The organism is Spirosoma fluminis, from assembly GCF_054778895.1.
The window spans coordinates 1-56,772 of the sequence record NZ_BAAGZD010000014.1 but is presented as its reverse complement, the minus strand read 5'-3'; the positions used below and the strand labels follow the sequence as shown (position 1 = coordinate 56,772).

55 protein-coding genes are annotated in these 56,772 nt (G+C 50.8%); 23 read left to right on the top strand and 32 right to left on the bottom strand.

Annotation, left to right across the window (positions count from 1 at the left end; all coding sequences use genetic code 11):
* Nucleotides 1-272: 272 nt before the first annotated feature.
* The 8 genes from ACYVBJ_RS17465 to ACYVBJ_RS17430 form a co-directional block, all read right to left on the bottom strand.
* A complete protein-coding gene (locus ACYVBJ_RS17465) occupies nucleotides 273-641 on the bottom strand; it encodes a hypothetical protein (protein WP_460983595.1) in 369 nt (122 codons plus the stop codon).
* A 113-nt stretch (nucleotides 642-754) separates the two neighbouring features.
* The gene (locus tag ACYVBJ_RS17460) at nucleotides 755-1,165 is read right to left on the bottom strand and encodes a hypothetical protein (RefSeq protein WP_460983594.1); all 411 of its coding nucleotides are present in this window, start codon (nucleotides 1,163-1,165) and stop codon (nucleotides 755-757) included.
* 55 nt (nucleotides 1,166-1,220) lie between these two features.
* On the bottom strand, nucleotides 1,221-1,610 hold the full coding sequence (locus tag ACYVBJ_RS17455) for a hypothetical protein (RefSeq protein WP_460983593.1): 390 nt from the start codon (nucleotides 1,608-1,610) through the stop codon (nucleotides 1,221-1,223).
* Nucleotides 1,611-1,709: 99 nt separating this feature from the next.
* Nucleotides 1,710-2,378 carry a hypothetical protein gene (locus ACYVBJ_RS17450; protein ID WP_460983592.1) on the bottom strand — a complete coding sequence of 223 codons (669 nt, stop codon included), beginning with the start codon at nucleotides 2,376-2,378 and terminating at the stop codon, nucleotides 1,710-1,712.
* Between the two features lie 134 nt (nucleotides 2,379-2,512).
* Nucleotides 2,513-2,722, bottom strand: a complete 210-nt coding sequence (locus tag ACYVBJ_RS17445; protein ID WP_460983591.1) for a hypothetical protein — start codon at nucleotides 2,720-2,722, stop codon at nucleotides 2,513-2,515.
* A 49-nt stretch (nucleotides 2,723-2,771) separates the two neighbouring features.
* A complete protein-coding gene (locus tag ACYVBJ_RS17440; RefSeq protein WP_460983590.1) occupies nucleotides 2,772-4,136 on the bottom strand; it encodes a toprim domain-containing protein in 1,365 nt (454 codons plus the stop codon).
* A gap of 51 nt (nucleotides 4,137-4,187) precedes the next feature.
* Nucleotides 4,188-5,600 carry a DUF3945 domain-containing protein gene (locus tag ACYVBJ_RS17435; RefSeq protein WP_460983589.1) on the bottom strand — a complete coding sequence of 471 codons (1,413 nt, stop codon included), beginning with the start codon at nucleotides 5,598-5,600 and terminating at the stop codon, nucleotides 4,188-4,190.
* A gap of 17 nt (nucleotides 5,601-5,617) precedes the next feature.
* A complete protein-coding gene (locus tag ACYVBJ_RS17430; protein WP_460983588.1) occupies nucleotides 5,618-7,294 on the bottom strand; it encodes a DUF3945 domain-containing protein in 1,677 nt (558 codons plus the stop codon).
* 147 nt (nucleotides 7,295-7,441) lie between these two features.
* On the opposite strand from ACYVBJ_RS17430, the gene ACYVBJ_RS17425 reads away from it, so the two are divergent.
* Nucleotides 7,442-8,161 carry a M23 family metallopeptidase gene (locus ACYVBJ_RS17425; protein WP_460983587.1) on the top strand — a complete coding sequence of 240 codons (720 nt, stop codon included), beginning with the start codon at nucleotides 7,442-7,444 and terminating at the stop codon, nucleotides 8,159-8,161.
* 168 nt (nucleotides 8,162-8,329) lie between these two features.
* On the opposite strand, the gene ACYVBJ_RS17420 is transcribed toward ACYVBJ_RS17425, so the two are convergent.
* The gene (locus tag ACYVBJ_RS17420) at nucleotides 8,330-8,785 is read right to left on the bottom strand and encodes a hypothetical protein (protein WP_460983586.1); all 456 of its coding nucleotides are present in this window, start codon (nucleotides 8,783-8,785) and stop codon (nucleotides 8,330-8,332) included.
* A 439-nt stretch (nucleotides 8,786-9,224) separates the two neighbouring features.
* Here ACYVBJ_RS17420 and ACYVBJ_RS17415 point away from each other — a divergent pair, with 439 nt between their 5' ends.
* Both ACYVBJ_RS17415 and ACYVBJ_RS17410 read left to right on the top strand, forming a co-directional pair.
* Entirely contained in the window at nucleotides 9,225-9,656 is a 432-nt protein-coding gene (locus ACYVBJ_RS17415) for a hypothetical protein (RefSeq protein WP_460983585.1), read from the top strand.
* A 410-nt stretch (nucleotides 9,657-10,066) separates the two neighbouring features.
* A complete protein-coding gene (locus ACYVBJ_RS17410; protein ID WP_460983584.1) occupies nucleotides 10,067-10,375 on the top strand; it encodes a DUF3784 domain-containing protein in 309 nt (102 codons plus the stop codon).
* Between the two features lie 278 nt (nucleotides 10,376-10,653).
* Here the strand turns inward: ACYVBJ_RS17410 and ACYVBJ_RS17405 are convergent, their stop codons facing one another.
* From ACYVBJ_RS17405 to ACYVBJ_RS17395, 3 genes are all read right to left on the bottom strand, one after another.
* Nucleotides 10,654-11,076, bottom strand: a complete 423-nt coding sequence (locus ACYVBJ_RS17405; RefSeq protein ID WP_460979616.1) for a helix-turn-helix domain-containing protein — start codon at nucleotides 11,074-11,076, stop codon at nucleotides 10,654-10,656.
* A complete protein-coding gene (gene mobC / locus ACYVBJ_RS17400) occupies nucleotides 11,069-13,126 on the bottom strand; it encodes a conjugal transfer protein MobC (protein ID WP_460983583.1) in 2,058 nt (685 codons plus the stop codon). Before mobC ends, ACYVBJ_RS17405 begins: the two co-directional genes overlap by 8 nt.
* Nucleotides 13,127-13,295: 169 nt before the next feature.
* Nucleotides 13,296-14,579: a relaxase/mobilization nuclease domain-containing protein gene (locus ACYVBJ_RS17395; RefSeq protein WP_460983582.1), complete on the bottom strand. Its 1,284-nt coding sequence runs from the start codon at nucleotides 14,577-14,579 to the stop codon at nucleotides 13,296-13,298.
* Between the two features lie 1,032 nt (nucleotides 14,580-15,611).
* On the opposite strand from ACYVBJ_RS17395, the gene ACYVBJ_RS17390 reads away from it, so the two are divergent.
* The 12 genes from ACYVBJ_RS17390 (at nucleotide 15,612) to traN (ending at nucleotide 27,066) form a co-directional block, all read left to right on the top strand.
* Nucleotides 15,612-16,322 (top strand): ParA family protein, encoded by a 711-nt coding sequence (locus ACYVBJ_RS17390; protein ID WP_460983581.1) that lies wholly within the window; start codon nucleotides 15,612-15,614, stop codon nucleotides 16,320-16,322.
* 4 nt (nucleotides 16,323-16,326) lie between these two features.
* Nucleotides 16,327-16,893, top strand: a complete 567-nt coding sequence (locus tag ACYVBJ_RS17385) for a DUF3408 domain-containing protein (RefSeq protein ID WP_460983580.1) — start codon at nucleotides 16,327-16,329, stop codon at nucleotides 16,891-16,893.
* On the top strand, nucleotides 16,890-17,549 hold the full coding sequence (locus ACYVBJ_RS17380; RefSeq protein WP_460983579.1) for a hypothetical protein: 660 nt from the start codon (nucleotides 16,890-16,892) through the stop codon (nucleotides 17,547-17,549). Before ACYVBJ_RS17385 ends, ACYVBJ_RS17380 begins: the two co-directional genes overlap by 4 nt.
* Nucleotides 17,550-17,642: 93 nt before the next feature.
* Complete coding sequence (locus ACYVBJ_RS17375; RefSeq protein WP_460983578.1) at nucleotides 17,643-17,978, top strand: DUF4134 domain-containing protein; 336 nt, start codon at nucleotides 17,643-17,645, stop codon at nucleotides 17,976-17,978.
* Nucleotide 17,979: 1 nt separating this feature from the next.
* Entirely contained in the window at nucleotides 17,980-18,306 is a 327-nt protein-coding gene (locus tag ACYVBJ_RS17370) for a DUF4133 domain-containing protein (protein ID WP_460983577.1), read from the top strand.
* On the top strand, nucleotides 18,290-20,887 hold the full coding sequence (locus ACYVBJ_RS17365) for a TraG family conjugative transposon ATPase (RefSeq protein ID WP_460983576.1): 2,598 nt from the start codon (nucleotides 18,290-18,292) through the stop codon (nucleotides 20,885-20,887). The genes ACYVBJ_RS17370 and ACYVBJ_RS17365 overlap by 17 nt, the downstream gene beginning before the upstream one ends.
* A gap of 27 nt (nucleotides 20,888-20,914) precedes the next feature.
* On the top strand, nucleotides 20,915-21,754 hold the full coding sequence (locus ACYVBJ_RS17360; RefSeq protein ID WP_460983575.1) for a hypothetical protein: 840 nt from the start codon (nucleotides 20,915-20,917) through the stop codon (nucleotides 21,752-21,754).
* Nucleotides 21,751-22,620 (top strand): hypothetical protein, encoded by an 870-nt coding sequence (locus tag ACYVBJ_RS17355; protein ID WP_460983574.1) that lies wholly within the window; start codon nucleotides 21,751-21,753, stop codon nucleotides 22,618-22,620. Before ACYVBJ_RS17360 ends, ACYVBJ_RS17355 begins: the two co-directional genes overlap by 4 nt.
* An 11-nt stretch (nucleotides 22,621-22,631) precedes the next feature.
* Nucleotides 22,632-23,684 carry a hypothetical protein gene (locus tag ACYVBJ_RS17350; RefSeq protein WP_460983573.1) on the top strand — a complete coding sequence of 351 codons (1,053 nt, stop codon included), beginning with the start codon at nucleotides 22,632-22,634 and terminating at the stop codon, nucleotides 23,682-23,684.
* A gap of 2 nt (nucleotides 23,685-23,686) precedes the next feature.
* Nucleotides 23,687-24,337, top strand: a complete 651-nt coding sequence (gene traK / locus ACYVBJ_RS17345; RefSeq protein WP_460983572.1) for a conjugative transposon protein TraK — start codon at nucleotides 23,687-23,689, stop codon at nucleotides 24,335-24,337.
* 261 nt (nucleotides 24,338-24,598) lie between these two features.
* Nucleotides 24,599-25,924, top strand: coding sequence for a conjugative transposon protein TraM (traM, locus tag ACYVBJ_RS17340; RefSeq protein ID WP_460983571.1), 1,326 nt, complete (start codon nucleotides 24,599-24,601; stop codon nucleotides 25,922-25,924).
* Nucleotides 25,925-25,950: 26 nt separating this feature from the next.
* Entirely contained in the window at nucleotides 25,951-27,066 is a 1,116-nt protein-coding gene (gene traN, locus ACYVBJ_RS17335) for a conjugative transposon protein TraN (RefSeq protein WP_460983570.1), read from the top strand.
* 59 nt (nucleotides 27,067-27,125) lie between these two features.
* Here traN and ACYVBJ_RS17330 read toward each other — a convergent pair whose 3' ends face one another.
* The 11 genes from ACYVBJ_RS17330 to ACYVBJ_RS17280 form a co-directional block, all read right to left on the bottom strand.
* The gene (locus tag ACYVBJ_RS17330; protein WP_460983569.1) at nucleotides 27,126-27,275 is read right to left on the bottom strand and encodes a hypothetical protein; all 150 of its coding nucleotides are present in this window, start codon (nucleotides 27,273-27,275) and stop codon (nucleotides 27,126-27,128) included.
* A 64-nt stretch (nucleotides 27,276-27,339) separates the two neighbouring features.
* Nucleotides 27,340-28,392, bottom strand: coding sequence for a type II toxin-antitoxin system antitoxin DNA ADP-ribosyl glycohydrolase DarG (gene darG / locus ACYVBJ_RS17325; RefSeq protein ID WP_460983568.1), 1,053 nt, complete (start codon nucleotides 28,390-28,392; stop codon nucleotides 27,340-27,342).
* Nucleotides 28,393-28,398: 6 nt separating this feature from the next.
* A complete protein-coding gene (darT, locus tag ACYVBJ_RS17320; RefSeq protein WP_460983567.1) occupies nucleotides 28,399-29,034 on the bottom strand; it encodes a type II toxin-antitoxin system toxin DNA ADP-ribosyl transferase DarT in 636 nt (211 codons plus the stop codon).
* 21 nt (nucleotides 29,035-29,055) lie between these two features.
* Entirely contained in the window at nucleotides 29,056-30,429 is a 1,374-nt protein-coding gene (locus ACYVBJ_RS17315; RefSeq protein WP_460983566.1) for a restriction endonuclease subunit S, read from the bottom strand.
* Nucleotides 30,429-31,889 (bottom strand): class I SAM-dependent DNA methyltransferase, encoded by a 1,461-nt coding sequence (locus ACYVBJ_RS17310; protein WP_460983565.1) that lies wholly within the window; start codon nucleotides 31,887-31,889, stop codon nucleotides 30,429-30,431. Before ACYVBJ_RS17310 ends, ACYVBJ_RS17315 begins: the two co-directional genes overlap by 1 nt.
* A gap of 111 nt (nucleotides 31,890-32,000) precedes the next feature.
* The gene (locus tag ACYVBJ_RS17305; protein ID WP_460983564.1) at nucleotides 32,001-32,369 is read right to left on the bottom strand and encodes an endonuclease domain-containing protein; all 369 of its coding nucleotides are present in this window, start codon (nucleotides 32,367-32,369) and stop codon (nucleotides 32,001-32,003) included.
* A 116-nt stretch (nucleotides 32,370-32,485) separates the two neighbouring features.
* Complete coding sequence (gene hsdR, locus ACYVBJ_RS17300) at nucleotides 32,486-35,764, bottom strand: type I restriction-modification system endonuclease (protein ID WP_460983563.1); 3,279 nt, start codon at nucleotides 35,762-35,764, stop codon at nucleotides 32,486-32,488.
* 217 nt (nucleotides 35,765-35,981) lie between these two features.
* Nucleotides 35,982-37,022: an ArdC family protein gene (locus ACYVBJ_RS17295; protein WP_460983562.1), complete on the bottom strand. Its 1,041-nt coding sequence runs from the start codon at nucleotides 37,020-37,022 to the stop codon at nucleotides 35,982-35,984.
* Nucleotides 37,023-37,279: 257 nt separating this feature from the next.
* Nucleotides 37,280-37,693: a hypothetical protein gene (locus ACYVBJ_RS17290; protein WP_460983561.1), complete on the bottom strand. Its 414-nt coding sequence runs from the start codon at nucleotides 37,691-37,693 to the stop codon at nucleotides 37,280-37,282.
* A gap of 71 nt (nucleotides 37,694-37,764) precedes the next feature.
* Nucleotides 37,765-38,034, bottom strand: coding sequence for a hypothetical protein (locus ACYVBJ_RS17285; RefSeq protein WP_460983560.1), 270 nt, complete (start codon nucleotides 38,032-38,034; stop codon nucleotides 37,765-37,767).
* Between the two features lie 576 nt (nucleotides 38,035-38,610).
* Entirely contained in the window at nucleotides 38,611-39,453 is an 843-nt protein-coding gene (locus ACYVBJ_RS17280) for a hypothetical protein (RefSeq protein ID WP_460983559.1), read from the bottom strand.
* 654 nt (nucleotides 39,454-40,107) lie between these two features.
* Between ACYVBJ_RS17280 and ACYVBJ_RS17275 the strand changes: the two genes are divergently transcribed.
* Nucleotides 40,108-41,079 (top strand): RepB family plasmid replication initiator protein, encoded by a 972-nt coding sequence (locus tag ACYVBJ_RS17275; protein ID WP_460983558.1) that lies wholly within the window; start codon nucleotides 40,108-40,110, stop codon nucleotides 41,077-41,079.
* A gap of 191 nt (nucleotides 41,080-41,270) precedes the next feature.
* Here the strand turns inward: ACYVBJ_RS17275 and ACYVBJ_RS17270 are convergent, their stop codons facing one another.
* From ACYVBJ_RS17270 to ACYVBJ_RS17255, 4 genes are all read right to left on the bottom strand, one after another.
* Nucleotides 41,271-41,498 (bottom strand): IS3 family transposase, encoded by a 228-nt coding sequence (locus ACYVBJ_RS17270; protein WP_460983557.1) that lies wholly within the window; start codon nucleotides 41,496-41,498, stop codon nucleotides 41,271-41,273.
* Complete coding sequence (locus ACYVBJ_RS17265) at nucleotides 41,395-41,793, bottom strand: transposase (RefSeq protein ID WP_460983600.1); 399 nt, start codon at nucleotides 41,791-41,793, stop codon at nucleotides 41,395-41,397. Before ACYVBJ_RS17265 ends, ACYVBJ_RS17270 begins: the two co-directional genes overlap by 104 nt.
* 64 nt (nucleotides 41,794-41,857) lie before the next feature.
* A complete protein-coding gene (locus tag ACYVBJ_RS17260) occupies nucleotides 41,858-43,261 on the bottom strand; it encodes an IS256 family transposase (protein WP_460983556.1) in 1,404 nt (467 codons plus the stop codon).
* A 239-nt stretch (nucleotides 43,262-43,500) separates the two neighbouring features.
* Complete coding sequence (locus ACYVBJ_RS17255) at nucleotides 43,501-43,794, bottom strand: transposase (protein ID WP_460983555.1); 294 nt, start codon at nucleotides 43,792-43,794, stop codon at nucleotides 43,501-43,503.
* A 462-nt stretch (nucleotides 43,795-44,256) separates the two neighbouring features.
* On the opposite strand from ACYVBJ_RS17255, the gene ACYVBJ_RS17250 reads away from it, so the two are divergent.
* On the top strand, nucleotides 44,257-45,228 hold the full coding sequence (locus ACYVBJ_RS17250) for a site-specific integrase (RefSeq protein ID WP_460979273.1): 972 nt from the start codon (nucleotides 44,257-44,259) through the stop codon (nucleotides 45,226-45,228).
* 479 nt (nucleotides 45,229-45,707) lie between these two features.
* On the opposite strand, the gene ACYVBJ_RS17245 is transcribed toward ACYVBJ_RS17250, so the two are convergent.
* Both ACYVBJ_RS17245 and ACYVBJ_RS17240 read right to left on the bottom strand, forming a co-directional pair.
* Nucleotides 45,708-46,556 (bottom strand): helix-hairpin-helix domain-containing protein, encoded by an 849-nt coding sequence (locus tag ACYVBJ_RS17245; protein WP_460983554.1) that lies wholly within the window; start codon nucleotides 46,554-46,556, stop codon nucleotides 45,708-45,710.
* On the bottom strand, nucleotides 46,549-46,926 hold the full coding sequence (locus ACYVBJ_RS17240; RefSeq protein WP_460983553.1) for a VOC family protein: 378 nt from the start codon (nucleotides 46,924-46,926) through the stop codon (nucleotides 46,549-46,551). Before ACYVBJ_RS17240 ends, ACYVBJ_RS17245 begins: the two co-directional genes overlap by 8 nt.
* A 283-nt stretch (nucleotides 46,927-47,209) precedes the next feature.
* Between ACYVBJ_RS17240 and ACYVBJ_RS17235 the strand changes: the two genes are divergently transcribed.
* Together ACYVBJ_RS17235 and ACYVBJ_RS17230 are read left to right on the top strand one after the other, a co-directional pair.
* Complete coding sequence (locus tag ACYVBJ_RS17235) at nucleotides 47,210-47,560, top strand: YybH family protein (RefSeq protein WP_460983552.1); 351 nt, start codon at nucleotides 47,210-47,212, stop codon at nucleotides 47,558-47,560.
* A gap of 136 nt (nucleotides 47,561-47,696) precedes the next feature.
* Entirely contained in the window at nucleotides 47,697-48,299 is a 603-nt protein-coding gene (locus ACYVBJ_RS17230; protein ID WP_460983551.1) for a dihydrofolate reductase family protein, read from the top strand.
* A gap of 765 nt (nucleotides 48,300-49,064) precedes the next feature.
* On the opposite strand, the gene ACYVBJ_RS17225 is transcribed toward ACYVBJ_RS17230, so the two are convergent.
* Nucleotides 49,065-51,446, bottom strand: coding sequence for a S41 family peptidase (locus ACYVBJ_RS17225; RefSeq protein WP_460983550.1), 2,382 nt, complete (start codon nucleotides 51,444-51,446; stop codon nucleotides 49,065-49,067).
* A gap of 144 nt (nucleotides 51,447-51,590) precedes the next feature.
* A complete protein-coding gene (locus tag ACYVBJ_RS17220) occupies nucleotides 51,591-52,442 on the bottom strand; it encodes a helix-turn-helix domain-containing protein (RefSeq protein ID WP_460983549.1) in 852 nt (283 codons plus the stop codon).
* Nucleotides 52,443-53,023: 581 nt separating this feature from the next.
* Between ACYVBJ_RS17220 and ACYVBJ_RS17215 the strand changes: the two genes are divergently transcribed.
* Both ACYVBJ_RS17215 and ACYVBJ_RS17210 read left to right on the top strand, forming a co-directional pair.
* Entirely contained in the window at nucleotides 53,024-53,716 is a 693-nt protein-coding gene (locus ACYVBJ_RS17215) for a helix-turn-helix transcriptional regulator (RefSeq protein WP_460983548.1), read from the top strand.
* Complete coding sequence (locus ACYVBJ_RS17210; protein ID WP_460983547.1) at nucleotides 53,697-54,686, top strand: NmrA family NAD(P)-binding protein; 990 nt, start codon at nucleotides 53,697-53,699, stop codon at nucleotides 54,684-54,686. The genes ACYVBJ_RS17215 and ACYVBJ_RS17210 overlap by 20 nt, the downstream gene beginning before the upstream one ends.
* A gap of 25 nt (nucleotides 54,687-54,711) precedes the next feature.
* Here ACYVBJ_RS17210 and ACYVBJ_RS17205 read toward each other — a convergent pair whose 3' ends face one another.
* A complete protein-coding gene (locus ACYVBJ_RS17205) occupies nucleotides 54,712-54,870 on the bottom strand; it encodes a hypothetical protein (RefSeq protein ID WP_460983546.1) in 159 nt (52 codons plus the stop codon).
* Between the two features lie 4 nt (nucleotides 54,871-54,874).
* On the opposite strand from ACYVBJ_RS17205, the gene ACYVBJ_RS17200 reads away from it, so the two are divergent.
* Nucleotides 54,875-55,801, top strand: a complete 927-nt coding sequence (locus ACYVBJ_RS17200) for an NAD-dependent epimerase/dehydratase family protein (protein WP_460983545.1) — start codon at nucleotides 54,875-54,877, stop codon at nucleotides 55,799-55,801.
* Nucleotides 55,802-56,122: 321 nt separating this feature from the next.
* Complete coding sequence (locus tag ACYVBJ_RS17195) at nucleotides 56,123-56,353, top strand: DUF4287 domain-containing protein (protein ID WP_460983544.1); 231 nt, start codon at nucleotides 56,123-56,125, stop codon at nucleotides 56,351-56,353.
* Nucleotides 56,354-56,772 lie beyond the last annotated feature (419 nt).

Here is a 56,772-nt window from a genome sequence, read left to right as displayed (position 1 = left end):
TCCATGCGGCCTTAAAGCAACCAGCGAAGCTAGCGGTGCTACATTTCGTATGACGGTGGTCATAAGTATACTAACAAGTGCTAGAGGATTGTCTATCGGCCAGGCGGAGCATTGATAGCATTACAATACAAAAACCGATCAGGAGCAGCATAAGACGATCTATTGTCAACCCTAACTCATCATAAAGCCAGTCCTGCATAAATGCGCGGTTCTGATCAATCAGAGAATAAGGGTAATGCAATAACCGGGCATTAAATACAGTCATTGCAGGATCAATCGTTTACCGACTCGACGGCCGCTGCTTCCTTCTGTTCGCTAAGTAGCTGAGCTTCTTCGAGCGCCCAACGGAAATAGCCACGCCGGTAATCAGCCATCAACTGACTAGGGTTGCTGTAGCTGTAATCCAGTTCGACCCGACCCAGCCGCATCAGACTTTCGGTCTGCTCGTCACCCGTAAAGCAGCCAATGTCGTGCCCGTTGACCAGTATCACGCTTATGATCGGCAAATCCTGCCCGTTTGCAGCTGAGTTAATCTCGTAGACTATGCCGATACTACCGGCCGCATTCGGCCCGAACGGTTCCAGCGTTTGAACAACGTCACCAATCTGGTACTCATTATGGGTTAATTTCTGTTCATTCATTGTCTTATTTTACATTTGTTCATCATGGCTTTCACATTATCAAAGATATACATTTCATTTATTTTCAATGATCATTTTAAATGTATTTCATTTAAAATGATCATTGAAAAACGTCATAAATCATCTAGTGGGATACTCTCGTCGTCGGTCGTTGGCAAACCGGCTTGGGGAGGAAGTGGTGGACGAAAACCCAGAAATTCAACCTGATGGGTCAGCTCAGTAAGCGACCAAGCCGGCGGACACAGTCGTCCGGTTTCGGTGGTTCGGTGCCATAGGGCACAGCCATAAATAACGTGACCAGAATTCCGCAGCCGGAAGGCGGGCGGTATGTAAACCGTACGGAGCGCTTCTTCGTCGCAGTAGGCCGCGTCAGGGCATTGTTCAGATCCAGGAATCAGGGATTGCTGCCCGGCAATTGTCAATCGGCGCGCGCCTAGTTGCTGACAGATTTCGGTCAACGTTTCTCCAACGGTCACCAGGTAAACGGCTTCGATATATGGGTCTATTTTCAGGAGTTCGATCATAATATCGCACAATTAGAGGTTACAAAAGGGGGCACCCGACCGGGTGCCCCACGACTTACCAGGCGATAATTCTGATTGGCGTTGGCCGGTAGGGTATCAGCTCAAGAAACTCGATCTCACGCTGAACTTGCTCCAACGGCGTAGCAGGCGATACCGTATTGCCTTCTCTGTCGCAGCCAGCCCAGACGCCGTTCCGATACAGAATCTGCCCGGTTGATCGAAGGCGAAAGGCAGGGAGTTCTGGCTCGTCGGGAAGCATATCCGTACAGAAGATACCATCCCGGTTCGGTTGCCGGGCCGTCGAATCGATCAGGTCGCAGTCGATTAACTCATACAGTCGTTTCAATGAGCCGTCGTAAGGAACCACTGAGACGCACTGGCTGATTACGTCGATCAGGTACACCTGAAGGGGCTGGCGGACAGGAGACTTGGAAATTGTGTTCATGAATGAAAAGACAACAGACGATTAGCCGGCTAGTGAGCCGATATGATAAGAAATGAAGATGAGTAATAGAGCCGGACGAATCGCCCGGCTCTGGACCAGCTAGTCGGCGACAGTTTCCGCGTCGGCGTCGATGTCGTAAACAGCCTGCTCGGGGTTCGATAGACTGTCGACAAACAGGTTGAACACATGCCGGGCTACCTGCGTCTGTGCTTTGTCGGTCTGCGTATCGCGCCGGTAGAGGTTGACCGTCTTCACATACTCGGTCATTTCCTGCGTCCGATCCTTGTCGGCCAGTTGATAGGTGAACGAAGCGATGTAGTAGGTTCCTTTCGGCTGCACTTTGGTATTCTCCTTCTTGTCGGCATTCACCGTCAGTATCACCTCGTTCAGTTTGATGCGGTTGTACACGAGGGGCGTAATCAGTTGTTCGAGGTTGGCCACGCTGAAGTTATGAAACAGAACGCACGACACGCAGTCGAAGTCGTCGATAAAAAACAGCTCAGCCCATTTTTTCAACCCCTGCCCCAGGATATCGTCGGTGAAGATTCGCCAGGCAATCGGCTGAAACGACAGCGACGTACCCACCTTCTCAACGTTGTTCTCATCGTAATGAACGGAGAATTTACCTTCCTTGGCATCGAACCGGTACTGCTTGGGATTGCCGTCGATGTACAGGTATTTATCCTGAATTTCACCCGATTCGGTATCGAGCGTTTGAAATGGACCAACCAGCGATCCAGCCACTGAAGAAACAAATGACGTAGTCATTGCATCGCCCGAAGTAACACGTCGGTGCCGCGCTTGGTGTACATTACAAAGATACGAACCTGCCGTTCGCAATCAAACACAAATTACTGATTTACAACTATTTATACACACCTTCACTCCCTTTCGTCTATTGATTACGGAGTCACTTTGTTCGGTACGGTGTCTGTATGCTGAGTGATTTCCAGTCGTAACAAACGCAGGCCATAGGTGATTCTGAGTTTGTCAGAACCTGACAGGTGCATACTATCGCTGGCCTTACCGATGCGCCTGATCAGTTCCGTCAGCGCCCCTAGTTCGCCAGCGTCGACTGGCAGCGTAGATGTATCCATCGAATGAGTGGCCATACCTGTCTGAGTGTTAGTAGTTTCGTTGGGTGCATAAAGGGTAATGCAATCAGCCAATTCGCAGTGAAGCGGTTTTTGTAGATTTTGCTGTCTGAGTGGGTGTTTTGGCGGGTTTATTGAGTTGAACTTGCAGTTCCTCGTTCCAGTCTTTGGCCAGCGGGCGTTTGATAATCAGTTTGTCGGTGAGCCCCCGACTCTCGATAGTCAGCCGCTCGATCCGCGTAAGCATTGGTCGGTGGTTAGGCAGATGAATCGTCAGTAGGCTTCTGGTCCCCTGCTGAACGGCAGTATCGGCCGTTGCCTGATTCATGTCGGGTGTGTAGCCCCGGTTCAGGGTAGTCAGTATCTGCTGCTGCACGGCGTCTATGTGAGCTTTGCGCTGCAGTTCGTCAAGCTGCGAGAGATTCAGGTCGACAGACAGTGTATTGCTGTTCTTCTGGTTGCTGACACTAAATCGCTGATCGGTCTGCTCCGTGGTTTGGCCCGGCAACTGAAGGCGCCCGGCCCAGCTTATATTAAACCGGATGCCACTATTGTCGTTGTCGTGCGCCAGAATGATCTGTTCTGGTTTAACACGATCAATCAGCCGTTGTACGGTCAGAGGTTGCAGCGAGGACGGTTGGCCGCCCGTGGCCACGTAAAGCCGGTCGTACGGTTCTTTCGGCGGGTGCAACTGGTGATAGGAAAGCGCGTCGATTGGACTTTCACAGATCAACAACTCCTTTGGCTGATGGTCCTTGGGCAGGTTCGACACCCAGACACTTTCCAGCCGCTCACCCCAGGTATGCCCATTGACCAGCCCCGTCGGGCTATCATTCTTCAGCAAAATAGCCGTCGTTCCCTGTTCGTTTTCCATCGGAAATACCGTATTGATAACCAGTTCGCCCGTTTTCCGGCTGGTGAATGCCTTGTTGAAAATTTTGCCGAGGAACGCCCGGTGGCCAATAGTGTCGACGGTCAGACCGCGTTTGTTCATCAGGTAGTCCGTATTGATCAGCGGGTCGAGCCGGAAATAGTGAGACATGGCGTTACGCCGGGTTACCTCGTTGGCGGGTTGACTGTCGGGTGAAGCTGACGACTTGTTGTTAAGCATGTGCGACAGATCGCCCCGGTACTGCCCCAAGTATTCGTGCAGTTGCTGCCAGCCTTCCTTTGCTGACGTATCAATATTGAGCTTGCCGATTACGTAATCGACGATAGTCCCTTTATCGCGGCTGTCGTCGGGGTTGTAATAGAAGTATTCGCTGGTTTTCTGGTTGTGTCCGATAATCAGCTTGCGGCCTTCGGCATTCTCAAGCACCGGCCACCGCCGAGTCGATTTGCGCCGATCTTTGGTGAAGCCCTCTGTTTCCAAAAACTGAACCAGATCAATCTGTTGCTTATAGTCGGACAATTGCGGCCGTGTGGTCGTCATGGGGGTTAGGAAGAGAAACGTTGAGTTAATTCGGTCGGTGGATGGTGCCGGTTATCTAGTTTGCCCGTTTGGTTGCGGCCGCACGGCGTGTTTAACCGTTGGGGTCTGCTGCCGTGAATCGGCTTGGCCCGCCGACGCCTTTCGACGGGATTGAACGCCGGGTATGGGGTCGAAGCGCAGGCCCCGGCTGGCGGCAGACACGCGCACAAGGGCGGAGAAGGTAGCGCCGGCCTTGCTGGTCATATTATCCAACCGAACGGCGTTCCCGGCGATCAATCGCTGCTTCTGCTGCTCGTTGAGCGGCACTCCCTTGAGGTGTGCCATCCGTTCGATTTTAGGTCGAATCTGATCGACCCGTAACACCGTCAGCGTGCGCGTCTCCTTATCCACACCAATGTAGGCCGCAAACTTTTGATGGGTTTGTCGGTCAGTCAGCTCGACCGCACGGCCCATGTCGCCATACTTTTGCAGATTCTGCCTGTCCCGCTCGGTGAACACGTGCCCCAGGTAACTTTCCTGCATGCGCAGTTCCGGCTGAACATTCTGCAGAATCAACTGTGGACCATTGTCAGGGGTGTTGAGTACGTACAACTTTCCGCTGGCACCCTCGCTGGTTGCGACGACGGTAGTTTTCTGACCATTCAAGAGCCGTCGAGCGTTGGTATCGGTCAGCGCAATGCCAAACTGACTCGTGGCCTGCTCAAGAAGCGTGGCCGGATAGCGGGTGTCCCTGCTCCGCTGGTACACTACACTAGGTTCCTGCGCGACCGACTGATACTGCATCGTTCTTGCCTGCCGCAGGTCCACCAGTTGTTCTGGTTCAAGTAGCGTCAGCACCGTGGGTATCTTACCCGTGTTGAAAATGCTGACATGGTAAAGGCCATCGGCATAACCGTACCCCACTAGTGGCATAGCCGGATCGTAGTGTCGGTAAAACGTAGTGTCGCTTGTGAGCGTCGTTTCCTGATAGCCGAGCCGGTACAGGTTTATTTCTGTTGGCCGACACGAATCGCCAACTAGTAACTCCGCCTGCTGCCAGTTTATAGCCCGGGCCGTGGGCAGAAAAAAGAAATCACCGCGTCGGTAATTGGCTACACCGACTTCAACGGCGGTCTGATCGGCGAACACGTAGGCGTCGACGTCACGCTCAGCCAGTTTATTGCATGGCTCTGCCCGAAGTAATATTGCCCGTACCGATGACTGAAGCCCTGAAAACAGATCGGCCTGCTGTTCGGACGGTAACTTGCCGTACGCGTCGTTGACAGCAGCGGTGTTTTTGAATTCCAATATGGTCGAAGTCGGGTGACTGGACGTATCGGTTTCGATGATAAAGCCCAGCGGCTCCTCGCCCGTCTCATAGCCGGGTAAATCCAGCCGAAGACGCTGTAAGATGGCCTCCCCTACCCGCTCCAACATGTATTCAGCCTGCCTGCTAACCTGGGGTGTTGGTTTCTGTGCGATCATATAACTACTTAATTAGTTCAGGCTACGCGTGGGCCTTTTTGTTTCTTGCTCTTCGCCGGTTTAGTTTCGTCTGCCGGCTTGGGGGCTGCTGACTTTTGCTGCTTGGGGGGGGTCGGTGCATCGACACGCTGAGCCGCAGCCTGTCTGGTTTCGTCTTTTGGCTGAATCGTTTTCTTACCGCCGTCGCCATCGCCTTTGAGTTGCTGAACCGGCCGGTTCAGGTCCTGCGCCGTCTTCTGATCGACGGTCTGTTTGATCGCGTTATCCGGGATTTTGGCAAACGTCAGCGACCGTTTTGCGGCCGATACCTGCACGTAGGCGTTGAAGGTTTGCCCATTATTACCAGTCATGCCGTCGAGTTTTACGGCACGGCCCTGTTCCAGACTTTTCTGCTGCTGTTTGGTCAGCGTGACACCTTTGACAGTTTGCGGAATGTGCAGCCGCTCGGCCCGCAGCACGGTCAGGCTTTTCGTTTCCTTATCGACGCCGATGTAACTCGCGAATGACTTTCCGGTCATCTTGTCGGTCAGTTCCACCCGCTTACCCATCTCGCCATTTTTCTCCAGATTCTGCTTGTCGCGATTGGTCAGGGTGTAGCCCAGAAATTCATTGGGAACCAGTAGTTGCTTCCGCTCCGGCTGAATACCGATTATCGGGCCTTTGTCGGGTGTGTTGACGATGTAGAGTTTGCCGGAAATCTGAAATGGCCGTCCTTCATCGCCTTGTTGAGTCAGTTTCATTAACCCAGTCTTGCGGCCATTGAGCAGATCGTCCAGATGCCCCGCTTTCTCCAGGTCCTGCCGGCTGATGCCGACTTTATCAAACTGAGCCGCTACCTCCGCCCACTGATAGCGCGTGGCCCGGCCCGAAGCCGTTGCTTCAGCGTTATCTATATTTGTTTCACTCATAGTTATTGGTTGCGTATGGTTTTCGGGTTGATGAGGAGTCAACTGCGGTGGAGCATCTCTTTTAGGCTGTATTTCGGTGGTAGTCACCGACGATGAATCCGGTCGCGACAAGTCTGGCAGTACAGACTCCGGCTTGTAGCTTACGTGAGTACCGGGAGTCGGTGGCTCAGAGAGGACAGGATTTAAATCAACTGTGCTGAGATGCGCTTTCAACTCACGGTGCTGCCGTTCCAGATCCGTGATGAATCGATTCATCTGCTCATGATTGAGCTGCGCGTTGTGCAGGAAATTGGCTAGAAAGCCCCCGTTGATATCCAGATGCAGCGTCACCGAACTGACCTGACTCCCGGATAGACCCATATCGGTTCGTGGATTTTCACCAGCCATGACACCCGGAGTTACTAGACTCACGGGTGTGTCGATCACGTCGACGCGGTACGTTTGCGTCGGATTAACGAACGTCAGCGGCAAGCCTTTTACGCTCTGGTGAACCTCCCATAAATAATCGGTCAGCTGTTGCCGATCGGCATCTGTAGCTGTCGGAGTGCGTTCTTTGATGCTTTTAGCCAAATCCGTCTTTCGTAGCGTCTCATCATACAGGCATCGGGTAATCTCCTCATCAGACAATAGTCCGTCATTTTCCAAGTACCCACGAAGCTGTTCCCGTTCGGTGGGCAACACTATCTGATACTGCTGTGTTTCAGCACGTTCGAACGCTGATATGCGGTTATTTTCAGGGTTTATCTGGCTAGGCTGATCGGGTTTTACAACTTCAATTTCCTCCATGATCTGCTCGCTTATTGGAAAGCAAAGTAAATCAACTAAAATATATAATATTTATTTTTGTATTAATTTTAAATATATTTTATTTAATACATAATGCACTGTTTGCTTTCTTCAATGCTGATATGGATACTGATCATAAATCAGTCAGTGATAGCCAAGGTACTATATACTCAGCCTAAACCACTAACGGACAGCCTGATAAAGAAACCTATTCGTGAGAAAGCAGTCACCATTACTTATTTCGCTGCTTATATACGGCAGGAACAGACGGGGGTGGTTATATCTGCTAAAAGCAAGAAAGAAGTAGGTTTATTACAGGACGATACTTCACGGCTGGGCATTGACGCCAGCCACTCCAGCGACTGGCTGAGATCTATACCCTCGATACCGCCGGTGCGTCTGTCGTCGTACACGCAGTACCGAATAAGCAGTCATTTCGGATGGCGGGTGCATCCGATCGATGGCAAGAGGCACCGGCATACGGGCATCGACTTACCCTACCCTGCCGGCACTCCCGTCTACGCTACAGCCGACGGTGTGGTTGACCAGCTGGTATCAGATCAGACAGGGTTAGGATTGGCCGTTACCATAAAGCACCCGTCAGGCTATGAATCTGTCTACGGCCACCTTTCGGCCTCTACAGTTCGTGTGGGGGACACCGTATTACGTGGGGCAATGATTGGTCGCGTCGGGTCCACCGGCCGTTCAACCGGGCCACACCTCCACTATGCTATTCTATATCTGGGCAAACCCGTGAACCCGGAGGACTATTGCTTACTCTGGTTGACTGTAACAAAAGTCAAACCGATCAGAACGATAAACGGTCTACCAAAAAACGGGTTGATGGACACTAACAAACAGGAATAATTTCCCCATAAGACCTACTGATAAATATGTCAACAGCCCAAAAGTGATTTTCTGATCTCATGTGTTCTTCTGGGTTCGTTTGCCCGCAAATACGGTGGCGGTTGGGCTGCCACCTTCACGACGGGACGTGCTGCCTGCCGCCGAACAAGCCGCCAATGAAACAGAAAATTAAAGTCCTATCCATTTCTTATCCCATTTTCCATAGCCATTTATATCCAGTTTTTCGACTACCTCTTTGGGCAGAAAAACATTCTGATCGGCATTGGACATAGTATCTAACCCTTCGGGACACACTTCCCTAAATCTATTCTCACTTAGATTCAGTGTTTCTATGATCTCATTCAGCTTGTCAACGAATCGAAAATCAATAAAGCCGATTTGCTTCTTAAGCTCAATATCCCAAACCGTATTTCTGATTGTAAGGCGCATTTTGATTGGATCGCCATATTCCTCAACCGTTTCATCTGTCCAAGTATTAAAATCAAAAGACCCGTCTGTTAATAGTTTTAACTCCTTCCAAAGGTCCTTATAATCGTCTGTACAAAAGAATTCTTCTTCACTAAAAGGCACCATTCTTATATCTGCGCCTACTATTTGTTCAAATGTGAATTCTCTGTCTTCCATTATGTTTTAACACTTCTCGTTATTAATCTGCCGGACCGGGGCGTTTCCTTTGTCGCACGCCAGCCCAACATGAGTGCCCCCAAAGCTGCCTTACTCAAGCGTTTAGCTTGTCCCAAACCGGCCCGACATGGAAGCTCAGAAACTCTACTCATGCTGGGCAGTTTATCGCCGAGACGTTGGCTTTCACTCTTTACTGCTTGGGGAACACCCAACAACCCAGGGGGTTGATGGATGGGAGACAACGTGCCTGAACTAACGTAGCTGCGGCCTTTACATCCCCTGCCTGTTGGGCTACCCGGCTTGCCGGCGGGACGTGCCCCCTGTCACCTGCAAGCGAATCCAGGCGGAGCGATGACAACGCAATAAATCCGTTTTCGCTAATAAATTAATCGCACGTTCAATTAATATTACGGTCATCATCAAAATACGAATCACCCCTATGTCTGCCCATAAAACCGTCTGCTTTCTAACACTACTACTTTCTGCTCCCTTTCTAGCTTTGGGGCAAAAAGTAATTGATTCGAAATTGGCAACCAAAGTAGTCGACCTCTCCAATAAGATATTCCTTATCGGGACGGAAGGAGATACTAGTAAGGCCGGAAATGATTTACATCTTTTATTTCTTTTTTACAAAGATGGTAACGCTACGTTCCGCACCAAGAGAGGGAGTACAATTATCAAAGACAGTCCGATTAGTTGGCGATTTACAGGAGACTCACTTTATCTGCAACCTGGCTCAATATCACTGCAAGCAGAAGGAAAGACACAAATAATTGACCGTGAGCCGATGAAGTATTTTATTGTAAAAGCACCAAGTGGTTACCTACTGAAAGGCAAAGACGATCAAATGCTTTTGATAGAACAGAAATGAAGTTACCTGGCTGGCCTGTAGTGGCATTTGGCTAGTCGCCAAGACGCTACCATACAAACCTAAACTTGCCCAACCGGAGCGTCTAAACTGTCACACGCGACCCGCACAAAGAGCAAAACCTTAACCTCTAAGCCGTACGGACTGTCAGCCGGAACGCCGAAATGGAAGCCCAGAGTCATCCTGTCGAGACGTGCGGCCTGTCGCCAAGACGCTGGCAAACGAGTAACTACTTGAACTGTCCACCCAACATATATTTGGGTGCGGGTCCATAAAGTTGCTTCAAAGTCCAGCTTTCGGGTGACAGTTTGAACGCCCGCATAGGCAAGTCAGGGCTTCTGATCCCAGGTCTCGGCTGTCAAGGTCGAACGCCCTGGTAAAACAAGCGAACATTTTTATATTCTTCAGTTCTTATGTTTACGGTAGCTATCTTGGGATTGGTGGGGTTGCTGATGTTACTACTAGGCTTTTTAATGTGGAAATTCCATTTAGCAGGGATGATTGCAGGCTATGAACCTGAAAAGGTTAAAGACCCTAAACAACTGGCTCAGTGGACAGGGAAATGTCTGATGGTTAATGGCTTACTTGCCTGGCTGCTGGGTGTAGTTAGCTATAACTTTGAGAGCAAGAATGCATGTCTGATTGCGGTGGTACTTTTCATGGTTTTGACTTCGTTGAGTATGGCTGTTACTCTAGCTGGTATGCAACGCTACTTGAAGTAACGCTCCGCGTAGGCGGCTTGTCGGGCGACACGTTGCTCGCCCCCGAAGGAAGGTTTTCAGCCCAACATGACGGGTGTGTAAAGGTGCAAGCGGCTTGTGTTCAGGTGAGTTTTTCAATCACCATCAACACCCGTGGTCGATGTACGCAAACTTGCAGAACTATGTATTGTTGATTGTCAGACAATAGTACTTTCTTATTTCCTTAATAACGCTTCCACCAGTGTGTGAACTGATCAGATTCAAAACCAAGGACAATTGCAGGCAGCCGCTAACAAACGCTACTTTCCCTTAACTTTTTTGATGTCCTCCAGAAACTGATTGAGGAGGTTGAGCCGCTCATCTTCCTGCTTTTCGGCTACCCTCTTCCGCTTACCCCGCTTACTGGCCAGCATTGGAATATTGGCTTCTTCTTCCGGGTCCGGGTTGAACAACCACTCGAAATTAATGCCGTGCTGTCGGATGAAGTACAGAGCAATGAACGTGAACATCTCCCGCGACACCGCCAGCCCCTTCTCCAGTCGGTAAATCAGGTTTTGCGTTGTACCCACCTCGTCGGCCAGTTCGTGCTGCGTCATACCTGCGTGTTCACGCGCTTTGGTCAGCCGACCGGCTATCTGTAAAGCGTATGCTTCATGCTCCTTTTCCAGTTGTTCCATTGCGATCAGACCGGACGACCGGCTGGGGAAGTAGATGCTATTCATCAGTCGGCTGAAGATTTTCGACCAGGTATTTCAGTGCCGGATCGTTGCTCAGCCGTTCTATTTCAGCCCGAATTAACAGAGAAATATCCTTTTTTACGTTGTTAAAGTTAGTCTCCAGCATATAACTTAACTGGCTGTCAGAGATTTCACTGAGTTGCGGACTGACGGGAATCGGTTTAACAGCCGCCAGATCACTGGTCATTGATGAATCGACGATCAACTGAGCATGAAAGATCTTCTGTTTGATTGTCTCGTCAAAATTGTCGGCTACCGCCCCGACGAAGTGCCCCTGCGACAGATTGGAGATTTTTGACTCCGGGATTACCGAGTCCAAGTTTTCTGAGATAGACAGATTTGTGTCCCGCTCCGTAAACGAAAGTGAGTGGCGCACCTGCTTGTTTTTACCAAACCGACTCGACATGGTTTTGGCCGTTTCGCCCAGTACCTGACCCGAAAAGACATTCCCAATGGTGTTAAATATGGTCGTTGCTTCCTTATCGCCGTAGTCCCGCTTTAACTGACTCAGATCCTGTAATCCCAGACAGGTCGATACCTTGTTGCTACGGGCGGTCGCGATCAGGTTGTCGAGCCCCCGAAAATAAATGGTCGGCAGCTCGTCGATGATGAGCGATGACTTGAGCCGCCCTTTCTTGTTGACAAGTTTGATGAGCCGGGCATTGAACAGACCCAGAGCTGCCCCGTACACCTCCTGCCGCTCGGGGTTGTTACCCACGCACAATACTTTGGGATCGTCGGGATTATTAATGTCAAGGCTGAAATCGTTTCCGGTCATGACCCAGTACAGGGCCGGGCTGGATAATCGTGAGAGCGGTATTCGGGCCGATGCGATCTGACCTTCCAGTTGCTCGTATGCTTCGTTACGTAGTGCGCTGGCAAACGGCTTGAGCAGGTTTTCAATCTCGGGCTCCGATTGAAGGATGGGAAACAGTTCGCGGTACTCTGCACCGGCAAATTCGATCACGTGGGGGAACGTACAGTATCGGTGCCCATCGTCCGGCTGGCCCTGCTGCTGAAGTTGCCGCATCCGGCGTTCATCGTACTTTTTCAGGTACCAGATAACGGCCGTCAGGAAGTTCATTGGCGATTCCACGAAGAAGTCGCCTTGTTTCTGAATCCACGATTTGTTCAAATTAAGCAGTATCGTCCGGGCGGCTTCCTGCGCGTCGATGATGTCGGTCATCAGTTCCGGCAGCAGCGGATTACAGCGATTGGAACGCCGGGGATCATCGAAGTTGATGACGTAAAACGTGGGCACCCGGTTGAAGGCCCGTCGGTTCTTTTGCAGGTAGTGGTAAGCGATGGTTGACAGATCGGGAAACTTGTAGTCGTAGATGTACATGGTAAACCCCTTTTCCAGATGCTGTCGAATAAAGTTGTTGACTACCACGTACGACTTACCCGAACCGGGTGTACCCATTACCAGTGTGGCCCGAAACGGATTAACGACGTTGACCCACCCTTTCCGCTTTTTCTTTTTTACCCGATACTCCGTGGGTATGTTGACCGAGTAGTCGTTTTCTTTTAGTTCTCCCTCCTGCTCGAACGATTCGTTTTCGTCGTTAAAAGCGTCGTCGCCAATGCGCACGTTCAGAATCTGATTCGCGTAGCTCCCCGCCTGAATCAAGAGCAGGTACCCGACAACCGTTGTAGCCAGGTAAAGCCAGTTTCGTGCATCCACTGATAGCAATGTCGTTCGCAGTAGCTGTCCGTTCAGAAGCAGCAGTGCCCCCCCCGTGCCGCCCGCTTTCAGAACATGCAGCCAGGTAACGTTTATTCGCTTACGTGTTTTGTTGCCCAGTGCCCATACACTTAGCAGTAACATAGCCGCCAGTTTGGAATTGAGTGGGTGCGAAAACAGATGCGTTGTGCGGTCGACGTTCAAAATGAACCGGTCGAGTAACTTGAAATTCAACCCCAGCGAAGTCAACGTATCATAACAATAAAAGTAAAGATGAAACCCGATCAGGGTCATTGACATGAACAGGAGGACGTTCAACGCCCCCCTGTATTCTTTATCCTGCGCAACCATGAATTAGTATAAATTGGTTTTTTCCTCTCGCCAGACAGAAAGGACTGCTAATATATATTTTATTTCATCTTACAACTTATACATCTGTTTTGCAACAAAATGGCTTTATCTAGGCCCTATGACTACCGAAAGCAATTAAATATTATATATATAATTGATATGATTCCTCCTACAGATGTGGTCGATTTTTTCTACGTTTTTTTAGTGGGCGGTCACAACCTGATGCCTCCGGTTCAATGGCAGGTTGCCCTGCGTTGTTTTCGATTCGCAGCGACGGCTTATTAAGTATGCAGTCATTCGGCGGTTTCACTGGTATATCTTCACTAATCCGTGAAGTGGGCTGTTTGATGATGTTTGTTACCCTCTTTATTGGTCGCTTTCTCGATGTTGCTGGCGTTGTGGCTTCGCCAGTTACCTGCTGATTGATTACAAGACGTTCTGTTTTTGCGACAAACAGTTGAGCCAATACCCGACGACTGAGCGCCTGATCAAGTTCTTTTTCGTGCGCTACTACGCCGGCCCGCGTATGTACGTAGAGATAGCTACCCTCCTGTTCATAGACATCAATACCCTGTTGCTGCGCAATCTGTTTGTAGTGATTTTCGGTCAGACTGTTGAAAGCGCCTAACTGACTTTTCATCACTGCCTCCAGTAATACGCAACCAGCTTTATGCTGTCTGGATTGAGCTGTCAGACGCTCCGTCAGGTGCCTGTGTGTAAACCCCCTGTCGAGCGCACTCGCCCGAATCGGTCTGGATTGCTTTCCCGCATCGTCCTGGGCCTGAAACGTTATTCCCACACCAGAACGCCCAGCCTGTGTCTTCATCCGTATTCCCTGACTGCCCAAACACAGTTTCAGGCTATCGATGGAGCCGAACGTGTACGACTCCAACACCTGCCGTATACGATCCGAGAGCGTGATTGTGCTGCGCTGCCGATTGGCTGCCCCCTCCCCTACCCTATTTTGCTTACGTCGCTTTACTGGCTCTTCTGCCTGGATGAGCCCGTGCTTTACTTCCAGTTTACGCCGTAGCCGTTGTAATCTATTTTTTATAAATGCATCATCAATCCGATTTCCCTTTGCATCGACGTTTACCGTTACGATGTGAATATGTGGATGCGCGGTGTCGTGATGCTGATACATCAGGTATGGCTGCCTGCCGTATCCGGCTCCGGTTATGACTTCGTTACCAATTTCTCGAAGTCGTTCCGGCGTAAGCTTTTCGAGGGGATGAAAAGCAACGGCCAAATGCACAGACGGTTTCTGAACGGCAGGATTGAGCCGGGTAAGCTGCTGCAACAAATCAAGTCGAAATCGGGCACTCGTAACAGCAGCATTTACATCTGGGTAGTTGGCAACATGAATGCGATCCGCCTGTTGTTGTTCGACTTTCTGTTCGTTGTAGCGCACAGCCCCAGCCATGTCCTTGCCCGTCAGGATTCGTATAACCATGTTGTGATGCTGGTTATTGTTTTCCGAATAACGGCCAGTTCTTCATCGATTCTTACCTGAATTCGCTGACGGCACGAATGACTTTCTGCTATTTCAAGCGCCTTCTTAAGTTCGTCTAACTGCTGATTACATGCCTGTAGTTGTATGATTGCTGTCAGCAAAAGTTCACTCGGCCGGATATTTAGGAACTGCTTTTTGCCAAGTAATATATCCTTTATGAAGATCGAGAAACTCAGCTTTCTACCAGCTTTGGCCTGTTCGTAGGTCGTTGTCAGATATTCTAGTTCTGACTTAGTTACCCAACAGTTAACTTTCTCCGACGCTAGATCAGCCGGTTCTTTGCAGGGCCGTCCACCCTTTCGACTAGTATTCATGTACACCCCCGTTTACCCACTTGGAAGCAGGACGTTGTTTAAATCGATCTTTCGTTATGAGGACGAAAGCAGGGGTTTTGCGGGTAGCAAAACACATCTTGCTACTTACGTGCACTTATTCGACGGTAACTTTTCTGTAGCCTGGTGTTCCAGTGTCAAAGGTAATCATGTTAAGTAATATCAACTTTATAAAGTTTGTATAGATAGGCCTGTTACCAGAAGGTCCAGTTGTCCCTAAGTTTTTGCGTTATCCTCATTTTTTTACCTGCTAGAGTAATGATTTTAGCTTATCTGTCTTGTTTTCAGATGATTATTTTTACAATGTTATCATAATCTTACAATATCATATTATAACTCATCTCGACACATTAAGTAAAAACGAAATATTATGATCTTATAATAAATTAGTAAACATATAATATTATAAAATTATATTATATGTTTATGTTTTAATTTTATCATTGTTTTATAATTTTAAATATTTTATTTATTATAATACGTACTTACCTATTATTCTATTAAATAGAATAATAGGTAAGTACGTAGATAGTGTATTTATTAGCTAAGGTCACTATTAACTTAATAAGTGTTAATCTTATTGTTTCTCTTATTAACTATTTTCATTAATGTTGCATATTGCACGAAAAAAGCAACCAGAATGGCAAAACTCATTTCCGTATGTACACAGAAAGGGGGGGTCGGTAAGACAACCCTGACAATGCTACTGGCAACCTATTATCACGCGACTGTGGGTAAGCCTGTAACCGTCATCGACGCCGACTTCCCACAGCACTCGTTTGATGCAACACGCCGATCTGAACTGGTCAGCATCCAGAATGACGAAGAAATCCAGAGCCTATATGTAACCCTATACCCGGAGATGAACCGGGACATGTATAAGGTGTACAAAGGATCACTGGAGGAATTATCGGTATTTCTGGATGACCTGAAAAATAGGGGAGAGGATGAACTGGTATTCATCGATATGCCCGGTACGATGAACGTTAAAGGCTTCGACCGGGTCGCGTCGCAGCTGGATTACATCATTCTGCCTATGGAAGCGGACAAAATGACGTTTACGGCGGGCTTACAGACCCTTGATCTGTTCGACCGCTTCCGGGAAGCCAAAGGAGCCACCTACAAACTATTGATGCTCTGGAACAAGTATAAGAAATCAGAAAACCCAGCCTTGCTCGACGGCATCGAGAACATTGTCAGGGAGCGCGGTAATGTTAGCATACTTAACTACCGGGTCAATGACTCCGTGACCTGGAAGCGGGAACGATCGACTCTATTCCCGAGCGACAAAGTAAAAAGTCTGGTCAACGAACTGAATAAGGAACTTCACATCACGCAACCGGTAGGATAGTATCATGGCAAAACAAAAAAAGACGCTCGACGACGCTTCGCTACGGGCAATGGCCAGTATGGCTACGTCATCTTCTGATCTGAGCAAGCTACAGGAGAATTACGGCTGGAACGCGGATGAATCTGCCGAACAGGCGTCGGATCGGCCGACCACCGTGGCAGCACCGGCAGCTAAAGAGGTTCCTGCTGAACCAGTTGCTCCGGTAGTTCAGGAGCCAGGTGTCGCGCCGGCAGAAGAGCCGGTTGAGACACCAGCGGCAGCAGTTGAGGATCCACCCGTAAAAAGCGTAAAAGCTACTCCCGATACCGCAGCGAAAAAGGTGGCCAAGTATTCAGCTACGTTTCTGGAGCCGATAAGCGGTTTTGAGCGACCCACGAAAGTAGCCTACATCTCCAAACGCTCTCACTCATATATCTCACTCCTGCAACGGTACGCCAGTCTGACAGGCAGTAAAGTATCGATGCAGGAAATTATGGAACACATCTTCCGGCAGCATTTTGCAGACAACAAAGTTGAAATAGAGTCGATACGGGCAACGTTGCTCCAGAAAGAAGCTGAACTACACGAATGATAACACTTTGGATAAGTGCGTCCCTGCTGGCCTTGTCAGGCTGGCAGGGATACCGTCTTGGAAAAGACTATGGCTGGTGGGGGAGGAGGGTAGTCTGTGACCAACCGGAACTCAATACGAAACAGCCCACAATCGACGAACCATCAGCCACCGGCATAGGCCAATCGAAAACAGACTTCGACCGATTGCTGGCAGGGTTCCGCCCAACGGAATCGCAGTCGCCAGAAACGAAGGAGACCGTAGAAGATACGGAGTCGGATAACCAACCACTGACTGAGCCAGCGACCACATTGATGCAAATCGCGGAAGTCGACTACCCGGACGAAACGGATCTGGTACCTGAAACCTGCAACTGGCTGGATGATGAAGCCATACTTTTGATTGACTCAGATGAAACTTCGGCAATGAGCACAGAGCCTGTTACAGCATTGACCGACTACGTAAAACGGGTTCGAACCGTGCAACGAAAAATGACGCAGCTTACTAAACGCCGGGCCGCCGACAGTACATTCATGAAGCAGGAACTCAACATACTGATCGATACGTATCAGCTCGAAAACGATCAGTCACTCGATTGGCTGTTCCAGCAGCATAAGCAGCCCGGCCAGCCTGATTACGGCGCTATTTTTGATCAGATTGAGAGCCTACGTGCTTAAAATTTTTTGATCTTTTTTAAATGTATTTTATTTAATTTTATATACTTTTGAAATGAAATACATTTAAAAATTTTCAGTCTATAATTGCTTTATATGCAAACCCAATCAAACTGGTCGAAAGGGCGTAGCGCGGCTCGAATCTGCGCGCTGATTGTAGCGGGGCTATATATTACTCATATGGCTTCAGCACAGGGGTTAAGTACACAGGGGCTGAGTACAGCAGCTACACAGGTTAAAGGGGCTTTCACAGTGGTTACCAATCTGATGTATGCCATATGCGCAATCATAGGATTGGTGGGCGGCATCTCAGTTTACTCTAAATGGTCGAATGGGGACCCCGACACTCGAAAAGCCGCAGCCTCGTGGTTCGGCGCACTCATCTTCGCCGGGCTAGTCGTTGTAACACTAACCTCTGTTTTCGGCGGGTAATATGTTTCGAGTCAACAAGGGGGTTGATCGCCCTCCACAGGTACTCGGCATTCGTGGGATGAATTTCCTGCTGTTCCTAGCCGCAGCAGCAGTCGGCCTGCTCCTGGTCAGCACGTTTATCATGCTCATTACTGGATGGCCGGGCCTGTATTGCTACGGCGTGTACATGCTGGGCATCGTAATCCTCTATGGTCAGTTGGTGCGGCTCTCCCGCGAACACGGCGAACGAGGCATGGTGCGGACGCAGGGGAGGGCCCGACAGCCTAAATTGATTCTGGTGAGAAGTTCAGCGGTGTTTAAACGACTTCGGTATGCAGCCAAAAAATAACAGGACGGGCGTGCGGGCTATTCACGACGTATTTCCGATACGCGCCATCGAGCAGGATTGTCTGATTTCAGCACATGGCGATCTGACGGTTTGCTTCGTAGTCAATTTGCCCGAAATCTTCACACTGAACGCCAGTTTCGATGGGGTAGGGGAGGGGCGCGTCGAGCAGGGGGATTACATAACACTCTGCAACGTATGGACTAAAGCGTTAGGTGTTTTGCCAAGCTACACCATCGTTCACAAGCAGGATTATTTCGTCGAAGAGACGTATCAGCCAACAGATGGTCAGTCAACGGAAAAGTCACGTACGTTTCTGGACCGGGCCAGTGATCGTCATTTCAACGAACGGCCTTATCTACATCACCAGTGTTATCTGTATCTGACAAAGACGCACCCGGAACGGCGGGATGTTAGTGCCGTAAAAACGTCGCTCGCACGGGGGCGGCTGGTACCCAAAGAAGTTGGCGACAAACGCAAGGTCGATGAGTTCTTCAATAGCATCGAACAGTTTGTCTCCATTCTGGAAAGCAGCCGACTGATAAGTCTCCGGCGACTGGGAGCGGATGAACTGGCCGGTACAGACAAGCATACCGGAGCGTCCATTGGGGAAGCATCCACTCCGACAGCATCCACTCCGGGCCTGCTTGAGCGGTACATGAGTCTGTCACTGCGGGATGAAGTAGTAACGCTGGCGGATCTGGAAATGGACGAGGTACTGAAGGTGGGCGGCAAATACACGAAATTCTACACAATCTCCGACATCGACGATCTGCCGGAGTGGGTGTACACCAACAACCGCGTCGAGGCCCTGTCGACTGAGCGTTCGAACGTGTCGGTTAGTTTTGCGGCACCGGTATCGCTGATGCTACCCTGTAACCACATCTACAACCAGTATATCTTCATTGAGGATAAGCAGGCGGCCTTTCCAAAACTGGAGCAACGGGCCTTACAGATGCGGTCGCTGGCCAACTTTGGCAAGGACAACGAAGTCAATGCCATGCTGCTCAACCAATACCTAAGCTACGCGGCAGAATCAGGCTTTACGCCCGTCCGGTCGCACTTCAACATTCAGGTCTGGACGGAAGACAAAAGCCGGTTGCCGATACTGCGTAACATGGTTTCGTCGGCCATTGCCCGGCTGGGCGTTCGGCCACGTGAAAATACGAAGGATGCGCTCGGGCTATTCTGGGCGGGCATTCCGGGCAACGCGGCCGATCTGCCAAGTGAAGACAAATACTGGTCGTTTGTACCGCAGTCGGTCTGTCTGCTGAATCAGGAGACAAATTACTACGATTCGGTGTCGCCCTACGGCGTAAAACTGGTGGAACGGATGAGCGGCAAACCGTTGCTGGTCGACCTGTCGGATCAGCCGATGGACCGGGGCTGGGTTACGAACCGAAACAAGTTTATCCTGGGGCCGTCGGGCAGCGGAAAATCGTTTTTCACCAACCACGCTCTGCGCAGTTACCACGTACAGGGGAGCCATGCCATTATCGTCGACGTGGGGCACTCGTACCGGGGTCTGTGCGATATGCTGGACGGTCTCTATCTGACTTATTCAGAAAACGAGCCGATCAACTTCAATCCCTTTTTCATCGAGAACCGGGTCTTGCCCGACGTGGAAAAAAAGGAGGCCATTAAAGTATTACTTCAAACGCTCTGGAAACGCAGCGACGAACGGCAGACCATGTCGGAGTACACGGCCCTGTCGGATGCGGTGACGCAGTACTTCGAGCGGTATCTGCCTGATAACCCGGAGGTCTTCCCCTGCTTCAATTCGTTCTACGAGTTCATGCTGACCGATTTCCCGCGTTATCTGGAGGAGCATAAGGTGCAGATTGGCTATTTCGATTACGACAATTTCATCTACGTACTACGGCCATTCTACCGGGGCGGGGAATACGAAGCGTTGCTCAACAGCCGGGAGAATCTGGATCTGCTGAACCGGCAGTTCATTGTCTTCGAGCTGGACAACATCAAGGATCACCCGATCCTGTTCCCCGTTGTCACAATCATTATCATGGACACGTTCATCTCCAAGATGCGGAAACTGGGCGGAGTGCGGAAAATTATCCTGATTGAAGAAGCGTGGAAAGCCATTATGAAAGACGGTATGGCGGAGTACATCAAATACCTCTACAAAACGGTTCGTAAGTTCTTCGGTGAAGCCTGGATCGTCACGCAGGAAGTTGATGACATCATCGGCAACAAGATTGTGAAGGACTCGATCATCAATAACGCCGACACGAAAATTCTGCTCGACCAGCGTAAGTACCGCAACAAGTTTTCACACGTGAAGGAGCTACTGGCGTTGTCCGACAAAGACAAGGACCTGTGCCTTTCTCTGAACCTCGACCTCGACCCCAAACGCAAATACAAGGAGGTGTTCATCTCCTGGGGCGGTCAGGAATCTAAAGTATATGGCGTCGAAGTATCGACCGAAGAGTACCTGGCCTATTCGACCGAGCAGCGCGAGAAACTGCGGCTCGAACGAATGGTGAAAGCTCACGGCGGCAACTACGATCTGGCCCTGCGCGACTACGCCGACGAAATCAGAACCGGCATTCCAGCAAGTCGCTAAATCCGAAAACATTTTTTTTACTACCTGATGCAGCCAATAAACCGACTGCTTCTGGCCGGCCTGTGTCTGGCCGGCGGGATTACGCAGGCCCAGGCCGGCACCATGCGTCCTACGCTCGTCTTTTTTGAATTTCATCCTGTTGCTGATACGACCAGTCCTAACGTGCCTGTACTGAGTAGTCTGGGCGACGATCTGACCGGCGAAATCGAGAACATCATCGGCGAGACGGAAAACTCAATCATGCAGGGAATTAAGGATGAGCTGACCGAACTGCTGGGTAACGCTATTGGTCAACTCCTCGACGTATCACCGATTTCGGCCGTCAAATCGCTCCAGTCGATGGTGAAGGATGGCCTGTCGAAACAGCAGAAGATCGAGTACCAGAACTACAAGGTTGATTACGCCTGGAAGAAAGCGCATACCGAATTGTCACCTGCCTTCGCTACGTACTACCGGGAGCTGAACCTGAACCAACTGACGGGGGCAATTCAATCCAGCCGGAAAGCGGCTGACCGGTTTCTGGCCACCCCGGCCTTTACCGCCAGTGAAGCCTCGGCCATGCGGCAGGCGCTTGACGAGGTAGCTGATACGGGCGATCTGGTAGCCGAAGTAAAGACCGTTGTGAACCTCGGCGGCAAACCGGTATGGATGTCGGAGGGGGAGCGGCTATCGGCGCTGAATCTGGTCCGTACAGATCTGTATGATCGCATCAAGCGAATAAATCAGACGCTGAATCTGATCCGGGCCACGTACCAGTACCGCTCCCGTGAGATTGCCCAAAACGCGTACCGGCAGCAGCTATACCGGTCTAATTCTTCACTGAACCGGACGATTAGCACCCGTCCCACAACCTATCAGACCCGATGAACCAATGGCTTACGTGCAGTCTGTGGCTTTGTATGGCCACGGGGACTGCCTGCGCACAGATGCCCGCAGCGAATGCCGTTCCGACTGGCAACAGGGGCAGTGACCTGATTCAGTCCGAAATCGATCAGTTGCTTCAGGTTTCCGAGAACGACATCATGGCCGGGCTCAAAGACGCGGGTATCGACGTCGGGGCGCTGATGAAAGAAAAGATAATGGACGAACTGATGAAAGGTATCGCCGACGCAACCGTTTACGCACCCATTGCCACAGAAATCATGGAAGAGTACCAGCGGCAGAAAAACAAGAGTCTGGCGCAGGCAATCCAGAAGCTGAAACAGACTTGGCAGGATGGTCAGCAGCGTATCAACAAGATCCGCTATCAGGATTTCAAGGTGAAATACGCCTACCAGCAGGCAATGACCAAAGCCCCCATCGACGTACTGCGCGGTACTCAGCGTCAGGCCGTCGATAAATCCGTCAAAGCCTTGTGGACCGACGGCCTTCCCGTCGCGATCACGATCACCGATCCCGCTAACGCCCGGCTGATGAAGGAAGAGATCGACGCCAATTACCCAAACGATGACATTGGCTGGACGGTACTGGCGTCGGCCCGCTCGAACCTGCTGGTCGATGACAAAGCACTCCGGGCCAAACTCGCGCTCGTCGATAAACAGGGACAAACGGCGTATCTGTCGCCCGCCGACCGGCTGCGGCTGCTCCGCGAAGTAGACCGCGAAAGCAAAGCCCGTCGCACCACCCTGCTGGCCATGGACAGGATCACCTCGCAGGGCCTCGATTATTACAAATACAAACGGAACCGCCGGACCTATCAGACGGCCAATCTCCGAACGCAGTCTTACCGATAATTCCTTTCTCTATGCACGCATTATTGTTGGTAGCCCCGGTTCTGGAAGCGTCAATCGACGAAGTGTTTGATCGTTTCGCCGACAGTTTTGGAACACTCGTCGCCTTCGGGCAGGCCATAGGCTTCATCGGTTCGCTATTTTACATCTTCTACCGGATCTGGGGGCACTGGTCCCGCGCGGAACCGTTCGACATTTATCCGCTGCTTCGCCCGTTTGCGCTGGCGCTCTGCCTGCTCTGCTACCCCTACATCGTCAAATTCATCGTAGAGATCGGGCAGTTGCTCGACAAAGGAACGAGCACGATGGTAGCCAGCCAGAAAGCTGAGGTGGAGCGGCTGAATCAGCTTAAGAAAGCTAAAGTCAAAGAGAACTGGGACAAGATCCTGATTCCGCCCGGCGAAGATGGCGAAATCGGCACCTGGGATGTCGTCCGAACGGTATTCGGTACCACTGGTACTGGCAACAGCCTTGTCGGAAACGCCGTCAGCGGAGTGATGCAGTATTATTTCGATCAATTTCTGAGCTGGCTCGGCGAAATCTTCTACGATCTGTCTGCTATCTACATTAAGCTAATCAGTACGTTTTTCCTGATCGTGCTGGCACTGACGGGTCCCATCACGTTCGGGCTGGCCATGTTCGACTGGTTCTATCCGGGGCTGGCCGCCTGGTTTTCACGCATGATTCACATTCTGCTCTACATCCCGCTGGTCAATATTCTGGGGGCGATTCTGGAAACGATACACGTGTCGATGCTTAACCAGGACCTCGCCGTTTTTGACGAACAACTACGATCGGGTAATACGGGCATGGGATCGGCCGACTGGGGGTTGATTATCTTTTATTTCATCGGTGCCGGAGCTTATCTGTCTATTCCAAAACTGGCATCCTACGTCATCGAGTCAACCGGGGTAGGGGATGCCATTGGGTCGGCCACGCAGCCGACGACCATGCTGGCCGGGGCCGCCACCGGTCAGGCAGCAGGGGCCGGAGCTGCATCACTTGGCCGTACCGCTGCCAGTGCTTTTTCGTCATCCAACGCACAACCCGCCACAAACAATATCTGACTATGAACGGACAATTTCGCTACCTGACCAATCTGGAAACATCGTTCCGGTTGGTTCGCTGGGTGGCCATCATCACCATCATTGGCAGTCTGGCGTTCTCGCTGGGCATTGCATACTGGGCGTTCGCCGAAGTGTCGGCCAGCCGGCAGAAAGTGTACGTGCTCGACAACGGCAAATCGATCATGGTCGCGCTGGCGCAGGAACAGAATATCAACCGCCCGGCCGAAGCTAAAGACCACGTCAAGACGTTTCACCGGCTGTTTTTCACGCTTGAACCCGATGAGAAGCAGGTGGAGGGAAACATTCGCGAAGCCACGTATCTGGGCGACCGCTCCGTAGTACGGCTGTACCAGGATTTGCAGGAAGCTGGGTATTACGGGCAGTTGATTCAGGGTAACGTACACCAGAAGGTCGAGATTGATACGATCAAGGTTGATTTTTCTGTGTCACCCTACCGGGTCATTACCAGCGGCCGGCAGCTCCTGATCCGGGCTAACAGCATTACAATTCGTAAGCTGGTCACGGAGTGCTACCTAATCGACGTGGCCCGAACGGACAACAACCCGCACGGCTTCATGATCGAGCGGTTTAAAGTGATGCAGAATCAGGATGTCGAAACCGTACCACGCACCGATCAGCAGCATCAGTTATGACCCGACTGACACCCGTTTCCCTATTCAGACCGGGTTGCCTGCGATTCTGGCGCCGAGTAATGAGTCGCTACATTCACCGCTGGCAGGCGCGCCCTGTCCGGCAGCAGAAAATTCACGTGCTGACAACCCTTTTTTTGATACAGTTGCTGGGTTTCTGGTCAATCCGGTCGAACCTCACCCATCCGCCTGTGATACCCCTGACGCTCCGCTCAACCGTCCGCATTTCTCCATCAGTTAACCAAAAACGATCTGCTCAAGCTCATGAACCAAACCGATCCGATTCAATCCGACAGCGACGTTGATGAACTGCCGACGTCAGCCACTGCAACTACCGACGTTGTTCAACGCTTGTCTTTCCGGGACGTGCTGAACGACAAGCGATTCTGGATGACCGCACCCGTACTGCTGCTGGCGCTGGGGTCAACCTGGTATTTTCTGGTGGCGGGTACACAAGGAACGCAGCAGCCGCTCATCAATAACGTAAATACCAGTATTCCCAACGCCCAGACCGATAGTGTACCCAAATCGAAGCTTGAACTACAGGCCGCCGAACAGCGCAGTATGACCGCTGGTCGACAGACGGTCAACGGTATGCAGACGGGGGTGACCAATCTGCCAACTGCCCCGATTCAGCCGTCGGCCCCTGCAACGGGTATGCCGACAACACTCGATCCGTACCTCTACAAAACCCGGCAACCCACCGAGCCAATAGACCCGGCACTAGCCGCCATGGATTCACTATACAACCCGGCCCCTCAACGGACCCGGCGGGGTTCGGCGGACCGGGTAGCGTCCCGGCATCGGACCCGATCTGGCCCGGCTTTTTCAGATTCGCCACTGTCCGATGACATTGACGACGAGCCAGTCCACCCCCGCGACGTACAGAAACAGGTCGACGAACGACAGCGCCTGCTGGCCCTGCTTACGGAATACAAACGGGACAAGGAAGCGAAAGCCGCAGCAGCCCGCGACGGTGAGCGGCCGCGAAAGGTCGAAGCCGGGGCCGTCGTGTCGACGCTGGGCACGTCCGCCAGTCAGCGATTCAATGGCTTTTACGGTTTGTATTCATCCAGTCAGAAAGAGCAGCAGGAAGCCGCCCTGACCGACGACCTGGGCACGATACGGGCAGTTATTCACCAGGATCAGCAAATCACCGACGGGGGACGTGTGCAGCTCCGGTTGCTGGAACCGGTAACGGTCCGGGGCGTTCGCATTCCGGCCAATACGCTCGTATACGGCATCGGTAGTTTCGGCTCCGAACGTGTCGGTATCGCGCTGACCAGTCTACAATACGAAGGCCGCATTTTCCCGATCAAGCTGAGCGTGCACGATATGGACGGTATGCCGGGGGTTTTTGTCCCGAACGTACTGGCCGCGCAGGAAGGTAAGCAGGCACTGGGGCAAACCCTGGGTGGCGTAAACTACAACCTCAGCGGAGCAGCCACAGGTAGTACCCGGGCAGCGGCTACACTGGCTGGTATTTCGGCCGCACAGTCAGGTCTATCGGGGGCGCGTGGTCTGTTGCAGCGCAAAATCACGCAGCAGAAAGCTACTCTGAAGGGCAACTATTATGTGCTGCTTAAATGAACTCACCAAACAAGCTATCGAAACCAATGAATCGATTTATTCTGCCTGTCAGCGCACTGCTGATGCTGTCGGCACCGGTGCTGGCGCAACGAAAAACGACTCTATCAAAGCATTCTCACACCAGGCTACTGACCCGACGTACTGCAGCAGCAGAACCGGTTCCAGTAACCGTCGATTCTGCGCAGATTGCTTCGCGAAACGGATCAGTTAAACCGGACTCAACCCGACAAACGGCATCTGCGCAGACTGCCCATGCGGACCGCTCATTTTCGGCATCGACGGCCGTACGCACGTCACCGGAAGCAGCGATTCAGCCGCAGAACATTATCCGTTCGTATTACGTCGATCTGGCTTACAACAAAACCGTGTCGATCATCTTTCCGACGGCCGTGCGCTCGGTCGACCTGGGCAGCCGCAGCATCATGGCGGATAAAGCTGCCGACGTGGAGAACGTACTGAAAGTAAAAGCCGCGCAGATTGGCTTCAACGAAACCAACTTTTCGGTGATGACAGCCGACGGCACGTTCTACAGCTTTGTGGTCAACTACAACGAAACCCCCGCCGTGCTAGCCCTCAACCTGACCGCTTCATCAACATCGCAACCGTTGCGGACAGCTGAACCAATCACGCTGGCCGACCGCAGTCAGCCAATCAACAGTACCGATACGCAGGATGGCAACATTCAGTTTGCGGGGGTGAAGGCAACGCAGTCCGACATCGTCTACAACAGCGACCGGATTCTGCATTACCGGGGGTGGGGCAGGCGAGGGGCGGAAGCCAATAAGCTCAAAGCACAGTTACGCGGTCTGTACGTAAACGACAATGTGCTGTACTACCGGCTCGTTATCAGCAACCGGTCAAACCTCAACTACGACATTGACTACGTGCGGTATTTCGTGGTCGACAGCAAAACGGCCAAGCTCACTGCCCGACAGGAAATCGAACTACAGCCGATTTACGTGCATAACGAAGCGATCACGACCGTGCGGGGCCATCAGCGTATCGAGCGGGTGTACGCGTTTCAGCGCTTCACCATTCCCAACAGCAAGCAGCTACTGATTCAGATCGGTGAGCAGAACGGCGGGCGAAACCTGTCGTTTATCGTCGAGAACAAAGACATCATGAAAGCCAAGCCGCTGTAACGTCGACTACCAGTAAAACAGCAACGCCCGGCTTAGAAGTCGGGCGTTACTGTTTATGCTTATCCATTTATTCTTCGCTCTGGCCGGGCGTTTCCCTGCCGCTGAGCCATCTGCTTTCTCATCCGATCTATTTCCTGCTGTAACCGGTCGATGCGCTGACGTTTCCGCTGCTGCACAAAGCCACGAACAAAGAAAAACAGAAAGAACATTACAAACCCGATCCACATGATACACCCTCCCTTCTGCCCTACAAAAACTCTGTGAATAAATGCGCTAACTATATAATGAGGTTTGGTACTGCTGTAGCCGGTCTACAGTAACGGCGATGTACTCCGGCTTCATCAGCGTAGCTTTACGTTGGTTCCAGTTCGTAACGGCCTGGTGCAGCAACGTAACGTCGAAACGGGTTTCGGGTTGCTCGTTGAGCAGCATATCGACCGTTGCCAGTAGTTCCATGCCCAGAGGGGACTCAAAGCCGCTTATCAGCCGGTGTAGTTGCTGCTGGGTCTCCTGCTGTTCGGGCGTACAGTTGAACTGAATGTAATCGCGGATCTGGCCGATCTTCTCCGGGTTGATCTGCAATACGTCGAACGGGCGGGCTTCGTTCTGCTTCATACCCGTCAGATAATGCCCGTCCAGATCGTTGAGCACGTGCCGCAGGTTGTGCGCGTAGGGACCGTACTTCTCCCGTACGAATTGCAGGTTGAACTGTAGCCCCAGCCGTTGCAGCAGGTACACGATTTTCTGAATCTCCAGCAGCGTCAGATCGTAGCCGAGTTCTTTGTAGCGCAACAACCCGTTCAGCACAATGGCCCGCAACGGGGTAAGGGCCGGGGCGGGTCTGGTACGGGTACGCGGGGTCTGGTAGGCGGCATCCGATGGTTCGTAAACAATAAAATTTACGTCGGGCAACGCCTTGAGCTTGTCCTCGATCAGGGGTTTGACGACGCTCCATTGCAAGCCGCCGTTCCCGCTCCCCAGCGGGGGCATGGCTATCGACCGAATACCTAGCCGGGGAATGTCGCGGATCAGCTCGTCGAGTCCCTGCTCAACGTAACTCAGTCTGGAAAAGCCTTTCCAATGCTCTTTCGTTGGAAAGTTGATGATGAAAGCGGGCGTTAGCAGGCCGGTTTCGGTGATGAACATGGTCCCGACCTTAACCTCGCCCCGTGCGCAGGCTTCCTTGTACCGCCGGTAATTTTCGGGGTACTTGTCCCGAAACTGTAACGCCACACCTTTACCCATGACCCCTACCGTGTTGACGGTGTTGACCAGGGCGTCTACCGTTTCGGCAAACAGGTTTCCGGTTTTGAACGTGATTGGCATACGGGCTTAAAAGTACCAGTCCGGTTGAATTCTAACCGGAATCGGGTACGCAAAGTTACTCAATTGTTGCCGGACGACCTGCGCCACTCCCTCATTGGCGACCACAATGGCGCGGATACAGTCGACCGGGAAATGCTGATGCACCATGAACTCGGCCATGCGCCGGCGACGGCGGTCGTTGTCCTCCGGGGTAGGGTTCCAGTACTGCGCCTGCATGACGGCCCAGTCGATCATGGACAACTCGCTCAACTGGTTGCTGAAGCGGCTGAACGCCATCAGGGCGTGGCCATCCGAAAAAACGAACGGAATGCCCTTCTGCTCAATCAGCGATGCCTGACTAACGAGGTAAATAACCTCCTCCCTGGCGCGTGGATTGGTACTGCTGATCCGGTACAGCATGGGCGAACGAGGGGCCAAATAGAACGGTACGTAATCGGCCAGTACGCCGAAGGGCGCGCAGCCGACGGGTCGTTCGTCGCGCTTTGCGATGATATCGTCTTCACCGATGGTGCTGAAATCGGGTTGCTGAATCAGATGGTGACAGTTCCGGCAGGCGATGCCATGCGCCAGCACGTGAGCCAGGTTGCCGAGCGCCATGATGCGGAAGATGTAGCCGTTCTGCGGAGTCAGCCAGGGAAACATACGAATTGGGTTTCGTGGTGCTTACTCATCCGCAAACGACAGCCTGGTCTGGCCCGACTTTTTCCGGCCCCCGATGCTGGCCGTTGCCGCTTTGATTTTCTCCAGCAGCACCGACGCCGGTTCATCGGCGGGGTCCTGCGGCACCAGTTCCCCCCGGAAGGCTTTGGCCAGCAGAGCCTGTGGCAGCTTATCGATCTTTGCCTTCAGCGTGACGTACTGCGCTTCGAGCGCATCCGCCTGCGCAAATAAAGCCTTCACCCGCCCGACGATTTCTTTTTGTTCTTCGAGGGGGGGGAGCAAAATCCTCACTTCCTTAAGAGCAGGCATGTATATAGTTCCGACAGTAGTCCCTGTTCCTGACGAAATGAGCGACTTTTGTGCGGCCATAAATGCATATAAGAGATACATATTATAAAGCAAAGGACCACAAATCCAATTAGCGAAATGCTGTGTTGTAGCCATTTCGCGACCCATTATGGTTGTGAAACCGACCGAAATATCCCTTGAAAAACATACTGTACCTTTCGGCAAAAGTCTCGCGCTAGAATTCTTAATACCTAGAGCTGTAGGCATAAATTTAGTCTCAGAGATAACCTTACCATGAGCAGCCCTTATATCCTGTAAAGAAATCCAAGGCACATCGCCATTATCCCAATACGCAGACACGCTTTTTCTTGGCGTATGACCTGATTCCAATTGAGCTAAATCGACCAGTTTCCACCATTTCCAACCTTCAGGAGCAATATCATCTGATTTTCCTATAACAATTGGTGAAATTACTTTTGCTTCTCCTCTATTTTCTAGGGGACCCGTCAGTTTACCCGTTACGGCTTGGGTGAGAACGGTTTGGCGGAATTTTTTGAGGAGTTCAGGAATGCGGGACAGGCTGGTTTTCAGCGTTTCCAGATGCGCAAAGGCCGCGTCTAATTTGGCAACGATGCGGGTTTGCTCGGCAAGGGGGGGGAGGGGGATTGATAACGCGCCCATAGTACTCCCGGAAACCCGTGGCAAGTTTATTCCCTGTGAATTCTCAACGGCATAGGCACTTACATTAGAAGTGCCTAGATAGTAATTTAAATATTTTGCTGAAGTTGCTGAAGTCGCTCGAAATGCTAAAATATCCGTTGAACAAACACCATCGAACTCAACAAAAGCATGTTTATTTAGGTACGGCCTTAGCTTTCCGTAAAGTACATCACCTTTTCGAAATAAGGTTTTTGTACTTTTTACATCATTCGAATCACCAACGTTTTCAATTCCTCCCCCCTTAGCCAAATGCTCTAAACCCACATAGATTAATGAATTGCCTTGTACTGGTTCGATTTTTTCCTTGACCAATTCGTAATAGTTACTTATCTCTGTTTCTTCCCACCCCTCCGGCAATTCATTTTCCATTATCCCAGTAGTTCAATAATTTTTTCTAATTCAAGGTGCATCGCTTTCAGTTCGAGGGCGGCTTCGCGGGCAATGTCGAGCGGCTCGTCGTCGTGGGCGTTGTTGGCGTGGCTCTCGTCGGCAATCAGGCCCAGGTCAAGCGAGTCGTTTTTCTGGGCAATCTGCTCGCGGGTCAGGCAGTTGAAACGCGGGTCGGTCACAGCCAGCCGCGCCGTGTGGTCAACGGTGCCGTCGTACTGTTCGCTCAGGTCGGCGAGGTTGATGCCGCCGGTATAGGCCCGCACGAAGTCGGCAAAGGCCGTACGCGTAAAGGGCGTCCGCTTGCCGTAGCTGGGCGCGTTGGTCCGCATGTCGTAGAACCACACCCGTTCGGTGTTGCCCACTTCCGTCTGGCCCCGCTCGAAAAACAATACGTTGGTTTTCACCCCGGCCGCGTAGAAAATACCCGTCGGCAGCCGCAGAATGGTGTGCAGGTTGCACTTGTCCATCAGGTCGCGCCGGATTTTGCGGCCGTCACCGTCTTCAAACAAGACGTTGTCGGGCAGCACCACAGCCGCCCGCGCCCCGCCCTGCTTATGCAGCGAGCGGTAGATGTGCTGCAGGAAGTTGAGCTGCTTGTTGCTGCTGAGGTACGTCAGATCGTCGCGCGAGGGGCGTTCGCCCCCCTGTTTGGTGCCAAAAGGCGGGTTGGCCAGCACACCGTCGTAATTCCGAAAGCTTTTGCCCAGTTCGGAGAGCGTATCGCCGAGATAAATGGGGCTTTCCAGCCCGTGCAGTTTGGCGTTCATCAGGGCCAGCCGGTGAGCGTCCTGCACCAGTTCGCAGCCGCTGAAGGCCTCATTCACCTGAAAGGCACGGTCGCGGCTGTCGAGATCGTAATAGTCGTCATGTTTCCGGCGCAGGTACTGATCGGCGGCAATCATAAAGCCAAACGTACCGGCGGCTGGGTCGTTCCAGCGTTCGCCAAGCCGGGGGGCCAGTAGTTCCACCATTACGTTGATCAGCGGACGGGGCGTAAAATACTGCCCGGCCCCGCTCTTTTTCTCGCCCGCGTTCTTCTCCAGCAGTTCCTCGTAGATCGTCGCCAGCTTGTCCTGCTCGTGTTCGTCGTACCAGTTCAGGTTGTTGATACTGGTGACGAGCGTTTTCAGGTTCACCGGCTTGCGCAGCGTGGTAGAAGCATTGGTATAAATCTCTTTGACGGCTTCGTTGTCGGTCTTGGAAGAAATCGTCGCCAGCAGTTCGCGGTAGGTGTCGAACAGTTCCTTGTTGTCGGTAATGCCCGTCAGCCGCGACCAGCGGTATTCGTCGGGGATGTCGGCTTCAAACTTTTTCAGCTCCGACAGCCGCAGAAACAGGATGTAGGTCAGTTCGTTGAGGTATTGGTGGTACGTGACGCCATCGTCGCGCAGGACGTTACACAGGCCCCATAGCTTACCGGCTATATCTTCGGCACTCATATTCGATTGTTGGTTTTTGTGTGTTAGACCACCCCCAACCCCCTCCTACAACAGGAGGGGGCTTTTCTTCTGCTGCTCCCCCCTCCTGTTGTAGAAGGGGGTTGGAGGTGGTCAATCCGGTTTAAACTGTTGTTGAATCGTTTGTAATACCTGATCGACAGACCGAAAAACGGCATCGTTGGGAAAGCGGAGCACCGTAATACCCAATGATTCAATGGCCTGCTGCCGTTCCTCGTCGTAAGTCCGGGCGTCGGGTTTATCATGCACGGCCCCATCCAGTTCAACTGCCAGTCGTTCGGCAGGGCAGTAGAAATCCAGCACGAAGAAGCCAACACTATGCTGCCGCCGAAATTTCCGGCCACCCAGTTGACTACCCCTCAGATAACCCCACAATACTTGTTCCGCCGGTGTAGCGTCGTTACGTAACGCCTGCCGGACGGGTTTGAGAATTTTTAGATTGTTTAGCTGTCCTTCGTGCATGGGGTTGTATTGGCTGCTCCCTGGCCGAATTGTCGGGCTGGTCTTTCCTACAACAGAAGGGGAGACGTTTCCTCTATTGCTCCCCCTCCTGTTGTAAGAGGGGGCTGGGGGTGGTCCTACGCAGTTTGTGGGTACAGATACTCATTGATGGACCGGATAACTCCGTCCAGTTGGTTATTAAAAACTTTGTTCAGCTCCCGGAAGCCACCCGCATCGGAGAATGGCTCGTTGTCGAGATCGTCGACCTGAAGCACGTTTTCGGCCAGCAACTGCTTTTCAAACCGGTTGATCCAGTTCTGCTGGGTTTTATTCCAGGGCTGCATGGCCCGCACTTTGCCAACGGCCCGCTTGATACGTTCCTCGTGGGGTTCCAGTGCGCTGCCGACTGCCAGCGTGCGGATCATCGAGATGATATCGGCCCCGATGTCTTCGTTGCGGGCCTGCTTCCAGGCCGTCTTCACGGTCTTCTCTTCATAGCCTTGCTGGGCCAAAGCTATCAACAATTCCTTTAGGGCCTTACGGCTCAGATCGGCGGGACGGGTACAAACCACGTTTAGTGCCGTGATGGTGTTCTGATTGTCGCGCAGGAACTGGGCGAAGCTGTCGAGGTAATCGGCTGGTTTACTGGCAATCCCATAGCCCGTTTCCATCGCCAGCAGCTCATCTTCATGATCGGACACGTAAACTCGTGTGCCCACCGATTTTAATTCGTCCAGGTACCGCCACAGCGTCGACAGCGTGGCTATTTGCGTCCGGCTTTGCGTAAGCGGCTGAGTTTGCAGGCTTCGAATCAGTTCGTCGGGCGTTTTCCCACCCGCGTTGTAAGTGAATCGCTGCTCCTGTTCGGCCGTCATCCGGCGTTTCTTCCGCTGCATTTTGGCAATGAGCTGCTCAAGCTGCGTCTGGGCCCGATCATCAGAGTCGATCAGCGGCAGTTCAGTCATCAGTTGCTCAAATGTTACGTTCGGATTGACCACCACCGGTTTCATCTGGGTGTACTCCTCCAGAGCTTCGTATAGTCGGACAGCATCATAGATCCGGAACGTTTCCTTGCCGATCTCGTCGCACCGACGCGTGGCCCGCCCCAGCATCTGCTCGTAGAGAATCCGGGATTTTACCCGGCGTAGGAAAACGATGTTGCTGATGGGCGGCACGTCGATACCCGTCGTCAGCAAATCGACCGTAACGGCAATGGTGGGAAACAGTTCGTTTTTGTAGCGGTTAAGCTGCTCCTGCGGGTTGTACGACTTACCAGTGATCTTCTGAATGGCGTCGTCGGCCACGTTCACGCCAATGGCCCGGAACTCTTCTTTGAGCAGATTGACGACCAGATCGGCATGATCGTCGGTCGCGGCAAAGATCAACGTCTTTTCCGGCCCGTCAGGGTCAAGTTCCTGCACGAGCCGCTTAACAACCGTGCGGTTGAAATTCTCGGTCAGCACCTGTTTGTTGAATCCTACAACGTCGAACTGTAGCTCATCTTCCAGCGAGTCGAGTTCGACCACCGTATTGGTTTCCGGGTCGTACACGGTCGGTTTCTGACCTTTCTCCCATTTGATACCCTCCTCGCTGAGTTTGGTTTTAATCAGATAAGGCGGATCATGGTCGATCAGATACCCATCGATGACGGCTTCGCGGTAGGAGTAGGTATAGACCGGTTTGCCGAATATCTGGGTGGTGTGCAGAGCCGGCGTGGCAGTCATCCCGATGGCGTAGGCGTCGAAGTAATCCAGCACCTGCCGGTACTTACTGACGTAATCCTGCTGATTTTTGAACGCCAGCCCTTCCTCATCGATGTCTTTGTCGAGTAGATAGCCCCGGTGCGCTTCGTCGATGATAATGCAATCGTACTGATCGACGGCTGGCACAGTCGCCGATTCATCACCGTCGTTCTCGAACAGTCGTTTCACCATTGCCTGTACGGTAGCGAATTGCAGCCGGGTATCTTTGGCGGGAAGTGCGTGTTTGAGTTCCCGCACATCGTAGATGTCGGCGAAGGTACTCAGATCAACGACTTTATTGTCTTTGAACGCATTGATTGCCTGCGTGCCCAGCAGGGTACGATCGACCAGAAACAGAATACGATTGAAGCGATTAGTTTGAATCAGGTGATAGCACAGGCCGATGATTGTGCGCGTCTTGCCCGTTCCGGTGGCCATGGCCACCAGTGCCCGACCTGGTGACTCCCGACGCTGGTCAGCGGACTCGACGATGTGTTTCTCAACCTGCCGGATGGCGTCAATCTGGTACTCCCGCAGGTTAAGCCCGCTTTTGCTGGCCAGAAAATCAAGGGGCGTCTGCGTTACTTTCTGGTTAACGGCGTCGAGGTCTTTTCGGTACAACTGCACCAGTCCGTCGGGCGTGTACCACCCCCGCAGTGGGCGGGCATTGTTGGTGGCCTTTCGCGCGTCCAGAAACCAGATACCACTTTTCGTTTTGATCTGTTCCAGGTAGGGACGGCCGTTGGTCGAAAACAGAAAGGGGGCATGGTAGCTACCCCACTGACCCAGCAGCGTAGTACCGCCAACCGGCTGTATCTGCTCGGCGTAGATCTTACTCTGCCACAGATCAGTGGAAATATCCTGGGCGTATCGTTTAGCCTCGACAAGGCCGTACAAGTCCGTACCGACAAACAAGGCGTAATCGGCTCGTCTAGTACCGGCGGGCCATTCGGCGATAGCCATGTTTCGCCCTTTCCGGGGCAGTGTTTTGTGTCTCTGGTAGTTCAGTTCGTTGGTATCGACCTCCCAACCCGCTTTTCGTAGAGTCTCATCAATCAGCACCCGCGTCTGTGCTTCCGACATCTCGATCCGGCGAACGGCCTGCTCCGACCGCTGCTGAATCGTTTTCTCCTGTTCCTGGGTTATACCATCCGTCTGTCTGGTGGCCAGTAGATCGTTGAGCTTTTTCTCCAGTGCTTTGTAGTCGTCTTCCAGTTGCCGCAGCGATGCCTTATCATCGACTGCTGGTGCGGTCCGGCGATCCGGTTCCTGAAACGACAGCATGTAAATATTCTGCTGCGCCTGCGAATAGGTTTCGTAGAACCATTTGGCAATGGTGAAAGCCGCAGTAAGTCCTTGCCTGGCTGCGTCGGGTGTACCCGTGTTTTCGTGTACGGCCAGATTACCCTTCTTCTTGATCAGAAAGAATAACTCCTTGATGGCATATGGCAGCAGGTTCTCATCGACCAGGGTTTTCAGCCGATTGTGAAACGAGTTTTCCAGCGGGAACGCCAGTGCGTGTTCGGTGAAAATCAGTTCCGTTGTCTTCTCCGCAAACGAGCGCAACCGGGTCAGACAATAGACCGGGTCTTTGTGGAAATATAGTTCGGCAGAACTTCCCGTGTTGTACAGGATTGGGAACTCACTTTCTAAAAACGTAAAGTTAGACGGCATAGATGCGGATTACAGTCTCGGAGGAACTGTGTGTTGATAAGTTTACGTGTGGAATCTGTCCCGGTAGATGACTTACAAATTTAATGATTGAATTGTGTTGGTTACCTTTTGTGAAGCAAAGAGAAAATGTACACGTACTTTACTAACCATATCCGGACTGATTTAAACGTGATAGTATAACTAAATCGGGCCGGGCAACTGCCCGGCCCGATTCGTGTCAGGCTGCCGCTGGTTCCGGCTCGACCGGTTCATCCACTCCGCTCAGGATAAACGAAGCGGCTTTCTGCGCCTGACCAGCCGCCCGGAAGATAAGCGTCTTGTCGTTGCGTAAGCCCGCCAGCCAGCTCTGCAGATAAGCCGCTGAGTTCTCAATCAGCCGGTTATCGGTCAGATCAAGGCCGCAATTGCTGGCCAGATAACAGGCACCCATTTCAGCCGTTAGCTCTTCTTTGGCGTACCGCTCCCCGCCGAAGCCGTCCGACTTTGCCAGCTCCTCCCGGTTCAGGCGGTCGCGATGTCCGGTTGAGTGAATCAGTTCATGAAACAAAACCAGATAGTAGGCTTCCAGACAGTCGAACGCGGTAGGACGGGGCATGTTGACCACGTCAAACAATGGGTTGTAATAAGCCCGCGCCGGATCGCGGTGTACAATGGCGGGCGCACCGGCGTAACCAGCATATACAGCATCACAGGCGTTGTATCGGTACACTTCATCGAGAACGTCCGGTTTCTTAAGTTCGGGTAATTCAATGGTTACGTCTTCAACGTCGGACACGTTGAAAACAAAGTAGTGGCGGAGCAGGGGGATACCGACGGTTTTGGTTTTCGTCTCGCCCTTTCGGTTAGTTACATCTTTGTCTTTCTCCAGCACCGTCCAGAATACAACCAGATTTCCCTGTGCTCCTTTACGGATTTTGCCTCCTAACTCGGATGCCTGTTTAAACGTCAGATAGTAAGGCCGTTCATAGGTCGCACCGCAACCAAGTAGCACGCTGTTGATGCCGGTATAGGGTCGTTTGCTGATGTAATTCTGCGCTACCTCAGCGCGGCCATCGGCTAGAATGCCCCACCGCTTGCGCCAGGGGACCTGGCCTTTTTCCAGTTCAGCCACAATCAGATCAGTAACTCGGGCGTACAGGTCGGATGCGCCCCCGGTCGTACCGCCCCGCTGTGCGGAAGTTTTTTCACGCTGCATATCAGTCGCCCGAAATAACACATCGGTGCCGCGCTTGAAGAACACTATAAAGATACGGCTCAACGGCTACCCTAACAATATATATAGCTGACATACAGAAGTTTACAGCGAGCATACGCCCCCTTTCGTCTACGTCATCAGGCTGGTTTATCTATGTGTTTCCGTGATACCGTGTACGGAGAACCGCCGGGTAGCGGTTGTCCGGTTTGTAGCACTGAGGGCAGATGGTGCCGCAGGCTGGCGACAGCGGGCCAAGGCATGGTCTGCCCAGTGTATGGCGCAGCCTGTTGCCCCGTCGGGTAGTCCGGCGGGGCAGGTTACTAGTATAGCTTCTCCAGATATTCGACGCCCACGATTACGTCGTTGCGTCTGCCTTCGATTTGAACCCGTATATCAAATCGCTCATATCCCGTAACAACGCCAGTGGCGTTAATGCTGGTCAGGCGTACCCGGTCGCCTACCGACGGCTTGGGCGGAAGCGGTTTATAAAACCGCTTGAAGTGTTTGCAGTAGCGCAGATTGAGTTGTCGGGCACGGTCAAACAAAATCCCCCACGCCCGGCGGTAATCGTCACCGGCAAACGTCCATTCGCGCCCATTGACCAGTAATTTGCCTCCCTGCGTCAACTGGTGTTCCTGTGTCATGCCGTTAACCATGTGCTGAAAGTCATTCAGTGTCGGGCCGGTAAGGGATTGAACAGCTGTAGCCGCTTGTGGTGCTGCTTGTGTTTGCATCGCTATTGCCCGAAATAACACGTCGGAGCCACGCAATTTATGGTTCGTATTACAGGCTTGAACTTCTGACTTTACGCACAGTTGTAGGGCGTCTTTTCATAGTGATAAATCAGGAACAACGTCGCTTCAAAGGCTTTTACGAACAGCCAGTCAGCCGTATCAAGTCCGCACAAATGAGGAGCACTTTCGATGCCAGTGGCTTCCAGGTTCTGCCAGATAGCTGCATCAGCGAACGGATCAGAAAATACAAACCCCTGCTCGCGTGCCCTGGCAATCAGGTCGCGATTTAATTGATTGTCGATAGCCTGCCGCGTCGGGCAGACTGCATGTATGTAAACCATCGTTTCGCCCGAAATAACACGTCGGTGCCGCGCAGAAGTAACACTATAAAGATACCGCTTTACGGGCGGTACGACAAGGCTATCCGAAGTTAAAGAGATAGCCCTGCTCCCTTTCGTCTATGCCGGTAAAATCATAGTGTTTTTGGTTGAAAATCTAGGGAATGATCTGACTTAATAACCGTTAAAGCAAGACGAATGTCGGGTTTTAGACATTCGTCTGCTAATTGATCCTTACTTTGCAAGAAAGACTCATGTATCGGTAAAGTGATAAAATAGCTGTTTATCTCCCTTTAAAATGCTATATAATGCAGTGTATTTAACTCGCTACGTCAACACATGGAGCAGTGTAGATTATCAGGGTATATTGTAAAGGCTGCCAATGACTCTTTCTCTGGACTGTTTAATTAACGAAGTCAGTTAAAGCATCAAAAAAGTAGGTTTTTTGCAGTATAAAGAGCTGTACTACCGATTACAGCTTACAAACGATTGGTAGAGCAATAGTGAAGTAGGTATTGAGACTGTGGCGTTTCATAAACCTACTTTCTTCTTGCTTTCAGGTGATTGTCAATACACGCTTCACTCACTGAAGAGGTCCAACTGAGTAATATCATTTGCTGGGTTATTCAATCCAAATGAAGCCTGTTCATCTGCCTCAACGCGAGGGCGGGCATAAAGCCATTTAGGACCGAATGAACTTTTGATCGAAAATTTCTTCAGGTAATTCTCGATCTCTTTGTTTTGCTGGGGGTGTACCCTATTTATTTCAGCCATATTAACAAAAACAATGTTTTGCTTTTGCTTGGTAACGTTACCCAGGCGATCACGGGTATGATGCAGTAGATGTTCCTGTTCATTGTCATAATCCCCGTTCGGAAGCATGAATTTATAGTTTATGTATAGATAAGCGTACCCTCGTTGGTAGGTTGATACGGATAGATCATAGTTAGCGGGTTGCTGCCGAATAAGCTGCCATTGTTCTATTTCCTGACGCATAGTGTCGATCCGTTGGATCATTTCGGCGAGACCTAATGGGGAAGCGGTAGCACTAAACTCCTGTAATTTGTGAATAGAAGCGTATAAGTTGCTGATATGTTCAGTCAGATAATCTAAGCGGTCTTCATCTGTCAGATCATGCGGTTTTTTTAGCCAGTATTTATGCTTGCTAAAAAAACTCATCCGGACCGCTGGCTTGTTGTAATTAATTAGTTTGATTGTCTTACAAGCAAAACCTCTCCACAAAGCAAAATTTGACATATATTGACTATCCACAAAGTTGATGTCTCCGCAATCCTGCCAATTTCCTTCGATATCCCATTGTTGCCGATCAGGTTCTATTTTTGGGGTTTTATCGATTTCTTCTATCAATCTTGTTAGCAGATATTCGTATCTAACAGGAGAAATTTTAGTATTTTTCTTCATTTTGATATTTGTTTTACTCTGAGAGTAAAACAAATATGTTTATCTTACTTTTCCAACTTTTGATTTCATTTTTGATCTGTCAGGGATCGGTTTACTCCTAATGACTTCTTTGATCAATCTCAACTTGTTATCTTCAAATAATTGTATTGAAATTGAAAACTTGATAATTGATACTTGTACTCTTTTTTTTCTGCATCTAACATACTAATAATCAATCTACTAAATCAAAATATCAATTGTTAAAGCAATATAAAAGTAGGTTTAGGCAAGTTGGAAGTAGTTAAAAGTATCAGATAGGTAGATTGAAGCATTAAGAAAGTAGATATGGGCAAGAAAGAAGTATCCACAAAAGGCCGTTAAAGCATCAGGAAAGTAGATTTGAGTAAGATGAAAGTAGAATTAAAGCAAGTCAACTATCAGCTATGATGCTTTTACGCTTGTTAATTGTAAAATATATTTTTTAAAAGTTTTTTAACTACTTTCCATTTAAAATATCGTACGTATCTGTTATGTTATTACGTTGAACTATAAGCTTTTATCCTAAACAAGCAAGACAGAAGTAGGTATTATCTGACCTATATACATTATAGGCCTCTTCTGTCTTGCTTTACGTAGTTCATTTTCTATTTTTACCTTATCAATCATGCGCAGGCTATGTCAGATATCGTTCATATTCAGGAGCCGTTACGTCTGTTGCTTTCACGCAACAATTTCGATTTGCTGGAGCGTCGGGTTTATTGGCTCATATTGAAGCATTTGAAGCAGCTTCAAACAATGCGAATTGATCAGTCCAATCCTTTGCCCAACGAATCACCTATGTTCGAGATTTCGATCGCAGATCTTCAACTCTCAAATTCATCCTCTGATGTTAATTACTCCACATACAAACGGGTAGCCCAGCGATTAACGTCGAGACAGATCTATCTGGACTCTCCTGCACAGCATGAGTTTATTTCGATAGTTGTGTTTCCCATGGCCCGATACAGACGTGGCACGTTGACTGTTGAAATCAATAAGCACCTGATCCCTTACATGATTGACCTAACGAAGGGATATACCAAACTTCAGTTACAGGCTGCATTGTCTTTGAATAGTCAGTACTCACAGTTGTTATATACACGTCTGTGCAAATACCTTGACACTGGTATCTGGCGAGTTAGTGTTGAGGAATTGAAGAACAATCTAGAAGCGCAACAGTATACGCGCTGGTCTAATTTTAAGCAGACTGTACTTGCCAGGTCAATCGATGAGATTAACCAGAAGACTGATATAGAAGTATTTGTTGCTGAAAAACGTGAAGGACGGTTCATCGCTAACCTAGTCTTTACCATTCGGCGGCAGGCCCGTAAAGACAATAAGGCGTTTGATGCGTTCAACGAAGAACTGGATAGTGTTTATGCGCAGCCCACAGAAAACTTGCGAAGTAAAGCTTCGCAGATCATGGTACAGCAGTATCGATTTACCACTGTCCAGATGCGCGACATAATCAACAATGAACTCTTGCTACAAGAATTTATCCGACTGGATGTAATGATTCAAAAAGGGATGGTTGACGTGAAAACGACACCCACTCGGTACATCGCCGGCGTTCTATTTAAAAAAGATAAGAAAGCCAAGGCTGAGTAGTCTTCTTAGTTAGGATTTTATGAAAAAGTATTTTGCTGCTTATGTGCTGCTCGTATGGTTTGGGCTGATTAGTTGCAATAAGTCAAGTGAGGATACCGCACCGATGTTTGATGCAGGCCAACTATTGGGTAGCTAGCAAATTATACACATGATAGCTGATCCGGCGGTCCAGTCGCCTGAGGTGGTCCGGTTTAGCGGCACACTGAACTTGCAAGTTTTGTATAATACTCCTGCTCAAACTGTTCAGGGCTTTTATAGCCCAGCGACGAATGCTTCCGCACTCGATTGTAATACATTTCAATATACTCGAAGATTTCAGTTCGAGCATCCTCCACACTCAAGAACGTTCCGCCTTCCAATAATTCCGCTTTCAAACGGCCGCTTCGGCGGTCCGATCCACAACGACTCGGCAAAGGCATTGTCGTAAGGATCGTCGGCCCGACTCATACTGGGCCTGATGTGCCACAAACTGATTAACTCGTGCAGATCATTTGATACATATTGACCACCTCGATCCGAGTGGGTAATCAAGCCAGGTGAAGGCTGGCGAGATTGCAAGGCGCTGCGCAATGGTATAATAACCAAAGCATCTTCCATATTATCATCGACACGCCATCCTACGATTCGCCGGGAAAACAGATCCATCCAAGAGCCTAAATAGGCCCACTCCCCGTTGGTCAAAGGCAGATAAGTGATATCGCTCACCCAAATCAAATTAGGCTTTTGTGGCAAGGGCTGATCTAATAACAAATTAGGCCAGTATCCTTTCCCATGGGTACTATCCGTTGTACGAGACGGTTGGCCGCTGCCGCACAAACGACTTAGGCTGAATGGGTTGTAAACCAGCTAGTTTCATAAGTGTTCGTACCTGATGCCGTCCCATCTTATGCCCTTGCTCTTTCAACTCAGCTACAATCCGTCGACTCCCATAACGGCGGGGAATGTTCAATGAAGTGTGTTTTAAGTACGGCTTCACTCGATCGCCGAATAAAATGGCTACTTGTTGTACCGTCAGCGACCAATTGGCCAGAGGCATTGTCCAAGTTTCAATGATCCGCTGGGTGGTTAGATAAAGTATTTTCAGCAGGGCTGTCTCAGACGCGAAAGCGCCTTTTGACTTGGTTACACACCGGATTTGCCGATGGAAACCCTCAACGGTATTCGTCGTATACACCACTTTACGAATGGCCGCTGGATACTCAAAAAACCGAGTTAAACGCAGCCAGTTGCGTTGCCAGCTTTCCACCACCAACGGATATTTTTTCTCCCACTTAGCCGTAAAGTCAGCTAGCTTCTGCTCAGCTCCAGGCAAGTTCGCGGCCTGATAAATAGGCTTTAAGTCAGCCACTACCTCTTTTTGATCTTTCGAGGTAACATAGCGTAGCGAGCTGCGAAGCTGATGCACCAGGCAAAGCTGGACATCGGCTTTGGGCAAAACACTTTCTATGGCGTCGCCAAATCCAGTCAAGTTGTCAATAGAGGTGATGAGCAAATCCTTGACCCCTCTGTTTTGTAAGTCCATCAGTACACTTAACCAGAAGCGCGCACTCTCAGCATCCCCAATATAGATCCCCAACAGGTCTTTACGGCCTTCTAGATCAACGGCTAGTACATTATAAGCGGCCTTACTAACCACCTTACCATCCTGACGAACTTTAAAATAAACCGCATCTAACCAGACAAAGGCATAGACCGGCTCAAGAGGTCGGTTCCGCCACTGTTCGATGAGAGGCACTATCTTGTCGGTGATGGCCGTCAACTGACCAGTACTGATCTCTAGGCCATATAAATCTTCTAAGTGTTCCTGAATGTCCTCATAAGACATTCCCTTGCTGTAGAGCGAGAGGATGCGATTATCCAGCCCTTCCCCCAGCGTGGTCTGGCGCTTCCCTACCAGTTTGGGTTCGAAGGAAGCGTCTCGATCGCGGGGCATCTCAACACTTACTGGACCGTGAGCCGTCTTGACTGTCTTGGCTTTGCTACCATTACGTCGGTTAGGCCGGTTTTGATCAACATGCGCCTGCATCTCACCCGACAAAGCAGCATCGAGTAAATCTTTTAATAAGGGAGCCAACAGACCATCTTTGCCGGTCAGCTCCTTGTCACCTGCCATCATTTTAGCGATGGTTTCCTGACGAAAGGCTTCATAATTAAAGCCGTTTTTGTCCCCTTTTATATCCATTTGATTGTCAAGTTAGCAAATCATAACTTGACACACTTTACTGAACACTCTCTAACGGCGCTTATGATCTGTAAAAACCTGTTCAATCCATTGCTGATTCTTTTCCTTTTCAACCGTCGGTTTGTAGCTCTCTCCCCGTTTGTAGCGGTAATAAGCTGTCCGACTCAGGCCTAATACAGAACAGAGGGTTTCAACTGGAAACATATCGAACAGTGCATCGATGAGTTCATAGTGTAACTTCAAGTCTGTCGGCTGAAAATGCTCAAGGCTTTTTTTAAGATCTCGCGCTCGGTTTCTAATTGCCGTACTCGATCCTTAAGTTGCTGGTTTTCCAGCGCTAGCTCATTCTGCTCACCACTTGCTTTTTTTACCCCTTGGGTCTGATTTTTCCAGCGGTAGATTAGATTTTCTGAAACGCCTAAGGCTTTAGAGATATAGGCGGCAGTCTGGCCACTGACCAACATTTTAACGACTTCGTTTTTGAACTCGGCGTCATATTTTCGCCGAGTTTTAGGTTTGCTGGGTTGTTGCATGGTCTTGCTAAGTTAAGCAAGTCCAGTGTGCCGATTAATTAGACCATCTCAGCCAACAGATGGGGCAACAACGGATGTTTCAAACCAGTGCAAACAGATCATTGGAAAAGATTGCGTTGGATCAACTCGTTACGAGTTTACAGGCGATTATGTACTCCGGTTTACGTCTTCGTCACGGCCGTAACTACGATCTTTAATTTTACCACCGCCAACTAGCGCGTCGACAGGCGACATATGACTAAGGGTCAGCAATTCGGACAGATGACATGGCAACGTACAGAATATGATTCTTTGATCGATAGCAAGACTCGCGTTTATACTGTCGCGCTGGAAAAATAAGTATGACGGTTTTCTTTAAGCATTTCCCATTAAAGTTAAATGGGTATTTATTACGTCCAATAACTTTTTATTATTGGACGTAATCAGTGGATCTGTATATTGCGTCAAAATCCGACAGTCTTTATGAAGAAATCGTCCATGCTTCGTGTCAGCCCCCGTCAGCAGAAGACGGCCTTGGTCTCTTCAGCAGAGCAGCTTACTCAGCAAACGGCCAACTACTTTCGCAAGGGCATTGAAGGGGCCCCCAACACCCGCATCGCTTATTCCGCCGACATCCAGCAGTTGCGGCATTGGCTGAGCCAGCAAGGGATCGATGATTTGCCCATCAGCCCGGCTACGTTGGCCACCTATTTATCCGATCAGGCCACGAATCACAAATGGGCTACTCTGTCACGCCGGCTGGCCGCCATCCGCAAGTGGCACCGGTTACATAAACACCCCGACCCGTCAGCTGATGAGACCGTGCGCGTAGTCCTGGAAGGCATTAAGCGCAGTATCGGTACCGAAGCCACGCAGGCACCCGCTTTTGACATCCACGATTATAAAGACCAGGTGCGGCCCATTCCGCCCACGCCAACGGGTATGCGCGACCGGGCCCTGCTGCTGGTAGGTTTCGCCGGTGCCTTCCGGCGCTCAGAGCTAGTGGCACTCGATATCGAGGGGGTTCAGTTCACCCGCCAGGGGGCGATCCTCAGCTACCGGGGCAGTAAAACCAACCAGTACGGAAAAATCGAGCAGAAAGCCCTCTTTTTTAGTCCTGATCCTGATACCTGTCCGGTGCGGGCCCTGCAGGATTATATGCAGATACTGGAGCGAACAACGGGGCCTCTATTTGTCCGCATCCGCAAAGGCGAACAAGTCACCACCAACCGACTGTCAGACAAACAAGTGGCCCGTACAGTAAAGCTATACCTGGGTGACGACTATTCTGCCCACTCCCTACGAGCTTCGTTTGTGACCATCGCCAAGATTAATGGGGCCGATGACTCCCAGATCATGCAGCAGACTAAGCACCGCACCCGGACCATGATTGACCGCTATACCCGCGTCCAGCAGGTGATAAAACACAACGCAGCCATGAAGTTAGGCTTATAACGCTGACCGTTTTCAATTCAACCACCTTAAGCTGATAATCAAATCAGATTGCTATACCAGTTCACTTAATGAAGGCTTTTCGTGAACGATTTTGGTGAGTAGCCAAAACGAGGACAATACTATGACTAGTAAGCGCTTACACTGTCCAGTAAATAAAGCGGGTTGGCCTTTTACTGCACGATTTCAACGAAATACGGTTTGGCAATATGGGTAAAGTAAGGAATGGACGGTTAGCCCCGGGTCGGCGTACCTACTGCTACCTCGTAGCGGCCCCACCTCCGATAGATTCTTATGGCGGAGCTGGACCGTAGCCAATTGTTAGATGCTCCAAATCTCATATTTAGAGCGTTTTTCTGAGAAATAAATCGTCTTAACCCCAATCTTGAAAAAAGTCTTTTTTGCGATAGTATATGCAATTTGATCAGAAAGAATTTTCATAGGAAGGAGAACGAAGGTGCGCAGAGTTGAAGGCAAGATTACTACTTCTTCTGCCCAAACTGCTTACGGTACGCTATTGGTGTCATTCTGAATTCTTTTCTGAATAAGCGAATAAAAGCGCTCTCGTTCTCAAAGCCACATTGGGAAACGATGTTGCCTACGGTGGCATCTGATTCTTTTAATAATAAAGAGGCTTTCTTTAGTCGTTGTCGCGTGAGGTATTGCAGGGGTGTCAGTTCATAGGCACTGCGGAAGAGGCGGATGAAATGATAGGGGGAGAGGTGGGCTAAATCAGCCAGTTGAGTGATGGTGATTTTTTCTTGTGGATATTTGGTCATGTAAGTTAAGGCGAGTTTCAATTTTTTATGGAGGTCTTTTTGGGTGGCCTCGTGCGTGGCCGGTATTTTTTTACTCGTTTGGTACTGAGCTAACTCAAACCAAGGCTTCTTTGGCCGCGTGGAAGGATAGCCGTTTTTTTCGCGGAAGGCTTTGCGCTCGGGGGTGAAGTCCCACCAGTTGAGTTTACTGTTTGGGTGGTTGGCAAAATGTACTACCAGCCGAAACTGATCTTCAACACAGGGATCTGTCCATACCCCTTTTTCCAATTCGTATTGATCCGTGAGCTGTGCTGGGTCCTTTCCTTTCAGATCCTGTAGGGAATAATAGCCCATCCAGATCAGGTCATGCGCGAAGCGTATGCCGACTGAGGGAAGACTTTGAAACTCAGATAAGGCAAACAGCTCCATCGCCCTAATTTTTGAGGTAACAAGCAACGTCTGCAATACCTCTATGTTGTGCAGGTGCATTTCACTCTTTCTGATTTTCAGCGCCCGCAGCTTTTTCACTTCTGCGGGGGTTACTTTCAGTGGATTGAGTTCCTCTTTAGTCATGTTCGGCAAAAGTTAGCAGGTAATTATTGTTGTCGCAGAGCGAAAATTCAGTAGCCCCGTAAAAAGTGTTCTCCAGACCGGTGAGCACGGTTACGCGTTCTTTGATAGATTCATAATACTGACGGATGTTATCCACACTGATGTACAACAAAAGCGACCCTCCATCGGCACGACTCACCATGGGGTGCTTGCCTTCAATGCTGGCAAAGCTCTGAAACATGAAGGAGACACTTCCGTTCGTCATCAGAGCAAATACCTTTTCGCCTTGGGGAGTAGCCACTTCATCCGTTATTGTAAAGCCAAGTTTGATGTAAAAGGTGATGGTTGCTTGTAAGTCATTGACGAAGATGTTTGGCGAGATGGATTTCATTAATTGACTGAGTTGATAGTTTATTTAAAAGTAGGGTAAAGGTGAAAGCGGAAATGTGCGGAAATTGCTAAAGTGGATTATGAGACAAGGGTATATTGAGAATATATAAATCGATGGGCACAATCTGCTTTTAATAGGTGAAATCATTTCGAGTACACTCAGCATGACTTGCTCCCCTTTGCTCATCCCAACGGCATGATAAACATATTTACACTGAGCCGGTTAGCTTAAAAACCTGTTTTCTACTGAGAATTATCATTCATATCGTTACCGCTATGATCCTATGAATGCAGAACAAGAAATTCGTCAGATCTACGCCGGTTTGTTCCAGGGTATAGCGGCCAAAGACATTGAGGCTGTTATGGCCCATATCGCCCCTAATGTCGTTTCGTATGAACACGACACTCCCTTGCAGTATATCGATATTGATGCGGTTCGGGACGTTTGCCAACACGGTTTTAATGTATCGGAGGGCCAGATCCAGTGGAATATTCCGGATCTCCAGATTCTAGTACGCGATGATTTAGCCGTTACCTGGGGTCTGAATCATATGCAGGTGCTGGAGCCGGGCAGCGAAAAAATAGAGAGTTATTCGCGGGGTACGCGGGTCTTTCAGAAAATTGACGGACAGTAGCAAATGATACATCAGCATGTTTCCTACCCCTACGATATCGAAACCAGCGAAGCAAAAACAGACTTAAAACCCTGACCCGACGGCTGTACCGCTGAGTTGCCTACCTGGTACAAAGGTTAACTAATTAAATAAAACTATGTCAAAAGTCATCGCAATCATGTCCATGTCGCTGGACGGCTTTGTCGCCGATCAGCAGGATGGCGTTGCCGAGGTGTTTGATTGGTATTCCTCGGGTGAAGTGGAAATCCAGACTGGCGGAGCAGATTCTATGACCTTTCACCTATCTCCTCCCAGTACTCAACATTATAAACGTCTTGTCGATGAACTTGGTGCTGTTCTGACGGGTAGACGTACCTTCGAGGTGGCCCACGGCTGGGGAGGCAATCATAGCTGGGGACCCGCTTTCGTGCTGACACACTCGATTCCTGATGGCTGGCCAAAGCCAAACTCGACAGTACACTTCGTTACGGATGGTCTGGCATCGGCCGTCAAGCAAGCCAAAGCTGCGGCGGCTGGTAAGGCCGTTGGGATTCATGGTGCGGATACCATTCAGCAGTGCCTAAACGCGGGTCTACTGGATGAATTACAGATTGATATGGCTGCCGTTCTACTGGGTTCGGGCATACGGCTCTTTGACCAGCTGGCCAATACCCCATCTGTCCTTGGCAATCCAAGCGTCATCGTAGGTACAGGCGTTACTCACCTGCGTTATCCAGTGTTAAAGGGGAACCCAGTTTAGGGGATTGATTTAACGCTGGAGAACCACTAAGTAAGGCGTAAAACGTAAATTTCCCGGGTTGTCCTCTGAAGATATAGGTTACTTCTATGCAGAAAATTGACAAGCTATTTCTGGGCAGCTCAAACTACAACCGACACGACCGGTTTGCCGGTTATTCTCGGGTCAGGCCACAGATTTCACTATACCGTAAAACTCCCAAATTAGAGATACCCAAATTTCAATTAGTCTCACAAAGGAGCATTTTTTGAGAATTGATCAAAGTAGGGTCGCTAACTAGAAACAACCCTTGGTGAGTTGCTTACCAAGTTAGTCTCAGTCAAGCCAGCCAGAAGACATGTCGTCGCACACCATGATTAGCAAGATTGTTGACTTTTCACGTTCGCTAGTCAAAGCTATGCCCTTTAGGGCAAGGCTTCAGCTTCTACAAATCTCTAGTACTGCAACCAATTTATGGCATTGAGCCAAAACCAGTTGAAACGAATCGATTACCTAACCGGCTTTAGTCGTAATAGCGAATTTCATTCGCCTTTCAACCTATGGACTTTCAGTCCATAGTATTTGAGTCAAAAATGGGAATAGAAAGGCCACGCATGAGCGTGGCCTTTTGTACAACACAGGTTCATGTGTTATAGTGACTCGTTATAAATAGCCGCGATTGGAGCCTCTTTCAAGAGTGGGCAAGTGGTTAGCCCTATTCGTCAATAAATGGATTGGCGGTAGCTCTAGCGACCATCAATAAGGCGTATGGGGCTGCTTAATCCGTCATTAGCGGGCCTGCTCAATGAACCGCAAGGCGCGTTGTAAGACTTCATCAGCTCCGGCTACCTCGCCGTCAATACTCGATGTGACCGGGATATCAAGCTTGACCCCCAACCCTTGATTAGGCGTCCCATCGGGGTAGTAAACCGCGTAGCCCGAATAACGTAAGGAATACCCGCCCGCCATTAGAATCGTGTTGGATACCCCATTGGCGCCAATGGTTGGTCGGCCAATCGTGACCGGATGCAACAGTCGCTGCCAAGCCATAATATTGGTTTCGGCCTGGCTGGCATTTTGGCTGCAAAGCAGGACAAAGGTTTTGGCGGTGGGTACGGCCACCGAGCGTACGCCGGGGGACACCGTTTCCACCTCCAGTGTCACCGCATTTCGAGACAAGAGGGGATGGGTCACTTCGGGAAACGCATTGATACACACCGTATCGGTTCGGCTCATAAAGGGGGTCGCAATCGCTTGGACAATGGTCTCATCGCGCGGATAGCCGCGCGCATCTAAGACCACATACTGGCAAGACTTGAGGGCCTGCCAAACGCTATCGACCTGCGTACTGTAAATGCTATTGAGGCGCACGTAGCCCGTACTGTCATTAAGCATTCGCCAGTAGGGTTTCGGGGGTGGAGCGTAGTAAACAGCCAGCATACCGGGCCAGTAGACGTCTTTGCCCACCGGGGCGAGCCGAAGGACTTGCTGATGGCCATCAGCATGCCGCACTTCGACCCAAAAGGGCTGATCGCCGGATCGACTTAACAAAGGCACTTTATGGAGAAACTGCCGGTAACTGAACTCATTGGAACTAGCCGCATATTGGTGCCAGCGCTGCATCAAGCTATCCACCGGAATGCCATCCATCGACAAAAGCTGGTCGCCCACACGAAGCGGTGTTGGTTGGCCCAGTGAGCCGCCGTTGTCGAGAACCTTAACGACGATGGTCTTACCTTCCACGTACTTCACACAAAAAGGTGCAAAATAATCGGTAATGCCAGCCGGGGGGAGGATACTAGACCGATGGAGGACCTCCCCGTGCCCATCGTTTAGCTGAGCAATCAGTTCGCGCAGCAGCCAGTAATAACTCTTATAATCGCGGGCAAACAAAAACCGGGGGACGAAATACAGCAGGGCCTGGTCCCAGGGACCTTTGAGTAAGGGCTTATTGGGGCAGAAATAGTGGATGACGTTCCAAAAATTGAACAGGGCCAGCAGGCGTAGCTTTTGGGGGGGATAGAGCGTGTCCGCATAGGTGGGCTGAGGAAGCCGAATGTAAGCGGTGTTTTCCACCGGTTTTTTGGGCCGCACGGGCGAGGCTTTGCGGAGTTGTACCGCTAACGCCAGTAAGTCATCCGTCGTCACTTGAGGCCCGGTAACTACCCAGTCCGGGCCTGTTCCCAGGGTGCCATCCTCATAAATGCGCTCCCCTATCTTCAGTTTGACCCGCAGGCCATCGGCTAACTCGACCGTATAATAGTCCCCTAGCAAGTAGTCGGGCATCGGGCCGTCAAAAATAAGCTGACAGCGATTTTGATTGCGTAAGGCCAATAAAGCTTTGAGCGTATTGGCATTATCGAATCGATTCACCAGAAAGCACAGGCGTTTGGTCCGTAAGTGGGGCTTGCCTGCCAACACATACGCCCCCTGGGAGGTGTTTTTCAGCCCGAACCGTTCCTGATACCAGTAGTTGGGGTCACCAGCTCGATCCCGGGCTGGGATCACATCCAACTCGTCAGTAAAATCCTGTCGTAAGTAGGCATGATAATAGGCGGAACGGGTGGTAGGTAAGGTTAAGGTGTGACTAATCAAGCCGGCCACGAGCGGTTGAACGAAGGCCGTATATTGCAGCAGGCCTAACCCTTCATTTTCGGCTTGATTGCGCAGATCAATTACTAAAAAGGCTGGGCCTCGGCTGGCCGCTCGCTGGAATGAATCCAACCCAAAGCGATCCCTAAAACCCTCCTGGGGGAGGGCTAGATACCCTACATTAGCGGGTAAGGGCCGCCTCGGCTGGCTGAACGAGGCCGTCTTGGGCGGCTCAATGGGCCTTGCTGTCTCCAAGTGGGTGGTCGTATCGCCCACTACTCGGAGCATACTTTGAATGGTGCGGACAAAATTGGCCTTGGAGGGGTTTTCTACTAACGGATCGAGCGTCGTCAAGAGCAGTTGGTCGGCCTGGAGTGTGCCCTTCATCAATTGGGGGTGAAAGTACTTCAGCGCCCCCCAGAGTTTCCCAACATCGGCCACGCGCTGGATGGCTGACGGATTCCAAAGCGTCTTGGAATAAGGCTGGCATAGACTGGTTTCGCTGGGTAGGGGCGGTTGTGCCTGCAGGGAAGCGATAAAACAGAGGGGGCCCAGATAGGCCCAAAGCGGACGGCTCATCGAGTACTAGTTTACGAGTAAAGGTGAAAACGGGCAAGCCAACCACGCGTTTGCCCACATCATTACGCGGGTTACGTTCTTAGCCGGGTTTTCGCTTACCAAGCGCCAAACCTACGTCGGTAGCCCTCCCTATGCTTGTAAAAATCATGCAAGTGAGGCCTGATTCGTTACCCAAACGAGTTGGTTTTGCTCGACCGTCAGCTTTTGGGCTAATTGCCCCGGTGAATGGCCCGTCCACCGTTTGAGATGATGGCCGTAATGGGCCTGATCAAAATAGTGGTGCGTGTAAGCCCGTTGGGTTAAGCTTTCGGCTGCCCCAGCGAGTAAGCCGATCAACGCCTGCCGAAAGCGTACCGTTTGACAATACGCTTTGGGGCTTTGCCCAATTTGATCCACAAAGAGCCGATACAGGGTGGACTCGTTAATGCACAAATTTTTAGCTAACTCATTGACGGTTAGCGGATAGACGTTGTTCTCGATTAGCTGAAGCGAGGATTGGAGACGGGGCTTGAGCGGGGGGGGCATGAGTTGGTGCAGCAGCAAGGCTTCCAGAATCCTCACGCGCTGATGCGGATCCTTTGTCCAAAAGAGTGGTTCCAGCCACTGCCGGGCTGGGCCCGGAAATAGCGATTCCGCTACGCAGGGGTCCACACGTAACTCGGCAAACCGCTCGTGGGTGAAGGCGCGCAGCCCCCCCGCTCGAAACAGAATGCAAATCTGGTCCAGGGGTCCTTCAATGGCGACGGTGAAGGGCTTCTGGTGAAAGCCATACAACCGAGAGGCAAACGGGCTGTTGCCGGGACCAATCTGACAGTGATTCAGTGAATCCGTTCGGGTATAGGTAATCTGATTATATTGATAGAGTGCCAGGCACAGATTGGTATTGGGAAAGGTGGTATAGGTAAACGGCTCGGTAGCGGTTCGACTAAAAAACAGGAACGATTGAATATGGGGCCTTAGGGCGGGATGTTGAACGGGCAAGAGTAGCGTATTCACGGCGTAGTGAGCGGTTGTATGGCATACATAAAGCAGTCCATATTAATCAAAGACGACCAACAGGTCAGAATATTACACTCGCTCATCAGGTAGGTGGATAGTAGACTCATCCACTTCTTGATTTATCCCACTCAATAGCCCAACCATACCAAAATGCGAATTGATTCAGTACGTTATTCTGAGTCAATTCGACTAGAAAACGTATCATTGTACACCTTGCTCATCAAGGTTATTGAACTGGAAATAGTTTTGGCAGGCATCTTTAAGCGAAGCCTTCTAATTTATTGTTGCTGTTCATGTAGTCATTCTAATAGCTTCTAGAAAGAAGGGTTCTTCCTACAAGAATAACCCCAAACCGGCTAACTTTAGAACTGGTCACGACTACTACGACAGTTCAGCAACCGTCTTTTTAATCCCCCGAATTATTGACACGACCTCGTCTCATTTGGGAGCGTATTTTGAGAATTTGACTAATAGGGGGTACTCGTCAGCAACGACCGGCTTAGATTCGTTGCCCCGTTTACCAGCATTCGGAGGTTTTCATCGCGTAATTTTAGCCTGTACTTAGCCCTTCGACCTACATGGCTGATTCCGATACAAAGCGACTGGCCCGGCTAGTGGCCATCCAGACCCTTCTACAGACCAAACAACTGACGACGGCCACCGAGCTGGCTAGTCGCTTTTCGGTCAGCGTGCGCACTATCTACCGCGACATGAAAACCCTCGAAAGCGCCGGGGTCCCCATCCTGACCGTGGAGGGAAGAGGCTACGCCCTGGTAGAAGGCTACCGACTGCCACCCGTTTCATTTACCCAAGCCGAAGCCAACGCCCTGATTACTCTGGAACACCTCCTCCTGGCCAATTCCGATACATCATTGGTGCAGGCCTACGGTCAGGCCCTGACTAAACTCCGGGCCGTTCTACGCCAGCCCACCCAAGAGAAAGTTGACTTCCTGGCTTCCCGCCTGAAAGTATATACCCAGGCCCAGCCTAAAAGTGACCATCTGGCCACCCTGCAGCATGCCCTGACCGCCTTTCTGCGGGTGCACATTGAGTACCGGGCCGCTTCGGGAGAGCTGTCCCACCGAACCCTGGAACCCTTCGCTTTGCTATTGAGCACCCAGCAGAACTGGTTACTGGTGGGCTGGTGTGGGCTGCGCGGGGCCTATCGCATCTTCAGGCTGGACCGCATCGAGCAGCTGGCCGTGCTGACCGAAACATTCCCCCCCCATCCCCTTACCCTGAAGCAATACTTTGAGACATTGGGTGAATAAAGTGAGTACCCCTGACATACCCTTGTCGCAGGGCCAGCTTAGCTTTGCCCCAAGGCAGCCGCTGGTGGCGCTGCCTTTCACTCAACTCGTAAAAACGGAAAACGCCATGTACATTATTCTGGGTGCCACGGGCCATGTTGGATCAGCCGTGGCGCAATCGTTACTCGATCAGGGCGAATCGATCACTGTCATCACCCACAATGAACAGAAAGGCCAGGTGTGGCAGCAGAAAGGGGCCAGGGTTGCGGTCGTGGACATACACGACACCGACCGGTTGCGGGCGGTCTTTCAGGGGGGTAAACGCCTGTTTGTGCTCAACCCACCCGCCCCCATCACCACCAACACGGTTCAGGAAGAACGCCACAGTGTCCGATCGATTCTAGCGGCCCTGATCGATTCAGGGATTGAGAAGATCGTGGCCCAATCAACCTACGGGGCGCAACCCGGCGAGCGGATTGGTGACTTGGGCGTGCTGTATGAGCTGGAGCAGGGCTTACGCAACACTGGAATCCCCACCAGCATCCTCCGGGCGGCCTACTATATGAGCAATTGGGACATGGCCCTGGCTACGGCCCGACAGGCCGGCCAAGTGCCTACGCTGTTCCCGCCTGCGTTCAAGTTACCCATGGTCGCTCCCCGGGATGTAGGCACGGTGGGCGCGGCTCTGTTACGGGAACCGCTTCAAGAAACTGGCTTACACTACGTCGAAGGACCCCAACGCTACTCGGCGGCGGATGTGGCCGCTGCGTTTGCTAATGTGTTAGGCCAAGACGTTGAAGCGGTCGAAACACCGCGTGACGTGTGGGTCACGACCTTACAGCAGCTGGGCTTTTCCCAACAAGCGGCCGAGTCGATGGCCACCATGACGGGGATTACCCTGGATCAAACCTACGAGCTACCCGAAGCCCCTATTCGGGGGACAATCACGTTACAGGCCTACATTGCGGCTCTGGTCAAATCGGGTCAGTAAGGCACAGGTCAACGAAGCTGCCTGATCAGGCAGCTTCGTTGACTAAATCGAACGCCGTTCCAGGGGCACCAACCGGATTGTACCCATTTAGCTTGTAGACGGGCACCCCTTCGTTTATGTCCACAGTACCACCCGCCACCAGTAGTCGAATTCCTTCGTAGATTGCCCCCTCATCAACCCCCATCCTTATGCATGTATTTGTTACTGGTGCCACCGGCTTCGTTGGTAGCGCCATCGTCGAGACCCTGCTGGCCAAGGGCCACCAGGTTACTGGTTTAGTGCGCAACTTAGCTAAAGCGCAACCACTTATTGCGCAGGGCATGATCCCCCAACCGGGTGAGATGGCTGCTGCTCAAACCTACCTGCCCGTAGTACCTACCGTCGATGCGGTCGTTCAGGCTGCCCAGTTGAGTGTGCAGGGCCGCTTTACCAACGCCAGTAAACAACAGATCAACCAGGCCGACCAGCACATGACCCTGGCATTAGCCCAAGCCTGTCTGAAACATGACAAACGGCTAGTCTATACCAGCGGTTGCTTCAACTACGGCGATCATGGTGCCACCTGGATCGATGAGACCACCCCCGCTAAACCCTCTCCGTTGGGCGAAGGCCATGCGGAAGTCGTAGCCCAACTGCTGGCGCTACACCACCAGCAAGAACTCAACCTCATCGTGCTGAGTCCCGGTTTTGTCTACGGTCCGGGCGGCTTATTCAAGGCTTCGTTCTATGACACCCTGAAGAAAGGTCAACTACGGGTCTTTGGTAAAGGAGACAACTATTGGAGTCCGATCCATGTGCAGGATCTGGCCCATGCGTTTGAGAAAGCCCTCGAGCAGGGAAAAGCCGGAGAGGTCTACAACATTGTGGATGATGAACCACTGCCCCTTCGCCAACTCGTTAACCACCTAACCACCAGCCAGGGCGTGAAGCCAGTAGGCAGTATTCCGCCCTGGCTGATTGGGCTGTTGATCGGCAGGCCGCTGGTTAAATCGCTGACCAGCTCGTTTCGGGTCAACAACCAGAAGGCCAAACAGGAACTAGACTGGAAGCCTGTCTACGCTCGTTTCGAGCAGGGGATTATCGGGGTATTGTCGACTTTAAACACCAAGGCGTGATGGGTATCATGGAACTACCTTTACCCACTTTAACAAATGAAAAAACAGCAGACATAATGTCTATAGATGTTTCTTAATAGCGCCGGATGAAGTAGCCGATACGGGAACGTGTGTTCCAATTACTTTAAGCGCGGTTCTTAGCGTTGACTACTTAATGCTGAGATAACGCTCAACGGTTAATCCAACCGATACCTCTCCGAATGGAGATGATCCGCCTTAAAAAGCACACAGCTACCCCTATGAAAACGCTGTAAACCGTATAGATTTGCTTTTGTCAGCCTATAGATTTCTTCCTATACCAAAACTCAATTTTAGTTAACTATGTCATTCCAAGGCTATTTGAAAACAATCAAAGCAAAAACGGGCAAAAGCCCTGACGATTTCCGCCAACTGGCCCAGGAAAAGGGGTTGACCACGGAGGGGATTCTGAAATCAGACGTGAAAGCCGGTGAAATTACCCAATGGCTAGCCGCCGATTTTTCACTTGGTCAGGGGCACGCGATGGCTATTTATGCCTTGTTAAAAGGACTCAAAGACGAACACAGTGACTAGTGTGCGCCCTGAGTTCGCTAATTTTTTGACTTGTCGAGAGCGTGTCTTGTGGCTCAACACTTAGGTGACAGACCGAGTTGTGCTAGCGTTACGGCCTTTTTTAGAAACAAATTCATGAAAGCCTTTTCGTCTCAGGTAAGAGCGTTTTGGTAAGAATGCTCTTTCAGGAGTGGGTGAGCGAACGGAACCTAAAATGGTCTCAAGCCTACCGACCCTTGCTTCCGCAATAGCACTACCCAGCCTACTCAGCGGTCGCTATTTTCTTGACCAGGTTGCTAGGCAGGTAACAGTTGAAGCCTGTTTGTTGTTGCAGATCAGCTAACAAACTGATCGTTTCTACGCTACTCAGGCCGATGGTTTCCCGGCAATGATCGACTTTGGTCTTGGCCTGAGGAGTCAAGGAATTACTTAAGTACCCG

What these genes read in the sequence shown, in the direction of transcription:
- ACYVBJ_RS17465 (WP_460983595.1), bottom strand. Translation starts at nt 641, where the DNA reads ATGAATGAACAGAAATTAACCCATAATGAGTACCAGATTGGTGACGTT.
- ACYVBJ_RS17460 (WP_460983594.1), bottom strand. Translation starts at nt 1,165, where the DNA reads ATGATCGAACTCCTGAAAATAGACCCATATATCGAAGCCGTTTACCTG.
- ACYVBJ_RS17455 (WP_460983593.1), bottom strand. Translation starts at nt 1,610, where the DNA reads ATGAACACAATTTCCAAGTCTCCTGTCCGCCAGCCCCTTCAGGTGTAC.
- ACYVBJ_RS17450 (WP_460983592.1), bottom strand. Translation starts at nt 2,378, where the DNA reads ATGACTACGTCATTTGTTTCTTCAGTGGCTGGATCGCTGGTTGGTCCA.
- ACYVBJ_RS17445 (WP_460983591.1), bottom strand. Translation starts at nt 2,722, where the DNA reads ATGGCCACTCATTCGATGGATACATCTACGCTGCCAGTCGACGCTGGC.
- ACYVBJ_RS17440 (WP_460983590.1), bottom strand. Translation starts at nt 4,136, where the DNA reads ATGACGACCACACGGCCGCAATTGTCCGACTATAAGCAACAGATTGAT.
- ACYVBJ_RS17435 (WP_460983589.1), bottom strand. Translation starts at nt 5,600, where the DNA reads ATGATCGCACAGAAACCAACACCCCAGGTTAGCAGGCAGGCTGAATAC.
- ACYVBJ_RS17430 (WP_460983588.1), bottom strand. Translation starts at nt 7,294, where the DNA reads ATGGAGGAAATTGAAGTTGTAAAACCCGATCAGCCTAGCCAGATAAAC.
- ACYVBJ_RS17420 (WP_460983586.1), bottom strand. Translation starts at nt 8,785, where the DNA reads ATGGAAGACAGAGAATTCACATTTGAACAAATAGTAGGCGCAGATATA.
- ACYVBJ_RS17415 (WP_460983585.1), top strand. Translation starts at nt 9,225, where the DNA reads ATGTCTGCCCATAAAACCGTCTGCTTTCTAACACTACTACTTTCTGCT.
- ACYVBJ_RS17410 (WP_460983584.1), top strand. Translation starts at nt 10,067, where the DNA reads ATGTTTACGGTAGCTATCTTGGGATTGGTGGGGTTGCTGATGTTACTA.
- ACYVBJ_RS17405 (WP_460979616.1), bottom strand. Translation starts at nt 11,076, where the DNA reads ATGAATAGCATCTACTTCCCCAGCCGGTCGTCCGGTCTGATCGCAATG.
- mobC (WP_460983583.1), bottom strand. Translation starts at nt 13,126, where the DNA reads ATGGTTGCGCAGGATAAAGAATACAGGGGGGCGTTGAACGTCCTCCTG.
- ACYVBJ_RS17395 (WP_460983582.1), bottom strand. Translation starts at nt 14,579, where the DNA reads ATGGTTATACGAATCCTGACGGGCAAGGACATGGCTGGGGCTGTGCGC.
- ACYVBJ_RS17390 (WP_460983581.1), top strand. Translation starts at nt 15,612, where the DNA reads ATGGCAAAACTCATTTCCGTATGTACACAGAAAGGGGGGGTCGGTAAG.
- ACYVBJ_RS17385 (WP_460983580.1), top strand. Translation starts at nt 16,327, where the DNA reads ATGGCAAAACAAAAAAAGACGCTCGACGACGCTTCGCTACGGGCAATG.
- ACYVBJ_RS17380 (WP_460983579.1), top strand. Translation starts at nt 16,890, where the DNA reads ATGATAACACTTTGGATAAGTGCGTCCCTGCTGGCCTTGTCAGGCTGG.
- ACYVBJ_RS17375 (WP_460983578.1), top strand. Translation starts at nt 17,643, where the DNA reads ATGCAAACCCAATCAAACTGGTCGAAAGGGCGTAGCGCGGCTCGAATC.
- ACYVBJ_RS17370 (WP_460983577.1), top strand. Translation starts at nt 17,980, where the DNA reads ATGTTTCGAGTCAACAAGGGGGTTGATCGCCCTCCACAGGTACTCGGC.
- ACYVBJ_RS17365 (WP_460983576.1), top strand. Translation starts at nt 18,290, where the DNA reads ATGCAGCCAAAAAATAACAGGACGGGCGTGCGGGCTATTCACGACGTA.
- ACYVBJ_RS17360 (WP_460983575.1), top strand. Translation starts at nt 20,915, where the DNA reads ATGCAGCCAATAAACCGACTGCTTCTGGCCGGCCTGTGTCTGGCCGGC.
- ACYVBJ_RS17355 (WP_460983574.1), top strand. Translation starts at nt 21,751, where the DNA reads ATGAACCAATGGCTTACGTGCAGTCTGTGGCTTTGTATGGCCACGGGG.
- ACYVBJ_RS17350 (WP_460983573.1), top strand. Translation starts at nt 22,632, where the DNA reads ATGCACGCATTATTGTTGGTAGCCCCGGTTCTGGAAGCGTCAATCGAC.
- traK (WP_460983572.1), top strand. Translation starts at nt 23,687, where the DNA reads ATGAACGGACAATTTCGCTACCTGACCAATCTGGAAACATCGTTCCGG.
- traM (WP_460983571.1), top strand. Translation starts at nt 24,599, where the DNA reads ATGAACCAAACCGATCCGATTCAATCCGACAGCGACGTTGATGAACTG.
- traN (WP_460983570.1), top strand. Translation starts at nt 25,951, where the DNA reads ATGAATCGATTTATTCTGCCTGTCAGCGCACTGCTGATGCTGTCGGCA.
- ACYVBJ_RS17330 (WP_460983569.1), bottom strand. Translation starts at nt 27,275, where the DNA reads ATGTTCTTTCTGTTTTTCTTTGTTCGTGGCTTTGTGCAGCAGCGGAAA.
- darG (WP_460983568.1), bottom strand. Translation starts at nt 28,392, where the DNA reads ATGCCAATCACGTTCAAAACCGGAAACCTGTTTGCCGAAACGGTAGAC.
- darT (WP_460983567.1), bottom strand. Translation starts at nt 29,034, where the DNA reads ATGTTTCCCTGGCTGACTCCGCAGAACGGCTACATCTTCCGCATCATG.
- ACYVBJ_RS17315 (WP_460983566.1), bottom strand. Translation starts at nt 30,429, where the DNA reads ATGGAAAATGAATTGCCGGAGGGGTGGGAAGAAACAGAGATAAGTAAC.
- ACYVBJ_RS17310 (WP_460983565.1), bottom strand. Translation starts at nt 31,889, where the DNA reads ATGAGTGCCGAAGATATAGCCGGTAAGCTATGGGGCCTGTGTAACGTC.
- ACYVBJ_RS17305 (WP_460983564.1), bottom strand. Translation starts at nt 32,369, where the DNA reads ATGCACGAAGGACAGCTAAACAATCTAAAAATTCTCAAACCCGTCCGG.
- hsdR (WP_460983563.1), bottom strand. Translation starts at nt 35,764, where the DNA reads ATGCCGTCTAACTTTACGTTTTTAGAAAGTGAGTTCCCAATCCTGTAC.
- ACYVBJ_RS17290 (WP_460983561.1), bottom strand. Translation starts at nt 37,693, where the DNA reads ATGCAAACACAAGCAGCACCACAAGCGGCTACAGCTGTTCAATCCCTT.
- ACYVBJ_RS17285 (WP_460983560.1), bottom strand. Translation starts at nt 38,034, where the DNA reads ATGGTTTACATACATGCAGTCTGCCCGACGCGGCAGGCTATCGACAAT.
- ACYVBJ_RS17280 (WP_460983559.1), bottom strand. Translation starts at nt 39,453, where the DNA reads ATGAAGAAAAATACTAAAATTTCTCCTGTTAGATACGAATATCTGCTA.
- ACYVBJ_RS17275 (WP_460983558.1), top strand. Translation starts at nt 40,108, where the DNA reads ATGTCAGATATCGTTCATATTCAGGAGCCGTTACGTCTGTTGCTTTCA.
- ACYVBJ_RS17270 (WP_460983557.1), bottom strand. Translation starts at nt 41,498, where the DNA reads ATGCCTTTGCCGAGTCGTTGTGGATCGGACCGCCGAAGCGGCCGTTTG.
- ACYVBJ_RS17260 (WP_460983556.1), bottom strand. Translation starts at nt 43,261, where the DNA reads ATGGATATAAAAGGGGACAAAAACGGCTTTAATTATGAAGCCTTTCGT.
- ACYVBJ_RS17255 (WP_460983555.1), bottom strand. Translation starts at nt 43,794, where the DNA reads ATGCAACAACCCAGCAAACCTAAAACTCGGCGAAAATATGACGCCGAG.
- ACYVBJ_RS17250 (WP_460979273.1), top strand. Translation starts at nt 44,257, where the DNA reads ATGAAGAAATCGTCCATGCTTCGTGTCAGCCCCCGTCAGCAGAAGACG.
- ACYVBJ_RS17245 (WP_460983554.1), bottom strand. Translation starts at nt 46,556, where the DNA reads ATGACTAAAGAGGAACTCAATCCACTGAAAGTAACCCCCGCAGAAGTG.
- ACYVBJ_RS17240 (WP_460983553.1), bottom strand. Translation starts at nt 46,926, where the DNA reads ATGAAATCCATCTCGCCAAACATCTTCGTCAATGACTTACAAGCAACC.
- ACYVBJ_RS17235 (WP_460983552.1), top strand. Translation starts at nt 47,210, where the DNA reads ATGAATGCAGAACAAGAAATTCGTCAGATCTACGCCGGTTTGTTCCAG.
- ACYVBJ_RS17230 (WP_460983551.1), top strand. Translation starts at nt 47,697, where the DNA reads ATGTCAAAAGTCATCGCAATCATGTCCATGTCGCTGGACGGCTTTGTC.
- ACYVBJ_RS17225 (WP_460983550.1), bottom strand. Translation starts at nt 51,446, where the DNA reads ATGAGCCGTCCGCTTTGGGCCTATCTGGGCCCCCTCTGTTTTATCGCT.
- ACYVBJ_RS17215 (WP_460983548.1), top strand. Translation starts at nt 53,024, where the DNA reads ATGGCTGATTCCGATACAAAGCGACTGGCCCGGCTAGTGGCCATCCAG.
- ACYVBJ_RS17205 (WP_460983546.1), bottom strand. Translation starts at nt 54,870, where the DNA reads ATGGGGGTTGATGAGGGGGCAATCTACGAAGGAATTCGACTACTGGTG.
- ACYVBJ_RS17200 (WP_460983545.1), top strand. Translation starts at nt 54,875, where the DNA reads ATGCATGTATTTGTTACTGGTGCCACCGGCTTCGTTGGTAGCGCCATC.
- ACYVBJ_RS17195 (WP_460983544.1), top strand. Translation starts at nt 56,123, where the DNA reads ATGTCATTCCAAGGCTATTTGAAAACAATCAAAGCAAAAACGGGCAAA.